We start from the raw sequence: 55,929 nt of genomic DNA on the forward strand, positions 1-55,929 counted from the left end.
CCGACCCGTCCGGCTTCACCCGGATCTTCACGTTGTAGTCCACAACCCGCTTCACACACACAAGAAGCTTCATTCGTTAAATCCTTAAAGGTAGCGATGGCCTATGGGAGCGGGAACGTGTCTTTCGTATGAGATAGACACCCTTCCCACTCCGTCTTGATGCAGTCGATGTCTCATCTCGGACAATTTATCCGAGGGCCTCCAAGCCGAGTTGCTGACGTGATGGCATGCTGGCTTGAGCACCCGGAGCAAGGCAAGCCAGCGATGCTCCGTGGCAAGCTCGTTCGAGCGCTTTCGTGAATGACATTCCCTCGTCAAGGCCACTCGCTAATATACCCACGAACGTGTCGCCCGCACCCGTCGTATCGATCGGCCGAATGAGCGCTGCTTCCACCGTTTCGCAACGCCCGTCAGAATGAAATGCGAAAGCTCCGCGTGCGCCCGCCGTAACGACACAGATGCAGCCGGTCCGCGACAGAAATTTCCCAGCCTCCTGTAGATCGGTGGCGCCATGTCCGAGTATGGCAGCGGCGGATAAGGCTTCGTGCTCATTAACAACGAAGATGTCCGCCAGCTCAAGGAGGTCCGAGAGATCTGTCGCAGGGAATGTCGACGGAGCGGGGGCGAAGTTCCAGATGTTGTGCCCTCCAGCAGCCCGCACACTCCGAGCGACACTGAGGGCGCCAGACAACGGAACCTCCATCTGGAAGACAGCGATTGTATGGGCATCGACAGAAAAGGACTGGATTGAGTCGGCGGTCAGAGTAGCATTGGCCCCGCTGGCAACCGTGATTGCATTTTCGCCGAGTTCATCAACAGTGATGAATGCACAGCCGGTCGGCTCAGTGCCAACCCTAATCAGGCCCGTCGCCACGCCATTGCGGGCGAGGTTATCGCGTGCGGACCGACCGAATGCATCGTCGCCGATGCAGGCCGCAATCATCACCGTATTGGGCTGTGACACGCGCGCAGCAGCAACCGCCTGATTTGCACCCTTGCCACCGAAAAGCGTCTCATAGCCTCGGGATAGAACCGTTTCGCCCGGGCGCGGAACTGAGGGTACGCGGGCAACGAGATCAACATTGATCGAACCAAACACAAGAATCATCTGCAAACACCTGTAAACGGCCCGGTTGGGGTAGCGAGTTACCGCTGCCCACTAAACTGGCCCGGACGGATGTCGCGGGCCAGCAGGCGCAGCTCAACGGCTTCTCAAGAATCTCTTGCGCAAGGTGGTCGAGTTGTGGACGGGAACAGGTCCCCGTGTCGTTCTCCGTCAGGCTGCCTTGGCCGCAAACAGATGATTGTACACAGTTCCCAGGTGCGAAGCCTCCGCTTCGCCAACCTCCACCAATGGCGCACGCACCCGGAGCCAGGTGCGGTCGTCGCTCCGGTAGGCAACGAGGGCCTTCACGGCCGGCACCACCGGATACCTGAGCACCTCTTCTACCAAGCTGTCGATCCGCTCGTCCCCTCGGCCATCACACGCCAGCGGCAGAAGGGCCTGTGGGCAGACGTTGGCTAAGCCCGAGATTGCGCCTTGGCCCCCGAGGCGCACACCTTCTGCAAGGTAGCGCTCATCGCCAATCAGGATGGCAAGATCTCTGTGGACTGACAGGAGCCTCTGGGTGTAGGCCCAATCGCCGGAGGAGTCCTTCACGCCCGTGACTACACCCGGAAACGCCTGCTTGAGGCGGCCGATTAACTCGACCGACAGGGCCACCTGCGTCACCGAGGGGATGTTGTAAAGAAGGACGCCGCCCGCGGCTGCACCCAGCTTTTCCAGCACCTGGGAGAACCAGGCAAACAGGCCCTCGTCGCTGACGCCCTTGAAGTAGAAGGGAGGTGGCAGCAGAAGGTTGCGGCCGCCAAAATCCGCGGCCATGCGGCCTTGGACGACGGCCTCCTGCACAGACGCGGCAGCCACACAGACCACCACATCCCGCCCTTCGACGCCAACGCCTGCGAGCGCGCCCAGCACCTGCTCGCGGCCAGAGGTGTCGATCGAGGCACCTTCGCCGGTGGTGCCGAAGGCTGTGACGCTGGAGCAACTCTGGTCAAGGCACCAGCGCGCGTGACCGGCCAAGCGCGTCAATTCGATGGCGCCGTCAGGCCGGAACGGCGTCGTCAGCGCCGCAGAAAGGCCAAACCGTTTGGGTGTCGCTAACGTCATAAAGTTTCCTCTGCTCCGGCTCCCGGCCGGGTCTCCTTTGATGGTTGTGAACTGAACCGCAGCAATGCTTCTGCGGCAGTATGGCACCTGCCTTGACATAGCATCTGCTGCTAGTAAGGTACAGTACCTTACATACAAGAAAAGACGCCAATCATGAATGCGGTGGAACCATTTCGTTCCGTGGAGGATGCGTTCGAGGAGTTGAAGGTCGAGCTTGGGGCTCAGGCAGTCCTGACCGGCAACGACATTCCTTTGCGCAACAGGAACGACTGGAGCAGCAAGACCCCTTGTGAGCCCGTTGCTGTCTTGCGGCCAAGCAATACAGCGGAAGCGGCGCGTGCCGTCGCAACCTGCCGTGCGGCTCGACTGCCGTTTGTGCCCCAAGGCGGACTGACCGGCTTGTGCGGCGGCGCGACCCCGGAGCCAGGCTGGGTCGCGATTTCCCTTGAGCGCATGGTGGGGATCGAGGAGATCGACTCTGTCAGTGCAACCATGACTGTCAAGGCAGGCACCCCGCTCGAGGTTGTGCAGAAGGCCGCCGATGAAGCGGGGTTCCTGTTCCCGCTGGATCTCGGCGCGCGTGGATCCTGCGCGATCGGGGGCAACCTTTCGACCAATGCGGGTGGGAATCGCGTCATCCGCTATGGTATGACACGCGAACTGGTTCTCGGACTCGAAGTCGTCCTGCCGGACGGAACAGTGCTGACGAACCTGAACAAGCTTTTGAAGAACAACGCCGGTTACGATCTCAAGCACCTCTTCATTGGGTCGGAGGGCACACTTGGCATCATTACTCGCGTGGTCCTACGGCTTTTCCCGAAGCCGCGTTCGAGCATGGCAGCGCTTTGCGCCCTCTCCAGCTATGAGGATGTTGCTGCGCTTCTTGCCGGCGCCCGCAATGGGCTCGGCCCCATTCTGTCGGCGTTTGAGGTGATGTGGCCGGATTATTGGCAGGTCGTTACAGAGCGGCTGAAGGTGCGTTCGCCGATCTCGTCCGGCCATGGCTTTTATGTGCTGATCGAAACGCACGGATCTGATGAGGCGACCGACTCCGCGCGATTCCAATCCTGGCTCGAAGAGATGATGGAAAGCGGCATCCTGGCGGATGCTGCAGTCGCCCAGTCCCATGCCCAGGTGAAGGACTTCTGGGCGGTGCGCGACGCCTGCGCCGAATTCGGCACCGCGCTGGGACCTCATATCTCCTATGATATCGGCCTCGTGGTGGGGCAGATGGATGTCTTCGCGACCCGATGCAAGGCAGCCCTCGCGGAGGGTATCTCCGGGTGCGAGAGCGTCTATTACGGGCATATCGGCGATGGGAATCTTCATCTCGTCGCGTGGGTGCCGGGCCTGCCGCTTGAGCAGCAGCCCAAAGAGGCGATGGACACAATCATCTACGGCCTCGTGCGCGAGCTGGGCGGCAGTGTTTCAGCCGAGCACGGCATCGGCACAATGAAGAAGAAGTGGCTGGGTCACGCCCGCAGCGAAACCGAGATCGCGCTCATGCGTGTCCTGAAGGGGGCGCTTGATCCTGAAAATCTGCTCAACCCCGGCAAGGTTGTTTCGCTATGAGCCGGGTGTTCCAGGCCATCGAGGCACTGCTTGCTGTGATGCTGTCCGCTATGGTCGTGATGGTCTTCGGCAACGTGGTCCTGCGGTACGCTTTCAATTCCGGGATCACGGTTTCCGAAGAGCTCGCTCGCTTTTTCTTCGTCTGGATCACGTTTATCGGCGCAGTCGTGGCAATGCACGACGGCTCTCATCTCGGCATGGACGGTTTCGTGCGCACCCTGTCACGCCGAGGCAAGGTTATCTGTTTCACGCTGAGCCAAAGCTTGATCCTGATCTGCTGCGCCATGCTGTTCTGGGGCACATGGCTTCAGCACGAGGTCAACGCCAGCACCATGGCACCTGTCACGGAAATCCCGATGATCTGGGTCTATGGAGTTTCCTATGTGTCAGCTCTTGGGATCGGCGCGCACGCGCTGATTAAGCTCTGGCGTGTGGCCACGGGCCGGATCCGCGATAACGAACTGATCGATATCAGCGAGAACGAGGAAATTCACCCCATTCCCGTAGCCGGAGGAGCAGACCGATGACGATTGCAATCTTCACCGGCTCGTTGCTCGGGGCGATCATGCTGGGCATGCCAATCGCCTTTGCCCTGTTCGTCTGCGCCATCGCGTTGATGCTGCTCCAAGGCAATATTGACACTACGATCCTGTCGCAAAAGCTGGTTGAGGGTGCCGACAGCTTTCCTCTGCTCGCCATCCCGTTCTTCATGCTGGCTGGTGAGCTCATGAACGCAGGCGGCATTTCGAAGCGGATTGTCACTTTCGCATTGACCTTCGTCGGCCACCTTCGGGGCGGCCTCGGCTTCGTGGCCATCTTCGCTTCCGTGATGATGGCCGCCATCTCAGGCAGCGCAGCGGCCGACGCGGCAGCCATCGGCGCGCTTCTCATTCCCATGATGCGCCAAGCCGGCTACGACGTACCGCGCTCCGCCGGACTCATCGCTGCCGGTGGTGTCATCGCGCCGGTGATCCCGCCTTCGATCGGCCTTATCGTCTTTGGCGTCATCGCAAATGTCTCGATCGGCAAGCTGTTCCTGGCTGGCATCGTACCCGGGCTGATGATGGGCCTCTCCCTCGTCCTCGCTTGGCTATGGGTGGCGCGCCGTGACAAGGTCACAATCCTGCCGCGCCAGAACTGGGGTGTTCGGTTGCGCGCCGGCATTGATGGTATCTGGGCGCTGATCATGCCAGTCGGCATCATCGGCGGACTCAAGTTCGGTATCTTCACTCCAACGGAGGCTGGTGTCGTTGCCTGTGTCTACGCCTTTGTGGTGGGCGCCTTTATTTACCGAGAGCTGCCCCTGCGCCAGCTTTACCCGATCCTGGTTGCATCCGCGAAGAGCACCTCCGTGATCGTTTTCCTGATTGCAACCGCGCTGATTTCGGCTTGGCTCATCACTCTGTCGGAGCTGCCCGAACAGGTGGCGACGATGCTCAGCCCCTTTATGGATAACAAGATCCTGTTGATGTTCGTCATCATGGCTATCGTGGTTATCGTCGGCACTGCGCTCGATTTTGCGCCGACGCTGATGATCCTGACGCCGGTCCTGATGCCTGTGATCAAGCAGGCGGGCATCGATCCGGTGTATTTCGGTGTCCTCTTCATCATGAACAATGCCATTGGGCTGATTACCCCGCCCGTCGGCATCGTGCTGAACGTTATGTGCGGGGTCGCCAACATCTCCATGAACGAGCTGATGAAGGGCCTGTGGCCTTTCCTCTGGGCGGAGCTCATCGTGCTTTTCCTGCTCGTGCTCTTCCCCGATCTCGTCATGGTTCCACTCGCCTGGCTCACGCGCCCATAAATCCATAGGGAGGATTAAGACAATGCGCATGCTTATTACACGAACCAGTATTACGGCAGCCATCACAGCCGCGGCGCTCCTCGCCGCGGTGCCGGCCAACGCCCAGTTCCAGAACCGGACGATCCGCGTCTCAAACGGCGTCAGTAAGGAACATCCAATGGGGAACGGCCTCGCCGCTATGGGCGCCTGCACGCTTGAAAAAACGGGCGGCAAGATGAAGATCCAGCCTTACTGGGATGGAGCCCTCGGCAACGACCTCACCGCGACTCAGAGTGTTAGGACCGGATCCCTTGAGATGGTGCTGACCTCGACCGCGCCGCTGACCTCGATCATCCCGGCTTTCGGCGTCTTCGATCTGCCCTTCCTGTTCAATGACGAGAAGGAAGCCGACCAACTGCTCGACGGAAAGGTTGGCGCTTGGTTCTCGGACAAGCTGCCCGCCGTCGGCGCGGTCAACCTTTCTTGGTGGGAGAATGGCTTCCGCCACACCACCAACTCGCGCCGCCCTATCACGAAAGCCGAGGACTTTTCCGGCGTGAAGATGCGTGTGATGCAGAACAACATCTTCATCGACACGTTCAAGGAGCTCGGCAGCAACGCTGTGCCGCTCGCCTTCTCGGAGATCTATTCGGCCCTAGAGACCCGAACCGTCGATGGTCAGGAGAACCCCTTCAACAACATCGAGAATATGAAGTTCTATGAGGTCCAGAAGTACCTCACGCTGACCAAGCACGCCTATAGCCCAACCTTGGTGTTGTTCTCCAAGAAGGTGTGGGACGGTCTTTCGCCGGAGGAACAGAACGTCCTCAAGGAATGTGCCGCCGTGGGTCAAAAGGAGCAGCGCAAGGTCAATCGTGAGAAGGCTGAGGTCAGCCTCACCAATCTCAAGAGCCAAGGAATGCAGATCAACGAGATCGCCCCGGAGGAGATGGCCCGGATGCGCGACAAGCTAAGAGTGATCAACGACCGCCATGCGGCATCGATCGGCCGCGAAACGCTTGATCTCGTTTTCGGTGAACTCAAGCGCATCCGTGGCAATTGATGCAACGGCTCCCGTCAGGAGCCATTCGGCCCGGTGGTGGGACGGCTTGTAGCCGACCACCACCGGGCATATCTCAGGCGTGCCGCCGCGAGCCAGGGCGTCCTGGCTCGGATCTCCTTCAAACGGCGGCGATCGCCTGTAAACGGATCCTGCCATGCCGTCATTGAAGATCGAACCGTCACAATCTCTGGCTCAGAAGGTAGCCGCGCGCCTGCGGCAGGCGATTATCGAGGGCGAGTTTCCGCCTGGCGCTGTCATCGCCGAGGAGATGTTGGCGCAGTCCTTCGGGGTTAGCCGTACCCCGGTCCGGGAAGCCCTGAACCAGCTGCAGTTGCAGGGACTCGTTGTGATCCGCCCTCAGGTCGGAAGCTTTGTCTTCAGCCCAGACGCTGAAGACATTGCGACGCTCTGCGAGTTCCGCCTCATCCTAGAGCCTCAGGCCGCTAGATTGGCTTACCGGAACGACCGCGCTGGCACACTCGCCGACCTCAAAGCCGTAATGGGCGAAATGGAAAATGCCGTAAAGGCGAAAGACAAGGTTGCCTACGGTCATGCCGACACGGCTTTCCACGACACTTTCATCAACCATTGCAGTAACCGGTATGTGCAGGAAGCCTACCGTCTGGTCGCGGGACGCATTGCGGCGTTGCGGACTAACTACAGCGCGCCAATCGACGTGCAGACACCCCGTTCTTTCAAGGAGCACAGCTCATTGGTCAAGCTCTTCGAGCAGGGTGATTTTGAAGAATTTGACCGCCTGATGCAGACCCACGTTACCGGAACCGCCAAGACCTACACTGAAGCACTGCGCCTCTGACCCTATAAAGACTCAGCTCTCGTCTATGACTCACGAAGTCTGCGGCTGGAAAGTGAAGCCGAGAGCACCCGGAGGATGGATTGGAGCCTTCGCTCACGAAGGCAAACGGACATGCTGCTCGGGCGCTTCCCAGCGGCCAATCAGAGGACACGAACTTGCAGTACGCGCCAAACAATTCGCCAATGAGCTTCTTTACCGATCGGGTAGCCCTGGTGACCGGTGGCGCGTCAGGCATTGGTAAAGCAGTTGCCGACAAACTCATCACGTTCGGCGCAAGAGTCGCAATTTGGGACATTCGGGAGGACCGACTCGCGGAGTGCAAGGAGCGCTACGGGAACAGGGTCCTGACTCAATCAGTCGATGTTGCCGATAGGAACGCTGTCGATCTTGCTGCTACGGAAGTTGCCGAGGCATGGGGCGGCATTGACCATCTCCTCAACAATGCCGGCATCATCGGGCACCGTATGACTGTCGAGGATCTTGACGAGGCCGAACTGGACCGCGTGCTCGCCGTCAACCTAAAGAGCGCCTTCCTCGTCTCGAGCGCATTCATCCGCACACCGCGCACGAGTTCAGACCGTTCCATCGTCAATCTGTCTTCGATCGCTGCACGAACCGGCGGTATGGTCGGAAACATCGCCTATGCCACCACAAAGGGCGCCATGAGCTCCTTTACCCATGCCCTGGCAAAGGAGTTGGCGCCACATGTTCGCGTGAATGCCTTGGCTCCGGGGGTCATCAACACTGAAATCCAAAAGGATGTGTTCGCCGATCCGGCTAGTATCGACGCAATGGCCAACCTCATTCCTCTCAAGAGACTTGGAACAGCCGAGGAGGTGGCCGGTGCTGCGGTTTGGCTGCTCTCGCGTGATGCTGCCTATATCACGGGCGTCGTGCTCGATGTTTCAGGTGGCCGCTGACTTAAGGTAATATGAGAAGGAACCCGGCAGATGACCAAGGCAAAGGAACTAAGAGCACTTCTACAAGAAGGACGGATCATTCAAGCTCCCGGTGCGCCGGATCCTCTCACGGCGAGGCTGATCGAAAAAGCGGGCTTTCCGGCCATTTACATGACGGGCTTTGGGGCTACAGCGGTCCGCCTCGGCCTGCCGGATATAGGATTGCTCACCCAAACGGAGATGACCACCCACGCACGTGACATGGCCCGCGCCGTCAGCATTCCGATTATTGCGGATGCGGATACAGGCTATGGGGGCCCTGCCAACATCACGCGAACTGTCGAGGAATACATCCAGGCAGGTGTTGCAGCGATCCACCTAGAGGATCAAAAGCTTCCAAAGCGCTGCGGCCAACGCGCCGGTGTCCGGGTGATTTCCGCTGAGGAAAATGTCCGCCGCCTGCGTTGTGCGATCGAAGCTCGCAAAGGGTCAGACATGCTGCTTATTGCACGCACGGATGCCATCCGAAGCGAGGGCATTGAGGGCGCCATTCATCGCGCGAGGCTCTATCAGGATAAGGGGGCTGACCTCGTTTTCGTCGACGGGATCAAGGCGATTGCCGAGGTTGAGGCAGTCGCTCGAGGTGTTGCCGGACCTAAGGTCATCAGCATTGTCGATGGCAACGAGACGACGGCCCTTACCGCAGCCGAACTGCAGGATATGGGCTTCAGCATTGTATTCTACGCGCTCTCGACTCTGTTCACGGCGGTTCGGGCGATCGACGACACACTCAGTGCTCTTAAGCGCGACGGGACGCCGAGAAACAGACTCGGTCACATGGTCACCTACGCGCAATTCAGCGAGATTACGGGTCTTGCTGACTATGAAGCGCTGGACAACCAGTTTGGGTGGTCAGAATGTTGAGTTGCCGCATGCGTTCGAAGACGGCGACGCAGTCGAAAAGGCGTCAGCGGACCAGTGACCGAGGCCCTCCAACGGTGATGTCACGTTAACCTGAGGAGCCCGCAACAACCCCTGCTTTGTTGATTTCAGGCGAGCACTCCCGCCGCGGCTTTCCAAGCCGCCATAGCCTGAAGGCGGTGAAGGTAGGTGGCGAGGGCAGAGCGGTGGGGATGGGGCGGAACGAACAGGTTTTTGACGGCTGAAAAGACCGAGGTGAACCGCTGCAGACCTCCCAAAGATCGAAAGCCCTGCATCATTCGCTCCCGCTTTCTCAGTGGGAGATGCGAATTCTCAGCCCTGTTGTTCAGGCCTTTGTGAGACCGGTGCTCGACCGTTGGCATGACCTGCCTCCTGGCGGCCCCATATGAGGGGAGCTTGTCGGTGATGATGCGCTTGGGCGCCATGCCCTGCTTTCTCATCAGCCGGGTCAGCAGGCGCTTGGCCGCCTTGGTGTTGCGCCGGCTCTGGACAATCTCGTCGAGCACGTATCCGTCCTGGTCGACAGCCCGCCAGAGCCAGTGTTTCTTACCCGCGATGCTGATCACCACCTCATCAAGATGCCAGACGTCATTAGGGCTCGGCTGCTTGCGACGGAGGCGCCGGGCATAATCCGATCCGAATTTCCTGCCCCACCGGCGGATCGTTTCGTACGACACGACGATGCCGCGCTCAAGCAGCATCTCCTCCGCAAGCCGCAGGCTCAGGGGGAACCGGAAGTTCAGCCAGACAGCATGGGCGATGATCTGGGACGGAAACCGATGGCGCTTGTAGCTGATGGGATTGGTCATGCCGCGGCTCTTAAGCCACAAGCCGCTGACCAAAAGTTACCGTGACATCCCCCTCCGAAGTGATATAGCGCCTTCCACAAAACCTGTAACCGCTTCCACATATTGCTCGGGCGTGACGCCGCGGCGACGGTACTTGCCACGCTTCACATACCAATCCTGCAGCAGCGGCTTGATGAGCGCCGCAGTTAGTTCAACATTGGGCACGGAGGCCTGCTTGCGCTGGACCACGTCAGCAAGAGCATCGGAAATCAGGGCTTCGGTGGCCAATTCGCTGCGCCTCGCCTTTTCGCGCCCCTCCTTCGGGAAGGCTTTAGCTTCCATATAGGCGAAGAGAAACCAAGGCTGCATAGTTTCGGTCAGGTAGACATGGGTCTCAAGCAGCCATCGCAGGCGGCGCACCGGATCGTCCGCGAGTGATGCCGGCGGGCAGCCAAGGGCCGAGGACACGGCCGACGACACTTCCCCCAGGATCATCATCAACAGCGTATCCTTGCTGTCGAAATAGGTATAGAGCGCGCCCATGCTTAACCCGGACGCTGTAGCGAGCTCCCGCAGGCTCATGGAATGGAAGCCCTTACGATTGCTCAACATTAGAGTGGACTGGATGATCCGGGCAAGCTTCGTAACGGCAATGTGCGGCTTCTGCGTGCGAATCGTGTCCCGGTGCCTGTCGAGCATGCGAGCGCAGATTGCCTCAAGCGAGAAGTCGTATTCCGATTGAAAAGCTTTGAGTGACACGATGTTTCCCGATCTCGCGGACGAGTTTGGTTCCCGAGCCGATGCAAGCTCGAAGGCCACGAAACAGGTCTCCTTGAATGGTAGACGCCGCGTCTGCCAGAAGCAGTATCCTGCGGGCGCTTGGTAATCAATCTTTCCCTTGACACTCTATCTCTCATAGCATCTAAATCGGGAAAAAAACGAGCGCTCGCTCAAAAAATAGCGTGGAGGAACGCCTGTGCCTGTGGAGTTGAACCTGAACGGCCGCACGGCTCTTGCGACAGGAGCTTCCAGTGGGCTTGGCCGCCACTTCGCGCAAGTTCTAGCGCGGGCTGGAGCGAAAGTTATCGTTGCGGCGAGACGCACGCCACCCCTAGAGAGCCTCTGCGACGAGATCGTCGCCGCGGGTGGGCAGGCCAGCGCAATGCAGCTTGACGTGACCGACAGCGCCAGCGTCAGCCGCCTCTTCTCCGATATCGAGTCGATGGGTGGGTTCGACATCCTCATCAACAATGCCGGCGTCACCACGACCCGGTCCGTTCTCGATCTCTCCGAGCAGGAATGGGATCAGGTGGTCGACACGAACCTCAAAGGCAACTTCCTCGTCGCTCAAGGAGCGGCGCGTCTCATGAAGACGCAAGGCCGGGGTGGCGTCATCGTCAACATCGCATCCATTCTGGGCCTGCGTACTGCAGGCCATGTTGCGCCCTACACGACCTCCAAGGCTGGCGTCGTGCAGCTTACCAAAGCCATGGCGCTCGAGCTTGCGCGCTACGGCATTCGGGTCAATGCGCTCTGCCCTGGCTATATCGAAACCGATTTGAATCAGGACTTCTTCGCCAGCGGGGCGGGTCAGGCCATGGTCAAGCGCATTCCTCAACGCCGCCTCGGGCGGCCTGAGGATCTCGACGGCGCGCTCCTGCTCCTTTGCTCCGATGCAGGCTCCTACATCACCGGCGCGACGCTTGCGGTCGACGGCGGCCATCTCGTGTCCACCCTCTAAAGGCAACCTTATGGACTTCCGCATCTCACCAAAGATCGAGGATTACCGCTCGCGGATCGCCACATTCGTGGAGCACGAGCTCATCCCGCTCGAGTCCGCCCCCGCCTCCTTCGACGAGCACGAGAACATCAGCCTTGAGCTGCTTCAGCGGATGCGGGAGAAGGCCATGGCCGAGGGCCTCTGGTGCCTCCAGCTCAAGCCGGAAACTGGGGGCGCCGGCCTCGACAAGGTCGGCATGGCGGTGTGCTACGAGGCGATGAACCGCTCGATCTTCGGTCCTGTCGTGTTCAACTCCGCGGCTCCCGACGACGGCAACATGATGCTGCTGGAGGTTGTGGGCACACCTGCCCAGAAGGAGCGTTGGCTCCAGCCCATCGTGCGCGGTGACGTGCGCTCCGCCTTCGCCATGACCGAACCTCATCCCGGCGGTGGCTCCGATCCGAGCATGATTCAGACCCGCGCAGAGAAGCGGGGCGGCACCTATGTGGTGCATGGGCGCAAGTGGTTCATCACAGGAGCCGGCGAAGCCAGCCACTTTATCCTGATTGCCCGCACGTCAGACGACCCACGTTATGGCTTGACGGCTTTCCTGTTCCACAAGGACCAGCCGGGCTGGGAGATCCTGCGGCGGATTCCCATCATGGGGCCTGAGGAGCACGGCGGCCACTGCGAGATTGCCTTCACCGGGCTTGAGATCCCGGAGGAGAACGTGCTCATCGGTGAGGGCCAGGGTCTCAAGGCCACACAGATTCGTCTAGGTCCTGCCCGCTTGACCCATTGCATGCGCTGGCTCGGCCTCTCAAAGCGCAGCGTGGAAATTGCCCAAGCTTATGCGGCTGAGCGCACGGGTTTTGGCCAGCGTCTGGCCGACCGAGAAAGCATCCAGCTCATGCTGGGCGACCTTGCGCTTCAGATCGAGATCGGCCGCATGCTTGTTATGAGGGCGGCCTGGGAGCTCGACCAAGGCAGCTTCGCCCGCAAGGAAGTCTCTATGGCCAAGCTCCACGTGGCGAACGTGCTGCATCAGGCCGCCGACACCGGCATCCAGATCAACGGGGCGCGCGGCTATTCCAAGGACACGGTTCTGGAGTGGATCTACCGCTATGCGCGCCAAGCTCGCCTGGTGGACGGAGCGGACGAGGTGCACCGCATGGTGCTCAACCGGTTCCTCACCTCCGAGGGTTCGGATTTCTGGCACTGGCCTGTCGAGACCAATGCGGCGTCCTCTTGAAGAGAGAGGTAACGCGATTAAGCTCGTCGAAGGGGCGCCACTTGGAACTTGGGACTGGTCGACATGAGGCATGAGAAGCACCTCGCCCCGCGCGCAGCTAACTTCAGACCGCTGACCCCGCTAGATTTTCTGGAACGTACGGTCTCCATCTATCCCGAGAAGATCGCCGTGATCTGGCGCGACCAGCAATACACCTACCGCGCCTTCGGCGATCTCGTCGGGCGCTTTGCCGCCATGCTTCGCCGCTCGGGCATCATGCCCGGCGACACGGTTTCTATCATGTCGACGAACCGTCCCGAGATGCTGGCATCTCACTATGCCGTTCCCATGACCGGCGCGGTGCTCAACACCATAAACACCCGGCTCGACGCTAGCACCGTCACCTACATTCTCAAGCATTCCGAAAGCCGTATCGTCATCGTCGATCCGACCTGCGTCGACGTGGTGCGACAGGCCGCCTTCGGCCTAGATGTGCGCATGCTGCTCCTATCGGGTAGTTCAGGGGACGATGAAAGCTTCGATGCCCTCGTTGAGAGCGAGGAGCCCGAGCCCATCGCGAGCGATGCCGTGACAGACGAGTGGCAACCGATCTGCCTCAACTACACCTCAGGCACGACAGGCAACCCCAAAGGCGTGGTCTACCATCACCGGGGCGCTTACCTGAACGCGCTCGGCAATGTCGTGTCCCTGAGCTTCAACACCAGTTCGGTTTATTTGTGGACGCTGCCCATGTTCCATTGCAATGGGTGGTGCCATACTTGGGCGATCACCGCGGCGGGGGGAACGCATGTGTGCCTGGAGCGGGTGGAACCACCGCTGATCTTCCGCGCCATCGAGGAGCACCGGGTCACTCATCTCGCCTGTGCGCCGGTGGTTCTCTACATGTTACTCAACCATCCGGACAGGAGCCTGCGCGAGCCCTCCCGCCGCGTGCTCCTGGCAACCGGAGGCGCATCGCCAACCAGCGCACTCATCAAGCAACTCGACGCTTTGGGCTTCGAGTTGATCCATCTGTACGGCCTCACCGAGTCATACGGTCCCACGACCCTCTGCGCACTGCGTGAGGACTGGAACCTGACGGACGACGAAGACAAGGCACGCGCCCTCGCCCGGCAGGGCGTTCGCCACCTCACGGCGAGCCGTGTGAGGGTCGTCGATCCGCAAGGCGCGGATGTGCCGAGCGATGGAGTATCGGGCGGTGAAATCATGCTGTGCGGCAACACACTCATGGCGGGCTATTATGGCGACGAGGCCGCGACTGACAAAGCCTTTTCCGGAGGTGAATTCCACACCGGCGATCTGGCCGTCCGACATCCAGACGGTTATGTAGAAATTAAGGACAGGTCCAAGGACATCATCATTTCCGGCGGCGAGAATATTTCGAGCCTCGAAATCGAGAGCGTCCTTCATCAGCACCCGGCCGTTCTGCTCGCTGCAGTCGTTGCAGCACCCGACGACAAGTGGGGCGAGATCCCGTGCGCGTTCATCGAACTGAAGGACGGCATGACCTCGACACCCGAGGACCTTACTGCCTTCTGCCGCACCCGTCTGGCCGGCTTTAAAATCCCGCGCAAGTTCGTGTTTCGATCCATTCCCAAGACTGCAACCGGCAAGGTGCAGAAATTCCAGCTCAGGTCGGAATTGCGCTCCTCGGGTGAAACCTGAGGGCTCTAGGAACGTGCATGCCGAGGCCTCGGCGATAACCGGAAGACTTGCTGCCACGAAGGAGAACGCAATGGAGTTCGACCCCGAGCGTCTGGACGCTTTCCTGCGCACCTCGATCCCTGGCCTCGAAGGACTGATGCACCTGGAGCGCATCTCGGGCGGGCAGTCCAATCCGACGTTCTTCGTCAGCTACGACAACCGCCGGCTAGTTCTACGCAAGCAGCCGCCTGGCAACCTGCTGCCATCGGCCCATGCTGTCGATCGCGAATACCGGGTTATGGCGGCGCTGCGGACTGTGGGCGTTCTGGTGCCTGCCATGGTTCTATACTGCGACGACCGCGAGGTTATTGGGACCCTGTTCTACATTATGGAGCGTCTTGAGGGCCGCGTGTTCCACGATGCCGCTCTGCCGGGCGTCACCGTGGAGGAGCGCGGGCAGATGTACAGGTCGTTGGCACAGGCGCTCGCTGCCCTTCACAATGTGAGTCCGGCCGCTGTGGGCTTATCCGATTATGGCAAGAGAGGAAACTACTTCACGCGCCAGATATCCCGCTGGACGAAGCAGTGGGAACTCTCTCGTACCCGTGACGACTCCAACATCGAGTACCTGATCGCATGGCTGCCCGGGAACATTCCGGAGGATGATGCGACGGGCGTGTCGCACGGGGATTACCGCGTCGGTAACGTCATGTTTCATGAGACCGAGCCGCGGGTAATCGCGATCCTCGATTGGGAGCTTTCAACGCTCGGTCATCCCTTGGCTGACCTCGCCCACGCCTGCATAGGCTGGCACTCTGGGCCTGAGGAGTACGGAGGTCTCCACGGTCTGGATCTGGCTGCGCTCGGCCTCCCAACTGAGGCCGATTTCGTGAAGACCTACTATGACGCCACCCACCATAATCTACGCATGACCAGCTTCCATATGGCCTTCGCGCTCTTTCGTTTCGCGGTCATCTTTGAGGGTATCGCGGCACGGGCGAAGGCCGGCAATGCTGCCGATGCCGAGGCGGAGAAGGTCGGCCCTTTGTCCGGTCGGTTTGCACAACACGCAATGGCTGTCTTGCGCGGCCATGGATAAGATCAGTAGTCGTACCAAGCGAAACTTAAGGCGGGCGTTCCGGCAAAGGAGGTAGGCGCAGCGTTAGCGCCTACCCTGCACCGTTGATTTAACTCTTCTTTACCAGAGGGCAGCCGCCTTCCGCCTCCGGCCGGAAGGCCTGATCACCAGGAACCGTGGCGATTGTCTTGTACAAATCCCATTCTCCCTTCGATTCTTGCGGCGTTTTGACCTGGAAGAGGTAGGCATCATGGATCTTGCGACCGTCTGCACGAATGCGGCCTTTGCCGAAGAGTGGATCGTCGGTTGGCATTTCCTTCATCTTGGCAATCACCTGCTGGGCATCCTTGCTGTTCAAGGCCTCAACAGCCTTGAGATAGTGGAGAACGCCGGCGTACACGCCTGCATGGACCATGGTCGGCATCTTGCCACCGAACCGCTCTCCGAAGCGTTTGGAGAAGGCTCGAGTCTGATCATTCAGATCCCAGTAGAAGGTCTCACTCAGGACAAGGCCTTGTGCCGTCTTGAGACCAAGGGCTTTTACGTCAGATGCAAAAACGAGCAATCCGGCGAGAGCCTGCCCCCTCTGCGTCAGACCAAACTCGCCGGCCTGCTTGATGGAGTTGACAGTGTCGCTGCCCGCGTTAGCAAGTCCGATCACCTTGGCTCCTGAGGATTGAGCCTGCAGGAGGAAGGACGAGAAGTCTGATGTTGGGAATGGAGCTCTGACAGAGCCTATTACCTTACCGCCATTCTTCTGAATCACCGCGGATGTATCGCGCTCGAGCGCATGCCCAAATGCATAGTCCGCCGTGATAAAGAACCAAGTATCGCCCTGTTGCTTCACCATAGCCCCGCCGGTCACGTTCGCGAGTTGTACAGTGTCGTAGGTCCAGTGGACCGTGTTGGGCGAACATTGCGAACCGGTGAGGTCCGAGGCCGCAGCGCCGGAGTTGATAAAGATCTTGTTTTTGTCGCGAGTAATTTGGCTGATCGCTAGGGCGACTGAGGACGTTGGTACGTCTAGGATCACATCGACCCCTTCCTGATCATACCATTGCCGAGCGACACTGGAGCCGACATCCGGCTTGTTTTGATGGTCGGCGGTAATCACCTCAGCCTTGATGCCCTTGTTTGCCGATTTGGCCAGAAAATCCTCCACCGCCATACGGGCGGCAACAGCGGAGCCTTCACCGCCGATATCCGAGTAGGCACCGGATCGGTCGCTCAAGACACCGAGCTTGATCGAAGTTTGCGCCTGAGCTGTGCTGACAGCAAGCCCGGCAACAATAACAGCCAGTGAAATCAATGTTGAATTCATCAGTCGTTCCTCCCGTTGCTCTTTTTCTCTTCAGCGAACAATTTACACTGCCTGACTCAGATAGGCTATTCAATCCTCGTGGCTACCCGGCAGGTCTCAACTGGGCTCCGCAAGATGGTAGCTCTGCTATTACCCGAAGCCCCAGAGGCTACCGGTAGCTTATTTGAGCGGATCTGCGTGTTAATCGCCGAACCCTAGAATATGATACACCTCTTCGCGCCCGTTGCTCCGGTATTGGTATTTGAGTCAGACCAGATATTTCTATTACTAACATCTGCACCTGCAATAAGATTAATGCATGCGATCTTGGTCCAGATACCCACGATTCTTCACGTAAATCCTGAACAACTTTGGTATATCGATGGTGGTGCATGACTTCAAAGATTAGTGGAGCTACCAAGATTTTTGGCATCATTGCCGATCCAATCCAGCACGTCCAAACACCGCAGGCATTCAACGACCTCCTACTAACGCGGGGTGTGGATGGTGTGCTTGTCCCGCTTCATATCAGCAAGGACGACTTTGCCGCTTGCATTGATGGCCTTCGCCGCGTGAGAAACCTCGGAGGCCTCATTGTAACGGTGCCGCACAAGGTCCGCATGATTGGTATGTGCGATGAGGTTACTGAACGCGCGAGGCGCATTGAGGCGGTCAATGTTGTGCGAAGAGAAGATGACGGCCGTCTTGTAGCAGATATGCTCGATGGTGAAGGGTTTGTCTCTGGTCTCCGTCTTGGTGGCATAGAACCAGCGGGTAAGAGGATATATTTGGCTGGGGCTGGTGGCGCAGCCAATGCTATTGCTTTCGCGCTTGCAGAAGCACGTGTTAGTCATTTGACTGTGGCAAACCGGACGACAAGTAAGGCACAGGAACTATGTGCTAGAATTCGGGAGTACCATCCTGACCTGCGTGTGGACGTTGGTACCAATGTTCCTTACGGCCACGACCTCCTTGTCAACGCTACTTCGCTCGGACTTCGCACCTCGGATCCCTTACCATTCGATGTCAGCAGACTCGCGCCAAGCAGTATCGTGGCGGAGATCATCATGAAACCAGCGGAAACGCCATTGATGGCTGTGGCTCGGAGCAAAGGCTGCCTCGTTCATCCTGGCCTGCCCATGTTGCAAAGCCAAATCGCTCTGCTGGCTGATTTTTTGAAGGTAGGTCAATAGTTCTTGGCAACCTGTTTGGCGGGGCGCTGCGGTGGACGTGTTCGATTACATTATTGTTGGCGGCGGAACCGCAGGGTGTATTCTCGCTGCACGCTTGAGTGCCTCCTCGAGCCGAACCGTTCTCCTGCTTGAGGCCGGCGGGCAAGGAAAACACATCTGGATTGCGATACCGGCTGGCTTCAGCAAACTTCTCAGCGGCGACAAGTTCAACTGGCGCTTCCAGACAGAGCCGGAGCCCAATGTCTATGACCGCATTATCGCAGTGCCACGCGGTAAGGGGCTAGGGGGATCAAGCCTCATCAATGGTATGATCTATGTGCGCGGGCAGGCACTGGATTACGATACCTGGGCTCAGATGGGAGCAACTGGGTGGAGCTTTCAGGACGTGCTTCCCTATTTCCGAAGGCTGGAGAATTTTAAGGGTGGCGGAGACGTGCGCGGCCGCGGCGGTCCGATGAGCATCGAGCGTGTCGCAGCGCGCCATGAAATGGCGGACGCCTTTATCCGCGCGGCGGTCGAGGCAGGGTTTGCGGCCAATCCCGACTACAACGGCCATGATCAAGAAGGCTTCGGCTACTACCAAGTCACCCAGAAAGGAGGGCGGCGCTGGAGCGTTGCCGACGCTTATCTTCGCCCTGCTCTCTCCCGCCCGAACCTAAAGGTGCTGACGGATGCGCATGTAACACGCATCGATTTTGAGGGACGGCGCGCAACCGGCGTCACCTATTACCTTGGCGACCAGAAGCGGCAGGCGAAGGCGCGGGCGGAGGTGATCCTCACCGCAGGCGCAGTGCAGACGCCGCACCTCCTCGAACTTTCAGGCGTTGGCGATCCGCAGGTTCTTGGCGAAGCGGGCATTCCGGTGTTTCATGATCTGCTGGGCGTGGGCAGGAATTACAGCGACCACTTCGCAACGCGGATGAACTGGCGCGTGAAGCTGCCGATCACCCTGAACGAGCGTACCCGCGGCTGGCGCCTCGGGCTTGCCGTCGCGCAGTATCTCCTTCGTCGCCAGGGCATTCTAACCCTCGGGACCGGTCTGGCGCATGGCTTCGTCAAGACGCGGCCAGAACTCAGCACGCCGGATGTGCAGTATTTCTTCATGCACGCCAGCTACGGCGACGCTGCCACCCGCGCGCTCGACCGGGAGCCCGGCATGACGATAGGCGTCACACAGTTGCGACCAGAATCGCGGGGTACGATTCACATCAAGTCGCCCGACCCGAGGAAACCGCCGGCCATTCGCCCGAACTTTTTGTCCGTGCCGACCGATCAAGAGGCCCTTGTGGGCGGCATGCGCATTGCTCGCTGCATTGTCGAGCAGCCGGCGATGGATCGCTACCGGGCCTTCGAGATGAACCCGGGAGCGAACGTCCAGACCGACGAGGAGTGGCTCGATTTCGCTAGGCGCAACGGTCAGACTATCTACCATCCGGTCGGCACCTGCAGCATGGGCCACGGACCCGAGGCCGTGGTGGATCCAAGCCTAAAGCTTCGGGGACTGGAAGGCTTGCGCGTTGCTGATGCCTCTGTGATGCCCACTATTGTGTCCGCCAACACGCAGGCCGCCGTGATGATGATTGCTGAAAAAGCTGCCGACCTGATTACGGCAGAGCGCCGGTAATGCGGCGTTCGGGTCGGACGACCTCACGGTGGATTTCAGCTTAAGCGTTTTAAGCGAAAGCGCACTAATATTGTTGCGCATAGATATTCGAACAAAGTCGTATCCCATCAAGGTGCTTTTCCGCCTAATCTCGTCGAAGGGCCGGTCGAAGAGCCCGACGGGAGAAGGACGCCTCGATGCCTAACCGGACTCTCGATCTGCAGCTATCCCTGCTGCGCGGCGAGTCGCCGTGCCCGATAAACCTCTCGCGCCTTGGACGTCCTGGCTCCATGCGCATGAAGACCCAGAGGAAAGCCGCCATTTCCGACCGCCTGGCTGTGCGGCTCCTGATGCTCATCGCGTCCCGCCGCCTGCAGCCTGGATCGCGTTTGCCCCCGGAGCGGCATATCGCCGAAGCCCTCTCGGTCAGCCGCGTCTGCGTGCGTGCTGCCCTCGACCGATTGAAGACCGAGGGCTACCTGAAATCGGTTCAGGGCTCAGGCACCCGTGTGGCAGACCGCGACAAGACTCAGTGCCTCGACCGCCTCACGGCGGCGCATACGGCCAACCTGCGGGATCTTGAGGAGATCTGCGGCGAGCTTGACCGATGGGCTCTCACCCGCGCCGTAGTGCAAAGCACACCGGAGCAGATCGATCAGGTCATCCAGCTTCTGACTTCAGTGCCCTCACCTGCCAAGCTTGCAGATCGGGAAGTTGAACTGCGCCTCGCCATTGCGGACGCATCTGGAAGCGAGACGTTCCGCCTGCTCATCGGCCATCTCGTACGCGGGCTTGAGGGCTATTTTTGGCGCGACGCTTCGAGGGCATACACCGCATCCGCCACGCGGCAGATGCACGCCGCATCGGCCCGCCTCGCCCGCGCCCTGCAGGAGCGCGACCTGCCCGCGGTCGCGACTGCTATGGAGGCCCGCGCAGCATTGCTCCGGGAACGCCCAGGCGTCAGAGCCTCGTGCAATGTGCCGGTAGATCTCGAAGCTGACCTTCTGAAAGAGCTTCTCGTGAGCCATCCGGATCACCTGCGCAACCGTCTGGCCCGGGAGATTGCCGCCATGATGGCGCGCCAGCGCCTTAAGCCCGGAGAGAGGCTGATGAGCGAGCGCCAGCTGGCGGACGTATTCGGAGTCAGCCGCATGACCGTTCGGGAAGCTCTCTCCCAGCTGAAGAAGCAGGGCTTCGTATCGACGCACGCGCGCAGCGGCACCCATGCCGAAGAAGTCGTTGATGCGAGCGAAACCTTGAGCCTGCAGGAGCTGAGCCTGCAGAGCTACCGCAACTTCAGTGACCTGTGCTCCCTCCGGCATTTTCTGGAAACCTGGTCCGCCACCCGGGCAGCCGTGACTGCAAACGAGGCGGATCTTGCGGACATGCGCCGCATTCTGTCGGAGATGCGCCGCCCTATCGCGGCGGCACGGCGCAAGATCGACCTGGACCTTCAGCTTCACCTCACGATCACCCGGGCGACCGGCAGCGCGGTCAACCTCTATATCACAGAAGTGCTGCGCGATGCGATTTCGGCCTATTTCGATTTTACCCTCACCGAGCTTTTCGTGGATCCGGGCAGCAACGAACTCCTGCTGGGCCAGCATGAGGACATCGTGCGCGCCATCTTGGCCCGTGACCCCGAGGGTGCGCGCCGGGCGATGACCACGCACCTCGAAATGTTCCGCAGCCGCTTTGAGCAGGCTTGTGGCCCCGCCTCGCCCTGGGACAGCGCCTTGCACTGACAGAGGCGGCGCATCCTTCATTGGCAAACGCCGCCTCTTTCACATTATTTTCCGGTAAAGACCGGTTTGCGTTTTTCGCGGAAGGCGTTGACCGCCTCCTGATGGTCGTCCGTGCGGTTCGACAGTGCCTCGTAGGCGACGCTTGCGTCCATCACGCCGTGAACAATGCGCTTCAGCTCAATGTTAGTGGCAATCTTCGACCAGCGGATGGCTTTGGTAGCCCCGTGGAGGAGCTTCTGGACGTAGGCGTTCACCGCCGCATCAAGCTCCTGGGCCGGAACCGCATGGTTGATCAGGCCCATTTCGGCCGCCTTGCTGGCTGGGATCAGCTCGCCACTCATCAAATATTCCTTCGCCCGCGCGTAGCCGATGAGTTGCGGCCAGATGGCCGGCCCACCGTCCCCTGCTACGAACCCGATGGAGACATGTGGATCTCCGATCTTCGCCTCATCGGAGGCGAAGATTACGTCGCAGAATAGCGCAAGCGTCGCGCCCAGGCCTGTGGCGTGGCCGTTGACCTTCGCGATTAGGGGCTTCTCCAAGTCGAGTATGGAGAAGACGATCCGCTTGGCTTCGCGGGCCGTTTGCTCGAAGGTTTCCGGCTGGTCAATCATCTCTTGCATCCAGCCGATATCGCCGCCTGACGAGAAGGCCCGCCCCGCGCCCGTGAAAACGACCACGTCGCTGTCGCGGTCGCTTGCCACGTCGTAGAAGACCTCGGCCAGTTCCTCGTGCATCACCTTGTCGGAGGCGTTGAGGAAGTCGGGCCGGTTCATGGTGATGGTGAGAAGCCGCCCCTGGCGCTCCACCTTCAGGGTTTCATATCGTTCTTCGATGGGGATGCGCTTCATGATTGTGACGTCTCATGCTGGAGGGGTTGAGGGAATGAACAAGTCGCCGAGTCGGGCGATATGCGCCTCCGTGGAGCCGAACAGAGCGGCGACGGTCTGAAGGCGCTTGTAAACGTGGCCAATGCGGTAGTCTTCGGTCAGGCCAATGCCGCCGCTCACCTGAATGCAGCGCGACGCCGCCGTCAGCCCCTCGCGTCCCAGGAAAACCTTCAGGGCGGAGGCAGCTTGCGCGCGCTCGTCAGGCGAGGCGTCCAAGGCCACCGCGCCCCATAACAGCAGGGAGCGCATCTGCTCGATCTCGCAGAAGCTCTCCGCCATCTTATGCTGCACCGCCTGGAAGGATGAAAGCGGCGCACCAAACTGGGTTCTCTGCTTAAGGTAATCGACCGTGAGCCCAAGCCCACCCTCCAAGGCCCCGAAGGCCTCTGCGCAGCCTCCGATCACGGCGCGATCGTTTAAGTCTTCGAGCAGCCTGAAGGCCGTCTCTCCACGGGCGAGTGCCGCATCGTCCGGAATGGCCAGATCCTCAAAATGAAGGGTGGATGCGCTGCGCCCGTCAATGAGCCTAAAGTCCGTGCGGCGCACCGCATCGTTCGCCGGCAGCAGGAGCAGGCTGGCCCCGTCGACAGACCGGGAGCCTACGGCGACCAGCCAGTGGGTCGCCTCAGCGGCACCCAAGGCAACGCCGCTCCTCCCTTCCAACCGCATGGTGCTGCGGGAGAGGTGCACGCTGCCGTCCGGCACATAGGCGAAGCGGATTTCGCCTGCGGCCAGCTTTTCCGCGAGAGGTATCGCCACGGCTTCGTTCATGGCCGAGAGAGCCTTTGGGGCGAGCAGCACGTTGGCGAGGAGCGGAGCATCATGAAGGACGCGGCCAGCCTCTTCCAGGATGGAAAGAAGCTGGTTGCCGTCGCCTTCGAGGCCACCCAGTCGCTCCGGCAGGCCCAAGGCGAACCAACCCAGCTCCGCTGCAAAGCGCCAGTGGTCGGCGCGGTCCGCCCGGCGCGAGCGGCCCTCGTCCCAGGCATAGGTATCCTCAAGGAAACGGCGAGAGGTGTCACGAAGTAACGTGTCCTCCGCTCGGGTTTGTTCTGAGCGCCGCATGTTCCCTCCCCTTACATTCCAAGCACGCTACGCGCGATGATCGTTTTCTGGATTTCGTTGCTGCCCGCGTAGATGGTCACGACGCGGCGGAACAGGTGACGCTTGGTCCAGCCCTGCGCTTCCTGAGCCAGCAGGCTGTCGCCCTCGTGCTCGACCTTGACTCCCTCCTCCCCCAGCACCTCCATGGCGAGCTCGGTGATGCGCTGCTGCAGCTCGGAGCCGATGATCTTGACTATCGAGGCCTCCGGACCAGGCTCGCGGCCTTCGGTCTGATCGGCCAGAATGCGCAAAACGGTGACCTCAAGGGACACGAGATTCGCCTCGACAAGAGTGAAGCGCCGGCACATAGCCGGCTCGTCGATGAGGCGTCTTCCTCCGGAGCCGGGCAGTGCCGCGGCTAGATCCTTGAGCCTGGTGAACTCACGGCGGGAGCGGTGCACCTGCGCGTTGTTGGTGCGCTCGTGGCTCAGGAGAAATTTCGCATAGGTCCAACCCTTGTCTACCCCGCCGATCAGCCCGTCGTCAGGCACAAAGACGCTGTCCATGAAGGTCGTGTTGACGCTGTGGCCGCTGTCGATGGTGATCACGGGCTGAAGCGAAATGCCCTTGGCCTTCATATCGACGATGAAGAGCGAGAGACCGGTCTGGGGCTTCACGTTAGGGTTCGTGCGAGCGAGGCAGATCATGAGATCCGCGAAATGCCCTTCCGAGGTCCATGCCTTCGACCCATCAATGATCCAGCCCCCCTCTACCTTGCGAGCGGTGGTGCGCACAGCCGCTAGATCCGAGCCTGCATCGGGCTCGCTGTAGCCTTGACACCAGAACGCCTCGCCGGAGCGGATGCCCGGCAGATAGCGCGCCCGCTGCTCGGAAGAGCCGAAGGTGTAGATGGTAGGCCCCACCAAATAGAGGCCGAACACGCTCAGCGGCGGAGCGTCCGCGCTCGCGCATTCCGCCTCGAAGATGAACCGCTGGATCGGCGTCCATCCAGGACCGCCATACTCGGTAGGCCAATGGTGAACGGCCCACCCGCGCTTATCCAGGATGGTGTTCCAGCGCGCCATGTCCTCCCGTGCGAGATGGATGCCGTCGCGGGTCTTCTGCGCCAGATCGGTGGGCAGGTTCTCTCGGATGAATGCGCGCACCTCGTCCCGAAAGGCTATCTCATCTGCGGTGAAGAAAGCGTCCATGGCAAGTTCCTTATGGCACGAGCACGAGCGAGCCGGACGTCACGCCGGCTTCAAGCTGGCGGTGCGCCTCGCCGGCATCCTGGAGGGGAAGACGTAGGCCCACGGTGGCTTTCACCTTCCCGGAGGTGATCATGGCGAACATCTCATCCGCACCAGCCTGCAAATCCGGCAGGGTGCGCAGATGGGCGAAGACCCCAGGTACGGCTACGGAGAGCGAGCGTTGAGGGCCGAGCCTAGCGAGATCGACTTTTGCCAAGCCGTCGCCGATCTGTCCGAGGTTGACCGCCAATCCGAACGCCTTGAGGCAGTCGAGGGAACGTTCAAGAATGCTGCCCCCGAGCCCCTCGTAGACGACCTCGACACCCGCACCGTCGGTCAGGAGCTTTATCTCGGCCACGAAGTCCTGCTCGCGGTACAGAATTACATCTGAGCAGCCGGCCCTCAGGGCCAGTTCTCCTTTGGCCTCGGAGCCGACGGTGCCAATGACCCTCGCGCCGAGCGCCCTCACCCATTGCGTGATGAGCAACCCAAGCCCGCCAGCCGCCGCGTGCACCAAAACAGTATCGCCTGCCGCCACCGGGCGCACGCGGGTGAGCAACATGTGCGTGGTCATGCCTTGTAGCATCAGCGCCGCGGCTTCTTCGAAGCCAACAGCGTCTGGGATCTTCACAAGGCTCTTCTCAGCCATAAGGCGTGCGCTCACATAAGAGCCGATGGGCGGACCCGCATAGGCGACCCGGTCGCCTGGCTTCAGACGGGTCACGCCCTCGCCCACCACCTCCACGACCCCCGCAGCCTCGACCCCAATAGCGCCCGGCAGATGGGGAATCGGAAAAACGCCTTTGCGGTGATAGACGTCGATGAAGTTGATCCCCACGGCATGCTGGGTCAGCAGCACCTGCCCTGGTCCCGGGGCGGGCAGCTCCACCTCTTCAACGGCTAAAGCGTCAGGGCCGCCATAGGCGCGGATTCTGACCTCACGGGCGATCGGCATGGCATCAGTCCTCATCGCGGCGAGTGGCCGCGTGAATGAAGGAAACGCGAAGACCGCAGCCGCGACAACACGCATATTGGTCCGCTGTGAAGACCAAAGCTCGCTTTGACGACGACCCTCCGCCCCGGCGAAATCACGTTAGTTTCGTATGGCGCTTGTGGAGCTGCTTTTAGCCATGTCCGATCCCACTGTTCTGTCTCTCACCGTACCTGACCTTCTGCGCAGGCGCGCCGGCGAAGCGCCCCATCGCATCGCCTTGTCCGCGCACTCCATCAACGGCTGGCGCGACCGGCTCACTTATGCCCAGCTGGTTAATCGGATGGAGTCGACAGCGCGAGGCTTGGCCCGCATGGGCTTCGGCAAGGGAGACCGGATCGGCGTGCTCCTCGGCAATGAGGCGGGCCGCGAATGCATCCTCACTGCGCTCTCCGCCCTTCGCTTGGGCGCGGCGGTCGTGCCGTTTAACACGCGTTATGCGGACGAGGAACTCGGCCACGCTCTGGAGCTTGTGGAGCCTGCGGCGGTGGTAACCACCACCGATGGAGCGCACCGCATCGCGCGCCTCTACCCCCCAGCAAGAGCCCTGGTGGTGGGTCCAGCCGCCGACGATCAGGAGCGCTGGCCCGAACCTTTGGATGAGCCCTTTGCCGCTCACCCGTCGGATCCAGGCGACCAAACACTGTTAGCCTGTCTCCTCTTCACTTCGGGCACAACCGCCCGGTCTAAGGCAGTGATGCACGACCACCGCTCCATGATCGGCGCAGGGCTTTCCTGCGGGACAGCACTCGGCCTCACCGAGCGTGATCTCTATCAAGCGGGATGGCCATTCTTTACAAGCTCCGCCCTCAACCTCGGCTGCATGTCCAGTTGGGTTCAAGGGGGCGGCTTCGTGTTCGAGGAGCCCCTCGATAATGCCGGGCGTTTGCGCCTGATTGCTGCTGAGCAGACCACCTTCTACCACGGTGTGCCGTCGGTGGTGCATTTCATGATCGAGGAATATGCTCGTGGCCGCTTCGACACCACCAGCCTGCGGCGCGTCGGCTATGGCGGCTCGGCCATGCCATCGGAGGTGATCCGCCGCATCTCGGAACGTTGGCCATGGGTAGAGCAGGTTCAGATCTACGGCATGACCGAAAGTGGTCCCTCGGGCTCCCGCCTTCAACCAGCCGACATGTGGCGCAAGCACGGTTCCATCGGAGCGGCTATGCCCTACTGCACCATCGAGATTGTTGACGACGAGGGTAAACTGGTTCCCGCCGGCGACACCGGCGAGATCGTGATCAAGGGCCCTGGCGTGGCCAGAGGCTACTTTCGCAACCCACAGGCCACCGAAGAGGCGTTTCGCGACGGGGGGATCTGCACCGGAGATGTGGGCCATCTCGACAATGAAGAATTCCTGTTCTTCACGGATCGCAAAAAGGACGTGATCAACCGGGGCGGCCTGAAGATCGCATCAGTCGCAGTGGAGCATGTGCTCTATCGCTTTCCGGGCGTGCGCGAGGCCGCCGTCGTGTCCGTCCCCCATCCGGACCTGGGAGAGGATGTGGCGGCCTGCGTGGTGCCAGAAGAAGGCGTCGCGTTGGACACGAACGAGATCGCTCGCTTTTGCGCCGACAAGCTTGCTGATTACGAGCGTCCCCGCCAGTGGCTCATTCTTAAGGAACTGCCCAAGAACCCTATGGGCAAGGTGCTGAAGACCGAACTTCGCCGTTTACTGGAGGATGCCCGCTCGGAAAGCAGGAGGAACAACCTTACTTCCACTGGGACCTAGATCCCTGCGGGTCAGCGGCATGGAAGACGAACGTTAATTTATGACGCCTCTTCTTTCTTCCGCGCCGCCTGCTCTCGGGCGGTAGCGACGGACGTTCCTGCAACAGCGAAGTTTCCGAGCGCGTGATCCTGCACCATGATCCGCACCTGTTCGGGAGGGCAACCGAGCGTGCGGCACAAGGCCTGCGTCACCTCCGCATACATAGCGTCCTTCTGAGCCTGATTACGCCCCTCCAGCAGAACGATGCTGACGATCGGCATGGCTTTTCCTCCTTGAGATTGGTTCGAAAAAACGACTTCGCTTTGCGAAAAACCTGCAGTGTAAGGGAGCTCATCATGAGTCTCAGAAGACCTGAGCGGTGGGGTCGCAAGCGATTGTATCACTTCGATACGGCGGATTATGGTACAATTCTAGGTATTGTCATAAAACAATATGGGGGTTAGCGTCTACGAAAATAAAACAATCTACCGCGGAAGAATTAAGATCGCACGAGCGGCAGGGGCTCAGATGCGGGCGAGTATCCGCATCAAGGAGAGGAAACATGGGACGGCTGCCGAGACGCCCGAAGAGCGCTAAACTCACACCCGAACGGCTTGCGCGGTTGAACACTACAAACTTCGTGATCCGCAAAGACATGCCGCGCGCAAATCCCCCGAACACGCCTGATCTGCTCACGTGCTCGGTGGAAATGGTCTCATCTGCAGACCAGCGACGAGATTGATCAAGTTACCCATCGTGAGATCGTTCTTGGAGCGCAGGCATATCGACGCCAAAAAACGAATCCGCGCCCCAAAGACGAAAAACAGACAATTCGTAATCCGGGAGGATCATATGTCTAATCATCGATTACAGCGTACCACTGCCAACAAATCCAACCTGCTGACAGGAGCGCTGACGTTTGGAGCGCTTACGTTTTATGCAAGCTTCGCTTTTGCCCAAGCCGCTCCGACAGTCACCATCGGTTGCGTGCTTCCGCTCTCCGGCGGCTCCGCTAGCGTGGGTAGCCAGACAAAGGTCGGTGCCGAGATCGCCGTGGATCAGATCAACCGCGAGGGAGGGATCAAATCCATGGGTGGCGCCAAGCTGAACGTCGTCTTCGGCGACAGCCAATCCAAGGCCGATATCGGCGTGACCGAGACCGAACGCCTCGTCACCCGCGAGAACGTCGCCGCCCTGTGCGGCGCGTTCAACAGTGCCGTTACCTTCCCGGCGACCGAAGTGGCCGAGCGCTACAAGACCCCTTGGGTGGTAGTCGGCGCCGTGAAGGACGAAATCACGGAGCGCAACTTCAAATACGTTTTCCGCATCAACAACAAGGCAAACTACGACGCCCGCGAGCAGGTGGACGCCATCGACCTGCTCTCAAAGGAGACGGGCAAGAAGCCCAAGACCCTCGGCGTTATCTATGAGGGTACCGACTGGGGACGCTCGCATGCGGCGAATATCAAGAAGTTCGCAAGTGAGCGCGGCTATTCGGTGGTGCTTGACGAAGCGGCCCCACCCAACCAAGTGGACTTTTCCAATCAGCTATTGAAGGTTCGTTCGACGAAACCTGAGGCCCTGATCGTGGCCTTCTACACCCCCGACCACCTTATTCTGTCGCGCCAGCTCATGGAGCAGCGCCTGGATGTGCCTTTCGGTATTCACTCCGTGGGCGGCGGTACCGAAGACCCAGCCTTCTATAAGGCTGTCCCGCCGCGCGCTGTGGGCTACTACTTCGTGCAGGAAGACTTCCAGATCGACATCACGGAAGTCACCAAGGATCCGATGATCCTCGAAGCTGACAAGCGCAGCAAAGAAGTGCTCGGCTATCCCATGAGCGCCTACACCGCACAGGGACTATCTGGTGTCTATGTGATAAAGGACGCTCTCGAGCGTGCCGGCTCCGCCGACCGCACGAAGCTCCGCGATGCGCTCGCCGCCACGGACATCAAATCCGGCCCAGCCCTGGCCACCGGCTATCAGCAGATCAAGTTCGACGAGCAGGGTCAGAACACCCATGCTCACGGGGCGATCTCTCAGAACATCGAAGGCAAGCGCCGCACCGTGTGGCCGGCGGAAAACCGTGCGCCGGGCGTGAAGCCGTCGTGGCCCGTGCCGACTTGGTCCGAGCGTCCTAACTCCTGATCAAACCAAGGAGGGCGGCGAACCTGCCGCCCTCGCATCCGCGAGCCGTCCTTTTCCAAGGAGCAACGGCGCCGGATTCCAATCCGACTGATTAGAGCGTAGCGGAAGTCCATGGACCCATTTATTTTATCCTTTGCCGTCGTGAACGGCCTCCTGCAAGGTGGCATCTACGGCGGCATTGCCTTAGGGCTCAGCCTCATCTTCGGCGTGTTGCGCGTCGTGAACTTCGCCCACGGGTCGTTCCTGATGCTGTCCCTGTACCTGTCCTTCTGGTGCTGGAACCTGCTCGGCATCGATCCATATCTCAGCGCCATTGTCACAGTCCCGGCCATGTTCGCGCTCGGCTACTTCGTCCAGAGCGTGATCATCTCGCCACTGATCCGCCGCGAGCGGGCGCTCGTGGTTGAGCCCCTGAGCGCGCTGCTTCTCACCTGCGGCGTCTTCCTGGTGCTGGACAACGTCGCCCTGATGGCGTTTGGGCCTGACGTCCGCTCGGTCCAGCTGTCCTATTACCTGCCCTCGCTGATGCTCGGGCCGATCCCGGTGAACATTCCACGCCTGATCGCGGCCTTGGCGGCCATTCTGGTCGCAGTCGGCGTGTCGTTCTGGCTGCGCCACTCCCATGCCGGTCGCGCCATTCGCGCCACAGCGCAGAACCGCGATGCGGCGGCCATGTCCGGCATCGACGTGCCGAAGGTCTACGCCGTAACCTTCGGCCTTGGCTGTGCGATTCTCGGTCTCTTTGGCGCGCTCATCTCGCCCTTCATCCCGGCCACCCCGACCATCGGCCTCGCCTTTGGCATCAAGTCGTTCATTGTGGTGGTCCTCGGCGGCATGGGAAGCATCCCAGGTTCGATCATCGGCGGCCTCGTCATCGGCGTCTTTGAAGCGGTGGCATCGCAATTTGTCACCGCCACCTCCGCCGCCATCTTCTCCCTTGGCCTCTTCATCTTGGTTCTGCTGGTTCGACCGGCCGGCATCATGGGTAAAGCATGACAGTTTCCACCATCCCTCTCGACAGAACCGCTCCGGTCGGCTTCTCCAAAGGGCCAGCCCTGGCGTTGATTGTGCTGCTCCTGGCGGCGGGCCTTCCGCTTGTCACGCAGGACAGCTTCTTCATTCACTCGGCCATCATGGTGCTGTTCTTCGCCTACATGGCGACGGCCTGGAACTTCCTGTGCGGCTATGTGGGACAGCTCTCCCTCGGCCACGCCATGTTCAGTGGCATGGGCGGCTACGTGTCCGTGCTGCTGTTCACCACCTTTGGGCTCTCGCCCTGGCTCGGCATGATTGTGGGCGGGCTCGCAGCGGCCGCTCTCTCGGTGGTGATCGGCTACCCGACTTTCCGCCTCAAGGGCCCGTACTTCACCCTCACCACTATCGCTTTCGCAGAGATCGTGCGCATCTGGGTGGAGAACACCGACACGTTCCTGGGCTTCCACATCAAAGGGGCCGAAGGCCTGGTGGTGCCGATGGTCGGCGAAAGCTTCGCGGCCTTCCAGTTTGGCGGCAAAATTCCCTACTACTACATCATCCTCGGAATGCTGGCGCTCGCTATTCTTGCGACCCTGATCATGGAGCGCTCGAAGCTGGGCTACTGCCTCAAAGCGATCCGCGGGGACCGCGACGCAGCGGAGGCGCTCGGGATCTCCCCCACCCGCTACACGCTGACGGCCTTCGCCATCAGCGCGTTCATGACGGCGTTGGGCGGCAGCTTCTACGCGCAGTTCTTCCGCTACATCAATCCCGAGCGAAACATGGGCACCGAGCTCTCCATCGACATGGCCCTGATGAGCATCATCGGCGGTCAGGGCACGGCCTTCGGACCACTGATCGGCGCGCTGATCCTCACGCCGTTAGCAGAAGTCACGCGTGGCTATCTCGGTGGCACCTTCTTGGGCCTGCACCTCGTCATCTACGGCATCGTGTTGATGCTCGCGGTGCTCTACTTCCCGAAGGGCGTTCTGGAGCCCCTGAAGAACTTGGCGGTGGGCCTCTTCCGCAGGAGGAATCCGGCATGAGCGGGTCGCTTCTCGAAGTCAACGGCATTTCCAAGCGCTTTGGCGGATTGCAGGCAGTCAAGAAGCTTTCGTTCAACGTAAACGAGGGCGAGATCCTCGGCTTGCTCGGTCCGAATGGCGCAGGCAAGACCACCGCCTTCAACATGATTGCTGGATTCCATAAGCCTGACGAGGGCACGATCAAGCTCGGTGGCCACAACATCGCGGGTTCCAAGCCCTGGGAAGTGTGCCGCGCCGGCATCGGCCGCACCTTTCAGCTCTCCAAGCCCTTTGGTGACCTCACCGTGGTGGAGAACCTCATGGTAGGCGGCTTTTCCCGCAGCTCTGATCGGAAGCGCATCCGCGCGGCCGCCGAGGAGATTGCGGCGTTCCTCGGCCTCGAGCGGAAAGGTGATACGGAAGCCCACAACCTGACAGCCTTTGACCGCCGCAAGCTTGAACTGGGACGCGCCCTGTCCACGCAGCCGCGCCTGCTCCTCATGGACGAGGTCGTAGCAGGTGCTACCCCCAACGAAGCCAGCGAGATGGTCGAGTTGGTGAAGAAGGTAAGGGCGCGCGGCGTCAGCGTGCTCATCGTCGAGCACGTCATGAAGGTGATCATGGCGCTCAGTGACCGGGTGATCGTGCTCGACTATGGCTCCCTCATCGCAGACGGCAAGCCGAAAGACGTCGTCACCTCCCCCGAAGTCCTCAAGGCATACTTTGGAGAGCGCTATGTACAAGCCCGCACTTAAGATTGCCGGGCTCACCTCGGGCTATGGTGACATCCGTGTCCTGCGCGGCGTTGACCTTGAGCTCAAGCCGGGCACCATCGTGGCCCTCATCGGCGCGAACGGCGCAGGCAAGACCACTCTGCTGCGTACTATCTCCGGCCTCGTGAAGGCGGACTCCGGCTTCTCGGAACTCTATGGAGAGTCCATCCACGGCCTTGCGCCTCACAGGGTGGTTCAGGCCGGCTTCGTTCAATCGCCCGAAGGCAAGCAGCTGTTCGCCGACATGACCATCCTGGAAAACCTGATGGTCGGCGCGCACAGCAAGCGAGCCTACGAGCGGCGCAATGAAACGCTAGAAGAGGTCTATGAGCTCTTTCCCATCCTGGCCGAGCGCCGCTACCAGAGGGCTTCCACCCTGTCGGGCGGACAGCAGCAGATGGTGGCCGTCGGCCGAGCGCTGATGGCCCTACCCAAGGTGCTTGCCCTCGACGAGCCGTCGCTGGGTCTTGCGCCCATCATGGTGGACCGACTCTTCGAGTCGATTGCGAAGATCCGCGAGCGCAATCTCTCCATCCTCATCATCGAGCAGAACGTGTTCCAGGTGCTCGAAATGGCGGATTACGGCTACGTGCTGGAAAATGGCCAGATCAGCCTCTCCGGCACGGGAGCCGAACTGCTCGGCAACTCGCATCTGCGCGCCACCTATCTCGGCCTTTGATCAGGAAAACCGTCATGTCCCCTACAAACGACTCATCCCGGAAGACCGCTGTCGTGACAGGCGGCGGAACAGGCCTGGGCCTTGCCTGCGTCAAGCGCCTCATGCGCGAGGGTTATCAGGTGCATGTGCTCGGCAAGGATACCGAGGAGGATCTTCGCGACCCCTCCATCACCTTCACGGATTTCGACGTGACGAACGAGGCCGCGGCTCTCGACTTCGCTGCATCCATCGGGGAGGTCGACACGCTGGTGAATGCCGCCGGCATCATCCTGCACGATCGCCGGGAGTTCTCCACCGAGGGATTCCGCCGGGTTGTCGACGTCAACCTCCATGGCACACAGATCATGGCCTCCGCCCTGCACGCGAACCTGAAGGCCAGGAAGGGATCGGTACTCAATTTCGCCTCCATGTGGTCCGTCTTCGGCTCGGGCCGCAATCCGGCCTACTCGGCCAGCAAGGGCGCCGTGCTCCAGCTGACCCGCTCGCTCGCTGTCGCTTGGGCGGAGGACGGCATTCGCGTGAATGCGGTCGCGCCCGGATGGATCAAGACGCGCATGTCCGTGAACGCCATGACCGATCCGGTGCGCAGCGAGGCCATCATGCGCCGCGTTCCCCTAGGCTACTGGGGCGACCCGGAGGACGTGGCCGCAGCCGCTTGGTTCCTCATCTCGCCCGAGGCCCGCTACATCACTGGCGTCATGCTACCCATCGACGGCGGCTATTCCATCGCCTGATTGCGCTGACCTGACATATCATTGGGAGAAAACCGTGACGCCGGCTTTAACGAACGACACGCTGTCTTTCGCTTTTCTGAAGGAGAAGGCGCATCAGCTGCGCCGCAACATGCTGGTTCAGGCCGTCGGGAAGGGACAGGGCTATCTTGGCCAGGGGCTCGGGCTCGCAGAGTTCTTCTCTGTCCTCTACTTCCATGAGCTAAAGTACGATCCGCAAGATCCTCACGCAAAGAACCGTGACCGCTTCTACATGTCCACGGGCCATTACTCGATCGCGCTCTGGGCGGTGCTGGCGGAGATCGGATATATCCCCAAGGATATGCTGCCGACCTACGGAGCGGATGAGAGCCCACTTGAGATGAGCACCATCGAAGGCCGCGTTCCCGGCGTCGAGATGACGGGCGGCTCCCTCGGCCATGGCCTTGGCATCGCGGTCGGGGCAGCTTTGGGCCTGCGGCTCAAGGGCAGCCAGTCGCGAGTTTTCGTGGAAACCTCCGACGGCGAACTGCAGGAAGGCTCGACCTGGGAGGCCGCCACCGCCGCCGCCGCCTTCAAGTGCGACAACCTCGTGGCCTTCCTCGACTGCAACGGCATCCAGGCGGACGGCATGCTCGTGGTCCCCATCGAGCCCGTGGCCGACAAGTGGCGCGCCTTCGGCTGGGACGTGTTCGAGATCGACGGAAATTCTCTCGAGCAGCTCGTCGGCGCGATGCAATGGGCCCGCGCCACCCGGGGAAAGCCCAAGATGGTTGTGATGCGCACCAAGCCCGGCAAGGGCATCGCGCGGCTTGAGGCCCGCGAGCAGGCGCACTTCATTCGCGTTGATGCGGATGAATGGGACCTCATCTCTCGTGAATTGGAGCAGGAAAATGCCTAAGGGCCAAACGCTGGGAATGGGTGAACTCGAAACCGTCGAGAACCGCCCTTTCGAAACCGCTCCGTTCGCCAAGGGCGCCATCGCGGCGAATGAAAAGCGCGACGACATCGTGGTGCTGACGGCGGACCTGGGCAAATATACGGATGTCTACCCGTTCCGGGACCGCTTCCCCGACCGGTTCTACAATGTGGGCATGGCCGAGCAGGCGCTGGTAACGGTGGCGGCCGGTCTCTCCCGCACCGGCTGGACCGCCTATTGCACTACCTATGGGGCGTTCGCGACGCGCCGCGCCCATGACTTCCTGGCCATCGCCTGCGCGCATGGCGGGGCGAACGTCAAGATGTTCGCCGGAAATCCCGGCCTGACCACGGGTTATGGCGGTACGCACCAGGCTATCGAGGATCTTGCACTCATGCGCGCGGTGCCTGACATGACCGTGATCGACCCGTGCGACGCGACCGAGATGCGCCAGATCGCCGAACAGGCAGGCGAGATCGACGGCACGGTCTATTGCCGGCTCCTGCGCGGCAACGTACCGGTGGTGTTCGATCCGGCCACCTACAAGTTCGAACTCGGCAAGGCCAAGCGCTTCGGCGACGGAGCCGATATCGGCTTCATCTCCACCGGTTTCATGACGGAACGCTGCCTGGACGCCGCCCGCGACCTCGCCCGCATGGGAGTGAAAGCCTCGGTGCTGCATTGCGCCACGATCAAGCCATTCGACCGGGATGGGGTGGCGGAGTTCGCCGCATCGGTCGACAAGGTGGTGACCGCCGAAAACCACGTGCTCATCGGTGGCCTCACCTCGGTGGTGCTGGATGCGCTCCAGGAGGCCTCCATCCTGAAGCCGATGCTCAAGATCGGCATTCCGGACCGCTTCATCGAGTGCGGCTCCATCCCCTATCTGCAGAACAAGTACGGCCTCACGGCTGAGCGGGTTCGGGACTCAGTGGCCGATTGGCTGGGCGTGCGGGCAGAGGCAGCGGAGTGATGACCATGCGCGACCTGAAGGTTTTCGGCTCACCCGGTCTGTATGTGCAAGGCCCCGGAGCCATCCAGGAACTTGGCCAGCTGATCGCAGGCATCGGCGAGCGAGCGCTGCTGGTCTCGGACGAGATGGTCTGCAACCTGCTCGTCCCGAAAGTCGAGCCGGTTCTGGCTGCTGCGGGCGTCGAGTTCGCCTGGGTGGGCTTCACCGGAGATGTGACGCCCGCGAACGTGGAGCGGATGACGGACGAGAAGCGCGACTTCGCGCCCGACGTGGTCATCGCCGCGGGTGGCGGCAAGGGCATGGATGCGGGCAAGGCCGTATGCCGAGCGTTCGGCGCACGGCTGGTCAGCCTGCCGACGGCGGCCTCCAACGATGGTCCCACGAGCCGCAACTTCGTGTTCTACGACGATAACCACAAGCTGCTCTCCGTGGAGAAGCTCGCCCGCAACCCAGACCTGGTGCTGGTGGATACCTCCATCATCATCAATGCGCCCCCTGCCCTGCTCGTGTCTGGGATCGGCGACGCTTTGGTCAAGCGCTTCGAGGCGGCGCAGTGCGTGGCGGCGAACGGGCCTAACATGTTCGGCGGACGAGCCACCCTCACGTCCCCGTTCCTGGCCGAGATGTGCGACCGCGTCCTGCGCGAGAACTCCGTCGCGGCGCTCGCGGCCGTGCGCACACGCACGCCGGATGAATCCTTCGAGAAGATCATCGAGGCCTGCTTCCTCCTGTCCGGCCTCGGCTTCGAGGGCTCCGGCCTTTCCATCGCCCACGCCATGACCCGCGGGCTCAGCGCCGTACCGCAGACCGCCGCCGCGCTCCACGGCTATCAGGTGGCCTACGCGCTGCTCGTGCAGTTTGTGCTCGAGCGCAGGGGCGACGACTTCATGCGGGAGCAGTTCGCCTTCTACCGGCAGGTCGGGCTTCCCATCAGCCTCGGCGATCTCGGCCTCACATCCGCGAGCCCGCAGGACCTGGAGACCATCGCCACTCTCACGCACCGCGCGCCACACACGAGCAACTTCGAGCGCGAACTGATCCCGGACGATCTCGTCGAGGCCATGAAGCGCCTTGAAGCGATCAGCGCCGACTACCCGGCCCGCGCCGCATAACGAAAGCCGTTTCAAAGGTTGATTTCATGAATGTCGTGGATCTCGCATTGCAGAGGGAGTCGGATGAGCAGGCTCGCCTGCCCTATCGCCACCCGCAGCCGAAGGAGTCTCCGCCCGAGCTGGTGATCTCGAGCGTTATTCCGGAGGACGAGCGCCTGTGGGTGCCGCAGCAGACCAATGTCTGGATGCGGCCCCTGCTGCTCTGCGCCAGTCGCGGCTACTGGATGAACCTGCTGCGGGTGAGAAAGTCCGGCGTGCTCTCGCGCCACCGTCACCCGCAGCCGGTTCACGCCTATGTGCTGAAAGGAAGCTGGCGTTACCTGGAGCACGACTGGGTCGCCCAGGAAGGCGGCTATGTCTATGAAGCTCCGGGCGAGACGCATACGCTGGTTGTCGACGAGCATGTGGAAGAGATGATCACGCTCTTCCAGGTGAACGGTGCCATGATCTACGTTGACCCGGACGGCAACACCCTCGGCCATGAGGATGTCTTCACCAAGATCGACCTGTGCCGCCGGCACTATGCCTCGGTGGGCTTGGGAGAAGAGTTCGTCGACCAGTTCATCCGGTAGCGCCGATGAAAGCCACCCTGTCTGCAGAGCCCCGGCTGATCGAGGCCGGGTTCTTTCACTCCTGGCAGGATGCGGTGGTCCGCCATGCGGACCTCGACCCCAACCATCATGTGACGAACAGCGTCATCTGCTCCTGGTTCGACGACGGACGCTATGCCCTCCTTGTCCGCGTCCTGAGACCTCTTCTGGACCCGGCCGAAGTGCTCGCGCTGGCGAATGTCGCCATCGACTTCCATGCGGAAATCCGCTTTGGCGAGGTTCCAAGGATCGGCACCGCGATCCTGAGGCTCGGGAGCAGTTCCATAGCCATGGGCCAGGGCATCTTCGTGGGGGACCGCTGCGCCGCCACGGCCACGTCCGTGACGGTCGTGGCCGGTGGGCCGGAGCGGCGCGCCCGCGCCCTGACGGAAAACGAGCGCGCGGCGCTGACCCCTTATTTCGGCCGCTGACTCTCGTTTCAGCGGCCCTCCACGATGGCGCGCATGAAGTGCGGCAGGTCGACCTGGTACTTTGCCTCAAGATACTCCTGAGAGCCGCATTCGAAAAAGCTGTCCGCTAGGCCGATCTTGATGAGTGGCTTCATGATGCCCGCCTCGTACAGCGCCTCCACCACGAGAGTCGCGAGGCCGCCGGTGGTCTTGTGGTTTTCCGCCACGATCAGCCGGTCGAAGCGCTGGGCGAAGGACAGCACCGTTTCCTTGTCGAAGGGCTTGATTGTGGACACATGGAGCACTGCCGCATCGACTCCCTGCCCGGCGGCGGCGTCCGCCGCATCGCGCGCCCGAGCCGACATGTAGCCCGTGGAGATGACGCCCACGTCCCGGCCCTCCCGGATAACCTTGGCCTTGCCTACCTCGAACTGGTAGTCCGATCCCAGCTCCACGGGCACCTTGCCGCGCAGGCTGCGCACGTAGACCGTTCCGGGAATATCGGCCACCGCGCGAACCACCTGCTTCAGCTCGGTGGCGTCGCAAGGATCGATGATCGTCAGATCCGCGATGCCGCGCATCATGTTGATGTCCTCGGTCGCCTGATGGGTCGCTCCATAGCCGTTCACCAGCCCGGGCATTCCGGCGAAGATCTTCACGTTGGCCATGGAGTGGGCGCAGGCAATGGACACGAAGTCGTAGGCCCGCCGGGTGATGAAGACCGAGTAGGTGGTGCAATAGGCGATCTTGCCGGCCTTCGACATGCCCGCCGCGATCATGATCAGATTCTGCTCGGCCATTCCCACGTTGAAGAAGCGGTTGGGATGCGCATCGCGGAACGGAAGGATATCGCTGTAGCGACCCATGTCGGCGGTCAGTCCCACGATCTCGGGCCGCTCGTGGGCGAGCTCCGCCAGGGTGCGGCCGAACGGAGCGATTTCCGTGACCTTGCCCTCCACGTCGATCAGTTCACCCATGCCGCGGGTGCGGCCGACGGCCTGCAGAGCTTCAGACATTTTCCTTCTCCAGTTCAGCCTTGAGGGAATCCCATTCGCTGTTGTCGACGCGCACGAAATGGGCGCGCTCGCGAGCCATGAGGGTCGGCACGCCGAATCCTGGGGTGGTGCGCATCACGATGGCCTTCGGGCGCCCGTCCTGCTTGCGGGCATTCGCCAGCGCCGACACGAGCGCCTCCATGTCGTTGCCGTTGACCTCGACCGTGTCCCATCCGAAGGCTGTGAACTTGTCGGCCACGGGGTCGATCTTCACCGTGACAGGGCCGTCGGCCTGGATGCCGTTGCAATCGATCAGCCCCACGAGGTTGTCGCACTTGAAGGTCGCCGCCCCCATGGCGGCCTCCCAGGTCGAGCCTTCCTGCAGTTCGCCATCAGAGAACTCGCAGAACACCCGGGCGGGCGAGCCATCCACCTTCAGGGCCATGGCCATGCCGACCGCCTGGCCCAAGCCGTGCCCAAGGGATCCGCCGACGATCTCTACGCCGGGAATGTCGTCGAAGGTGCTCATGGGCAGCCGTGAGCCGTTCAGCCCGTAGGTGGGCAGCTCCGTCTCGTCGAGATATCCGGCCTCGGCCAGAACCGCATACATGGCGATCGAGTAATGTCCGGTGGAAAGCAGGAATCGGTCCCGGTCCTGCCATCGGGGATCGGCCGGGTCGTAGCGCAGTTCATGAAAGTAGAGAGCCGCAAGACAATCGGCCATGCCAAGACCTTGGGCGATGTAGCCCTCGCCCTTTCCGCTTGCCATGTTGAGCATCTTGCGCCGCAGGCTGAGCGCACGACCTTTCAGCGCCCTGATGTCCGGGTTCTCTGGGGGATGATTCAATGTGGACATGGATGAACTCCAGACAGAACGTTCGGCTTAAAAGACCGGCAGGCCTTGCCGTGCCCAAGGCATCGACACGAGACAGCCGGTGCTCGAGAGGGTGATATAGGCGGTGCGGTGAGCCTCCCCGCCGAAGCAGATGTTGGTGGTGTAGGGATCGGGCAAATCGATCCGCTCCACCAACTCGCCTGAGGGCGACACCACGTTGATGCCACCGAACCGAAGGGTTGCGATGCCGATATTGCCGCTTGCCTCGACGGCGAGGGAATCGTAGCGGTGGAATCCGGACAGTCCCGCCACCAAATCGCCGCCCGTCGGCGATGGCCAGTCGGGCCGGGTCAAACGCCCCGGCTCCAGGATACGGTAACCCCAGAGACGACCGGACGATGTTTCCGCGACGTACAGGGTCTTTCCGCCCGGCGAGAGCCCGATGCCGTTAGGACCGATGAGCGGAAAGGCCACCTCGGCGATGTGGCTGCCATCCGCCTTCGCATAGAAGACCGCGCCGAACTCCAGTTGCCGTTCCTGCCGGTGGCCATGATCGGTAAAGTAAAATCCACCGTGGGCGTCGAAAACCAGGTCGTTGGGAGCCGACAGGCCAATGTCCCCGCAACGGTCGTACAGGGTCTCGACTCTGCCGGTCTCCGGATGTACCCGCTGAATGCGCCCGCCGGCATTGTCCCCAGCACGCCCCACCGGCCTCAGGCCCGAACTTCGGTTCCAGCTGAACCCTCCGTTGTTGCAGACATAGAGAAAGCCGTCCGGTCCGCGCGCCGCGCCGTTCGGGCCGCCACCCGTGTCGGCAAGACGCGTTGCCTTCCCTGCCCTGTCGATGAGCGTCAGACAGCCGCGCGCAATCTCCGTGACCACAAGGCTGCCGTCGGGCATCACGACTGGACCTTCCGGAAAAGCGAGCCCTTCCGCTAGAACCGTAAAGCCGCTCATGATGCGGCCTTCCGTGCGGCCGGCAGCCCAAGGATGCGGCCCAAGTCCTCGATGCTGTCGGCGAGAGCGCCGGGATTGTAGGTTTCCAGAACCTCCCGGTCGTAGAATCCATAGCTGACCGCAATCGCCTCCATGCCGCAGGCGCGAGCCGCCAGAATGTCCTGGGGCCCGTCGCCGACATAGACAGATTCCTCGGGCTTGGCCCCTGCCCGCTTGAGTCCGAGCAGGATCGGCGCCGGATGGGGCTTGCGCTCCACCGTGTCCTCCGCCGTCACGACGGCTGCGAAACTTCCGGGCTGGATGCCTGCGACCGAGAGATCGATAAGGGTGCGTTCCAGTCCCTTGTTGGTGACGACGCTCGGCTTGCGCCCGTTTGCGCCAAGCTTCCCGATGAGTTCGGCGACGCCCGCGAAAACCTTGATGTGATCGACGCACCGCGGATAGGTGTTGTGATAGGCGAGATAAAGCTCTTCCGCCCTGCCGGGGGCCACCACCGAGAAAACCTCCCTCGGGCGCATGGCGAAAAGCTCGCGCGCATCGATCGACTCAGGCGGAAAGCTCGCGTCAAGGCATTCCCGGAACACGCGGCGATAGCACTCCATCACGGCGCCGCGGGTGTCGACCAGGGTGCCGTCCAGATCGAAGAGGACGTGAGTGTGCAACATCTCTTTCATCGGGAATCCTGCTGTTCTTGAGCCTGAAGAAGCGCGGCGCGGTGTTTCCAGAGAGGAGCGAGATCCCGACCGAGATCGCGGAAGAGCGGGTAAGCCGCCCGGTAGCGTTCAGCGAGCGCAGGATCGGGCATGACCTCTTCGGCAACACGCACCATGCGCACGGCGGCAGATGTGAGGTTGTCATGGATGCCGACCGCAGTCGCACCCAGCATGGCAACTCCCAGGGCTCCTGCTTCCTCGACTTCCGGCACCATCAACTCGCGATTCATGGCTGCCGCGCAGATCTCGCGCCACAGTTTGCTTCGCGCTCCGCCGCCGGTGATGCGGATCTCATTCACCGGCGCATCGAGGGCCGCGTAGCATTCCACCATGGAGAGAGCGACGCCTTCCATGACCGCGCGCACCATCGTCATGGGCTGGGTGGCCATGTCGAGTCCGAAGATCGAGCCGCGGGCAGCAGGCTCATGCCGGGGCGCGGACATGCCCGAGGTGTTGAAATAGGGATGGATCAAAAGCCCATGCGACAGGGGCGGTACGGCGCGGGCATCCTGCTCGATCCGTTCGAAGATCGCATTCGCATTTCCATCACCTGCTGCTTCAGCCTGACAGAAGGCGGAGATGATCCAATCCAGGCAAAGCGAGCCCCCGCCCGTATTCGACATCAGCCGCTGCCATCGTCCGCCAGGCATGAGAAACAGGAACCCGACATTCTCGGGCTCCATGATCGGACGGTCGACTGTCAGGTTGTTCATGAAGCTGGTGCCGATCACGGTGACGGCCTGGCCCGCCTCCAGCGCCCCGACGCCGACGGCGGCGGCCACCGCGTCTCCTGCTCCGGTCCCCACCGGCGTGCCCTCGGCAAGGCCCGTCTGCGCGGCAGCTTCCCTCGTAACCCGCCCGACGATATCGCCGATGGCGAGAACGCGCGGCAGGCAGCCCATGATTTCGGGCACCCCGGCGAGTTCTAGCAGTTCCGGCGAGACCTTGCGCCCGCGAATGTCGCACGGAAAGAACGACAGGTCGGACTCATCCATAGCGATCTCGCCTGTGAGCCGGTAGTTGATGTAGTCCTTGGCGCAGAAAACAGTCGAAATGCGCGCATAGCGCTCGGGCTCGTGCTGCTTGATGTAGGACAAGAGCACCAGGGGAAGGCCCGGGATCGGCGCATTGCCGCAGATCTGGTAAAGGCGCTTTGTGCGCCCGTCCTCATTCCACCCTTCCAGCATGAAGGCGGCTCGGGCGTCCGGCCAGGCAATGGCGCGCCCTACCGGCTTCCCCCCGGAGTCGAGCGCCCACAATCCACCCATGTGCCCGCTCACGCCGACGGCGGCGATCTCTGCGGGATTGACACTGGAAGCTTCAATGGCTTCACGAATGGCGAGCGCGACACCATCGAACGTGCCTTCCATGTCCTCCTCATGCCAGTCGGGCTTAGGACGATAGGAAGGCGTTTGCCGTCGCGCAGTGCCGAGCGCCTGACCGGTTTCGGCGTTTATGACCACCGCCTTGGTGGCTGTCGTGCCTTTATCGATGCCCAGAACGTAGCTCATGCAGTCAGCGCTCCAGAGGTCAAATCAGCCCTGCGGCCTGAGTAGCCTCGATAGACATCCCGTGCCTCCCGAAAGAGCGAGAACCAGCCTTCGTATTCCGGCTGCGCCTGTGGATCAGGCTCGTACCGGGCAACGGTCTGAACCGTCTGACCGATGGCGGTCTCAAGGTTCGGCCAGAGGCCCGTGGCCACCCCGGCCAGGAGCGCGACGCCAAGAGCGCCCGACTCCTTGGCGCTCGATACCTCGATGGGAAGCCGACAGATGTCGGCGAACATCTGCGCCCAGAAGGCGCTACGGCTTCCACCGCCCGTGAGCGTTAAGGACGAGGGCTTCACCGGCATCGACTCGAAGCAGTCGCGGGTGGAGAAGCACAGCGCCTCATAGACTGCACGGAGCAGGTGGTCGCGGGTCGTGTGGCTTCCCACGCCGAAGAACGAACCTCGCGCCCGGGCATCAAAGAATGGCGCGAGCACGCCGCTGCCGTTCACATAAGGAAGCAGCAGCACCCCGCCCGCACCTCTCGGCACGGCGCCGGCGAGTTGCTCCATGGCGGAGAAGTCCCAAGTGCCGTCCGGCTTCTTCGGGCCGCCGAAACGCTCCAGGAACCAGTCCATGGTGATGGTGCCGGAGGTGTTTGGCAGAATGCGGATGTAGCGCTCGCACGGCATCGCGAACAGGAAGCCAAGGCCCGGAGGGTCACGGTTAGGTTTCGCCAGGATCAGCGAGTTGAGGCAGCTCGTGCCGAGAACGGTAAGCGCATCACCCGGGCGCATGCGCCCCACCCCCAAAGCGTTGGCAGACGCATCCCCCAGCCCGGTGACCACCGGGGTTCCTACGCTCAGCCCTGTTTCCGTGGCGGCGTTGGCCGAGATGCCTCCGGCGACTTCGCCGGATTCCAGGATGCGCGGCATCCGTTCGACCCAGTCGCCCGCGCCGCACAGGCTCATGAGCTCCGCAGAGTGTTCTCGCCGGTCGATGTCGCCTGGCACGAAGGACACGTCAGACGGGTCTGTTGCGAGGCCGCCGGTCAGCCGGTAGCGCAGGTAGTCCTTGGCGCAGAGAACCACATGGGCCCGGTCCAGAATGTCCGGTTCGTGGCGCGACAACCAGGCGAGCACCATCAGAGTGATGCCCGGCATCAGGCCGTTGCCGGAGATGGCGAAGATCCTGTCGAGCAGGCCCGCCCGCTCCAAGGCCATCTGCTCGGCCTGGGCACGCTCGTCAGGCCAGCAGACAGCGTTGCGGACAGCCTGCCCATCTTTATCGATAATCCAGGCTCCGCCCATGTGAGCCGCGATGCCAACGCCCTTGATGTCGGACCCGGAAATCCCCGCCGCCGCAACAGCCTCCTTGATCGTTTCGACGCAGAGCCGCCACGTACGCTCGGGATCCTCCTCGTGCCAGCCGGGCTGGGGTCGCAGGACCTCCATGCGCCGCTGGCTCGATCCGCAGTCGCGCCCGGAGACGTCGAACACGACGGCCTTGATGACGGATGTGCCTTTATCGATGCCGATAACGAAGCTCATGGGACGCCTCAGGCATAAACTGCCGGCGGATTGCCGAGTCCGGGCGATATGGTTCTGGGGGCGAAGCGAACCGTGCCTTGGGTCTTAGGATCGAACACGTAGAGCGCCGCCTCGTCCGCCAGCACATCGACCGGCTCGTCGATGCCGAACTTGCGGTCGTTCGGGATGAGGGCCTGAACCGTGTCCGGACCGATCTGTACTGTCACGAGGAGGGAATCTCCGAGTTGCTCGGACACATAGACCTTGCCCCGTACCTGCAGCATGTCGGCCGACGGCTTCGCCTCGCCCGCGCGGCGCACGTCCAGGCCGCTTGGGCGGCACCCCAGGAGAAGCTTCGCATCCGAAGAGACATTGGGCCGCAGGGCCGTGGGAAGGTGCGTCGTCTCGCCGCCGAACCGCCCCATGAGGCGGGGCAGTTCCACCACGCCTTCGATCGACATCAGATTGATGGAGTGCAGGCCAAAAAATTGCGCCACGAACGCGTTGACAGGACGGCTGTGGATTTCATCCGCCGTGCCGACCTGCTGCAGAATGCCGTCGCGCATCACGGCGAGCCGGTCCGTCATGGTCATAGCCTCGATGGGATCGTGGGTCACGATCACCGAAGTGGTGCCCAGCGAGCGCTGGAGGCGCTTGAGCTCCCCGCGGAGCCTGGCCCGGAGCAAGGTGTCCAGGTGAGCAATCGGCTCGTCGAGGCACAGGAGATTGGGGTCCCGGACCAGAGCCCGAGCGATGGCGACCCGTTGCTGCTGGCCGCCCGACATCTGCGATGCGCGACGATCGATGAGGTGCGCGATGTTGAGCATGCCCGCGACCTCAGCGACCTTCGCGTCGATGTTGGCTTTGGACAGGCCCCTGATCTTGAGCGGATACGAAATGTTCTGCCGCGCCGTCATGTGCGGGTAGAGCGCATTCTGTTCGAACACCATGGCGATATTGCGCTCTTGCGGAGACTTGTCCTCCACCGGAACGCCATCGAACAGGATCGAGCCGGAAGTTGCGCTCTCAAGGCCAGCAAGCATCCTGAGCACGGAGGTCTTGCCCGATCCGGACGGCCCCAGGAGGCCGAAGAACTCTCCATCCTCGATAGTTAAGCTGACGTCCCGAACGGCATGGACCGTGTGGCCGTACCACTTGTTGATGTTCGCGAGAGTGACGGATGCCATGATCGTCGTTCCTTATCGGCCGCCGAGTTCGATGGAGAAGCTGCGGATCAGCGACCGCTGCATGTAGTAAGAGATGATGAGAAGCGGCCCTACGGCTGCGATGCCGATCGCGCCGAGCTGACCCCAATTGGGCTGCTGGAAGAGGAAGAAACTCGCCAGCGCCTTCGGTAGGGTGATGACGTTCTCGCCGGTGAGCACCAGCGCGAACAGGAACTCGTTCCAGGCGAAGATCATGGACAGGATGCCCGCCGTCAGCACGCCCGGGGCGCTCAATGGCAGGAGCACATCCCAGAACAACCTGTACCAGGGCGCGCCGTCAATGCGGGCTGCCTCCTCGTAGGACTTAGGGATCTGGCGGATGAATTCGGACAGAAGCCAGATCACCAGGGGCAGATTCATGAAGGTGTAGATAATGATGAGGCCCGTATAGGTGTCGAACAGGGACAGTTCCTGAAACAGGAGATAGAAGCCGATCACTGGCACGATCGGCGGCATCATCCGCAATGAAAGAATGGTGAAGCTCAGCTGCCCATGTGGGGGAAAGCGGCGCGCCAGCGCATAGGCTGCCGGGAACCCGAGAACCAGGCAAATGGCGGTGGAGAGAGACGCGACGATCAGGCTGTCGCCGATGCCCTTTCCTCCCCCAACCGTCCAGCCTTCCGTGAAGTTCGCGAGCGTGCCGTTGACCGGCAGCACACTCGGAGGTGAATTGAACAGCTCCGCATACGGCTTGAAGGCAGTCAGCAGCAGCCAGAGCAGAGGACAGAGGAAGAGCAGGAGCAGCGCCACCATGACCACGTGCTTGAGCACTTCCCGCAGGATCTCGCCGAAGGAAGCACGATCTGCGGGAGGATGAGAGGCGGGGATCGGGCTCATGCGGCGCTTCCTTCTGCAAGGCGGGGCGTAGCAGCCGGGGCGGCAGATGCGGGAGCCTTGTCCCGTCTCTTCACGAGGGCCAGAATGGCCATGGTTCCGAATGTGAGCAGGATCAGCTGAATGATGCTGAGCGCGCCCGCCGCCCCGAACTCGAAGCGCCCGAAGCCGAGATCATAGGTGTAGTAGGCAAGGTTCTGCGTGCTCGTGCCCGGCCCGCCCCGAGTGAGGATGTAGATGATGTCGAACACTTTGAAGCTGTCGATGAAGCGCAGCACGAACGCCACTGTCATGTAAGGCACGAGCATGGGCAGAACGATGTGGATAAAGGTCTGCATCCGGTTCGATCCATCAACCTTCGCGGCCTCGAAGACGCGCGGTGGGATTGAGCGAAGGCCGGCGAGCAGGACGATCATCACGAACGGTGTCCATTGCCAGATGTCGACCAGAACCAGCGTCGGAAGCGCCCATTCGGGAGAGGAGGCCCAGGCCGGCGGGCTGATCCCAACGCCGCGCAGGACGGAATTGAGCGGGCCGTAGATCGGGTTCAGGAAGAGGTTCCAGGAGAAGCCGACCACGATGGGAGCCAGCATCATAGGGATGAGGAAGAGCGAGGTATAGATTTCGCGCCCGCGGCTATAGCCGTTGAGCAGGAGCGCCAATCCTAGGCCTACAAGAATCTGCAACGGCACGGCGATAAGGGCGAACACCAGCGTGATCGAAAGGCTCGACCAGAACCTGGGGTTGGTCACGATGCTCTCGAAGTTGCCCAGTCCCACCCACTCAGTCGGAATGGGAATGGCGAGCTGGTAGGACGTGAAGGACGCATACAGCAGATAGGCCACCGGCCATATCGAGAGCAGGAAGAGGAACAGGAGCGCCGGCGCTAACAGGATCAAGGTCGCGCGCTTTTCCTGCGCCTGCTGCCTCTTCTGGGATGCGCTCCGGGACGACCGTACGGCGTTGGGGGTCGCGGCCGACGTGCTCATGCCTGCGCCTCATCTCGTATCTGCTATGACGGGAGGGCGGAATCCATCCGCCGCATCGGCGACGGCGGCGAACCGCCATCGCCTGGTTTAAGGTATCAGGACCAGTAGCCCTGCTTGATCATGCGCTGACGATACTCGTTGTAGTGCGTGATCTGCCGGTCCCGGTTGTAGGTTTTCGTGGTTTCCTCGAACTCCGAGGTCATCGCCTTCAGGGCTTCCTCAGCCGTGGCCTGGCCGGTGACGGCACGCTGGACGTGCTGGATCATCGACGCGAGATAGCGGTTCGTGCCCGGGATCGAGATGTCCAGGTAGACTTTCGGGTTCGCGAGGAGCTCCTTGCTGACGGACGCAAAGTTCTCGGCAAAACCGGACTCGGCCTGCAGCGGGAAGGTGCTCTTCGGGTTGTCGAACATGCTCGTCCGCCAAGGATCCATGAGGGACTGCGAGAAGGTTTCCGCAACCCACCGGTTCGCGTTAGCCGATTGTTGCAGCCATGCGATGGCCTGGAACGCCCCTCGCTTGTTCTTAGAATTCTTGGCGATGCCCATGGCGCGTCCATAAGGCAGAATGGTCACTGGCCCCCAGTTGCGCGCGCACTTGATCTTTCCCGCTACCTTAGAAACGGACGGATCTGCTGCACCCTTTGGCATGTCGGTCCACCAGTTAGCCTGCGCAATCTTGCCCTCAAAGAACACTTGCCGGCCCACATCCCAAGGCATGGCCTTAGCCAAGTCTGCCGGCATGAAGTTTGTCATTTCTTTGTAGCGGCGCAAGGCCTCGATGGTGGTGTCGTTGACGAGCTTGGGCCTCATCTGCTCGTCGAAAAGCTCGCCGTAGCGTTCTCCCTTTTCCGCCCCCGCCTGGACGAGCTGGTTGATGAAAAACGCGTAAACGAAGAAGCTCGTGACCTCTACGGCGCCATAGAGGTTCTTGTCCGGGCGCGTGAAGAACTCGGCGGTGTCCCGGTATTCCTTGTAGTTTTTCGCAGGCGCGAGGTCGTAGCCGTATTTCTGACGGAAGGCAGACTGCTCCTCCCCGCTCTCAAAGAGATCGGACCGGTAGGTATTGATGAACATGTCACCGTCAATCATGACGCCGACAATTTTGCCTTCATAGATGTTGAGCTGCTGGAACGGCTTGGCGATATCGCTAAAGTTGAGCTCCTGCAGCGTGCCGACCTCTTCCAAGGGTGTCAGGAATGGACCGAAGTCGCCCACGAAGTTAGGCCAGAAGTCAAACGCATCGAATCGTGCGGTGCCCTGTCTTAAGGCAAGCAGGTTCTGGTCGTACATGTTGCCGAGCGGATAGGACACGAACTCGACATCGATACCTGCTGCCTGCTTGAACTCGGGCGTGAAGGTCTTAAGGATTGGTGTAAAGGCGCCGCTGTCCACGCCCACTGTCACCTTGCCTCCGCCGGATTGCGCAGCGGCGCCAAGCACGCCGCTGAATGTCGCCAGCGTGGCGGCGGCGCCGAAGATTGAGCTTCTTCGTAACAGTTCACGGCGGGAGATGAGACCCGCCGTATCCATGCTTGCAAGCTGATCGAGAGCGAACTCCTCGGTTTTCGGGTGTTTGGGCAGCCGTACCATGTTTCTTCTCCCTGGGGCGGACCATGCGTCCGTTTAATTTTTTTAACCCCATCGCTTAGTGTAATTGTATTCACTAGCGACAGATTGTTTTATTTATGTAGACGCTATCTCACAGATTGTTTTATTACAATCTGGAAAATTGTAGCAAAGATATGATCGAAGAACTGATACAATCAGGGACGAAAGCCCGCAGCCGGTCCATCGTCACCGCCGTGATCGATGGCATCGCGCACCGCAAACTCGCCCCTGGACAGAAGCTCCCGCCTCAGCGCGACTTAGCCCATGACTTGGGCGTTGCGGTCGGCACTGTGGGGCGCGCCTATGCGGAGTTGGAAACCCAAGGCTTCGTGATCAGCCACGTGGGCCGCGGCACCTTCATCGCGGACAGAAGGACGGCACGCACCCAGGACGCGCCACAATCGGCAGAGCCCATTGACATGGCGGTTTACCGGGTGCCTGTGCCGCCGCTGGATGATCTCTTTGGAGAGACCTTGAAGGCCATGGCGGCGGAGCATCGGCCGGACCAGATCCTCGGCAGCGCTCCCACGGCAGGACGCTTCGAGCATCGCGAAGCCTTCGCTCATTGGCTGAAGCGCTTCGGGGTGTTCGCGACACCGGACCAGATTGTGCTCACCAATGGCGGCCAGCATGCTATGATGGCTGCAATCTCGACGATCACTCATCCCGGGGAGGTCATTGCCACAGAGGACTTCACCGATCCACGGATGAAGATGGTCGTCAGCCACCTCGACAGGCGACTTGTCGGCATTCCGATCGATCAGTACGGTCTTTTGCCGGAGGCGCTCGATCAGATCTGCAGAACGCAGGCGATCGCGGCCATCTACTGCACCACGCGCAGCCAAAATCCGACGAACATCACCCTGTCCCTCGAGCGACGCCAGGCCATCGCGGAAATCGCCCGTCGTTACGATTTACCCGTGATCGAAAGTGATGTGTACGGGACGATCATGGCGGACGTCGACCCGCCGATTTTCGCCCTAGCTCCCGAGCGCACGCACTTCATCTCCAGTCTCGGTCGGATCGCTGGCCCAGGGATGAAGATCGGCTGTCTTGTGTCGCCGCCCGACAAGGTGGCTCAGACGCAATCCGGAGTTGGCATGTCAACAGGCGCCGCAACCCTAATCATGGCGGAGCTAGGCTCCCGCTGGATTACGGAAGGCCGGATCGACGAGATGATCCGTTGGCAGCAGGCGGAGGTGTTGCGCCGAGTATCGCTCCTCACTACGTTTCCGGTACTCGGGAAGGCTCACGCCATCCCAACCTCCCCTCATGTCTGGCTTATCCTGCCGGAGCCTTGGCGTGCGGAGGAATTCGTTGGGGCAGCCGCCGCTCACGGGGTCACCATCGCGCCGTCGCACAGCTTCGTGGTTGGCCGCCGTTCGGTGCCGCATGCGGTACGGTTGGTCATCGGCTCGCCGCCCTCCATGGACCTTTTAGAAACCGCCTGTGAGCGCCTGGAGCGCCTCCTGAACACCCAACCTCGCATCCATGGAGATACAGCATGACGAAGGGAAGCGACGGGGTCGTCTTGGTCGTTGGTGCCCTAGGCGTAGTCGGGCGCGCCGCTCTCGACCTTTTTACCCGAACACCGGGTTGGTCCGTCATAGGCCTGTCGCGTCGAAAGCCTGACTTTGAGACGAACGCTCGCTGGATCAACGCTGATCTCAAGGATCTCGCCGGACTACGGGAGCAGCTTGCCTCAGAAGGCAAAATTTCGCACGTGGTCTATGCCGCCCTTCACGAGGAGCAGAGCCTGGTAAAGGGTTGGAGCGCGCAAGAGCAGATCCACTCCAATGTGCTGATGCTGAGTAATCTGCTCACTGCGCTCTCCGACCTGAGCATCGACTTCTCGCATCTCACCCTGCTGCAGGGCACGAAGGCCTATGGCGTACACCATGGGCCCTACAAGATGCCCGCCAAAGAGAGCGATCCACGCTTCATCTCATCCAACTTCTACTACGACCAGGAGGATCTGGTTCGGGAGAAAAGTGGTCGAGAGGGATGGGCGTTCACCGTGCTCAGACCGCAGATTGTCTGCGGCTTCGCGCTCGGTAATCCCATGAACGCCGTCACAGCCATCGGAGTTTATGCATCCATTTGCCGGGAACTGGGGCAGCCTATGCGTTTTCCCGGGGGGCCTCCATGCTTCCAGGAGGCCGTCGATGCCAACCTCTTGGCGCGAGCGATCCTGTGGGCCGGACGGGAGCCTCGCTGCGCGGGCGAGATCTACAATATCGCCAACGGAGATTGCTTCTCTTGGCCCAATCTGTGGCCTCGCTTTGCGAAGCGCTTCGGTGTTGAGCCGGGTATCGCCCATTCTTTTTCCCTGGCTGAGACGATGCTAGACAAGGCGCCCGTTTGGGATCGCATTGTCGAGAAACATAGCCTAGTGCCGTATAGCTATGAGGAAATCGTCTCTTCTTGGCAGTTTATGGATTATTTGCTGCGACATGGGCGCAACTATGCGCACCACTCGCTTGTCTCAACGATCAAGGCACGAAAGCACGGCTTCCATGACTGCATGGATAGCGAAGAGATGTTTGATACCACCTTCACACGGCTACAAGAGGCTAGGATCCTGCCGTGTTGACGTGTGGTGCCCCGGCGCTCATCCCCACGTTATCAGCGAGTTGCATCGGAGGTTCAGGTTTGAGTTCCAAGCTGACGCCCAGGACAATCCAGCATTAACATTACACTCGACCATCCACGCATCGCGGGCCGAAGCTAGCTTAGTGTTTTCCGCCTTGGCGAGCGTCACTCTCCAGCAGGTGTAGCGGCCCGCGCGTTCAACTATGCTGCTACTCAGGAATGGCTCTGTACGAAGTGGAAGAGGCTAGGGTTTTAATTTTGATCAGGGAGTATGACGGCCATGACCATCCAACCACAGCCTTTCAAATTGCAAGTCCCGGACGCTTCCATTGCGGATCTGCGTGTGCGCTTGCTACGCGCGCGCCTTCCAGACCAAGCACCGGGCGAGCCATGGGCGTATGGCACTGATGTCGCCTACTTGAGCACCCTCGTCGAATATTGGCGCGATCGCTTCGACTGGCGCGCGCAAGAGGCGAGGCTGAATGCCTTCCCGCAATATAAGGTCCAATTGCATGGCATTGATCTGCACTTCCTGCATGTCCCGGGAGTGGGTCCTGATCCCCACCCTCTCCTGCTCTCGCACGGCTGGCCAGGCTCCATCTTTGAGTTTATCGAGCTGATCCCCCGCCTTACTGATCCAGAGCGATTCGGAGGCGACCCTGCCGATGCCTTCACGATCGTCGCTCCCTCTCTACCGGGCTACGGCCTCTCCTTTGCTCCTGGTCAGCCGCGGTTCGGAGTTGAGAGCATTGCGGACTGTTTGGCTGCTCTGATGAGCGAAGTGCTGGGTTACCGTAAATTCGGAGCCCAGGGAGGCGACTGGGGCGCGTTCGTCACTGCTCGGCTCGGCTACGCCTACCCGGAGCGCCTATCCGGCATCCATCTCAACATGATGCCAATCCGGCGTGACCCAACGATTTTATCCGATCCGACACCCGAGGAGAGCCGCTTCCTGGACGAGCTTCAAGTCTGGCTTAAGGAGGAGACCGGCTACCAATGGATCCAAGGGACCCGGCCGCAGACGCTAGCCTTTGCGCTGACGGATTCCCCAACTGGCCTTGCAGCGTGGATCGTGGAGAAATTCCGGGCGTGGTCGGACTGCGGCGGAGACATCGAGGCTGTGTTTTCACGGGATCACCTGTTGGCAAACATTAGCCTTTACTGGTTCACAGGCGCGATTGGCTCGTCCTTCTGGCCCTATTATGCTCGGATGCACGGGCCTTGGCCTATTCCATACGGTGAAGCCGTAGCCGTACCGACAGGATATTGTGAGTTCCCACGTGAGATGCTGAGGCCGCCCCGTTCTGCTGCTGAGAGAACGTTCACGAACCTTCAGCGTTGGAGTGTGATGGAGCGTGGCGGGCACTTCGCCGCGATGGAACAGCCAGAAGCTCTAGCTCAAGAAGTACGCGCTCTATTCCGAATGCTTCGCTGAGACAGATGACTTATCGCTTGCGGCCGCCGAAATGGACGCAAGCAAGTGCGGTGCTCTGGCACGATGCAGAGTGTGCGACCCAAATCCTTCGAATAGAAGGCGGTTGATCTTATGAAGGTGGGTATCGAATCGGTCCCTGAAGCTCGCCCCACTCAACGAACGTCAGCTCTTAGAACCCTAAGCGGTCCTAGCGATTACGTCGCAGAAGTGCCAGGAGCGGACCTCCCGCATAGCGGACCGGATGTTATGCGCCGATCAAGGCCAAACGGCTGCCATGGGTCTTCGAAGTCAGCGAACTCACGGTGATAGTCGCTTCAATTTCCCAGCGAACAAGTCTTAGGAACTGCTCGCCCCGACATCCCAGGCGGCGATGCCACGCTGGATGATCGCCTTACAAGTGTCTCTCAGGGGCCCGTCACGTTAACCGCCCTTGGATGCAATGAGACTTAATTAACAGCATAGCTGGTTCAAGGGTTCTGTCGCAAATCCGGATCAGAGGCGAGAAAGGATCAGGTACTTCTGGAGAGCTCATGCGGCGAGCAGATCGAATTGCTCTGCGAGTGACAGCTGCAGATTGTGGGCGTACTTCGCCTGTCCTTTCCGCATCATGTGAACCAGTTCAATCCCGCCCAAGATCACGCGAGCGCTGTTCGAAGACTTGAACCCAAGCATCGGCCAGATCCGCCGCTTGATCGCCCGATGATCCTGTTCGATGATCCGTGTGGCGGCCTCAAAGGCCTGGTTCGCGGTTTCGGCTACCCCGTCGAGGAAGAACTCGAGCCAAGCCTCCCAAGCGCCGTACTCTCGAACCTCTTGCAGCAGACGATAGTAGTCAGCCCGGTGGGTCTTCAGATACAGGCTGAGGTAGAGCAGCGGCTTGTGAAGCACGCCATGGACACAGAGGAAGAGAGTGACGAGCAGGCGTCCGATCCGGCCATTGCCGTCCAGGAACGGATGGATGGTCTCGAACTGAACGTGCAGCAGCCCTGCCTTGAGAAGGGCCGGCAACTTGGAACGGTCCTCATGCATGAACTGCTCGAGAGCGCCAAGGCAGGCCTCGAGCTCTGTCACAGGGGGAGGGACGAAGAGGGCATTGCCCGGGCGTGTGCCACCGATCCAGTTCTGAGAGCGCCGAAACTCCCCTGGGCTCTTACTGCCGCCACGAGCGCTCTGAAGAAGGCGGGCATGCATTTCGCGAATGAGACGGAGGGAGAGTGGTAAGTCTTGGAGGCGCTCAAGTCCGTACATCATCGCATCGACGTAGTTCGAGACCTCGCGAATGTCGTCAATGGGCTGGCCTGCTTGGGCTTCGGTCTCGAACCGCAACAGGTCGGATAGTGTCGACTGGGTGCCTTCGATTTGGGAGGAAAGCACGGCCTCCTTTCGGACATACATGTACAAGAACAACTCCTGACGCGGCAGGAGCATGGTGACACCGTCGAGCCGACCCAGCGCACGCTCGGCCAAGCTGAGCCGCTCAAGCAGCGGAAGGACATCGATGGGCGGTTGAGGTGGAAGTGGTGGCGGGACGAAAGCGCGCACGGTTTCCCCTGCAACCGGGATTTCGACGAAGCGGCCAAGCCGCAAGTTGGTGGAATCAGCTTCGGTCATAACCAACTGTTGCAGGGCGCGTTAATTAAGCAAGGTGCCGTTTGTTTAACTAAGCGGGATTGTAAGGTAAGCAGCCTTAAATAAGCCGAATGCCAAAACCGTTCTATAAGCAGAGGCTTCGATGCAGCTCGCTAATATAGATATAACATTTTGCATAATAAGCATTTCGATAAGAAGTCGGCGACAATGCCAAGTCATGACTGCCTGGCCAGGGGGCTTCCATCTGCTCCATCGTTCAACGTTTGATTCCGGTTTGCTGCTTTCCCGTTGAAAGGCCAGCGGAGGAAGCGCTTGGATGTGGAACTTCGTTCTGGATGATGTAGGTGTTGATCAGAGCCACAACCTTGCGGCCGAGTGCCTGATCCTCTTCAAGGCTACCCGTGTCGAGGATCTCGAGCCGGATCTCGAAATCAGGGTCGCAGATGAGAATGGCCGGATCCTGCTCGTCACCGTCTCCCGGTCTGTCCAGGAACCAACCCTCGTCAGGATTCGGATCTTCAACATCAAGACCCGCATCCAGGCTCTCGACAAGATACCTCGCCAGACGATCGTTGATCCGCGTGCCATCGTCTTCGCCAAAGATGAGCCGAGGCTCGCCTTGAGGATCCCGAATGACGTGCTGCCGATCCCTTCCGGGCCGGGCGATGAACAGGGTCCAGTGTGACGATGGGCTCATGCGGTATTCTTCTCGCGAACTTCGTTGAAATCTTGAGCAAAGCTGTGTTTCGGCGTCAAGCATCGCCCCTATAGGGCTGCTTTCGTTCGCATCCCTCTCACATGGCCTTGGCTGGGTATGGCAGCGCAGCAGAACCAGCTGTGCCGTCCTTACACGATCAAGCTCCAGAACGAGGTTTTGCGGCCGTGTTGGAGTTTGAGGCGCTTCATGTAGACATCATGAGCCTCAAACCTGCCGAAATCCTCAACTCGGTCAGCAAGGCTCTCGCACTCCTCAAGGTGGCGGGCAGCGTGCTGGTACCGCTTGGTCCTGTTTCGCTCCAGGGCAAAGTCGATCAAGGCCCGGCGGAGAACAGTAGCCGCAAGAGGATGTTTGGCCTCCAGCGCAGCTGCGGCCGGCGCCATGATCTCGTAGAAGTCGCCGTTGAGTTCGTCTGCACGGGCAAGCACCAGGTGCGCGGCTTGGTCCAGCGCCGGCCAGGTCACCAGGAAACTTAAGGCATGGTGCACGCTCGAATGGCTCAGGGCATGAGCGATGGCCCGCTCCTCAGCCTCGAGATCCTCAAAGTCGGGCAGGCGCTTGAGATAGGAGCGCAGGTGCTCCGGGCTGAGCGAGCGCTCAAAGCAGACCCAACGAAACGCCTGCGCCTCATCCGCTCGCCC

51 protein-coding genes and 2 pseudogenes are annotated in these 55,929 nt (G+C 61.0%); 30 read left to right on the forward strand and 23 right to left on the reverse strand.

Annotated elements, in window-relative coordinates:
• Window positions 1–187: 187 nt before the first annotated feature.
• Both JKG68_RS18690 and JKG68_RS18695 read right to left on the reverse strand, forming a co-directional pair.
• Window positions 188–1,108 (reverse strand): ribokinase, encoded by a 921-nt coding sequence (locus tag JKG68_RS18690; RefSeq protein ID WP_202062578.1) that lies wholly within the window; start codon window positions 1,106–1,108, stop codon window positions 188–190.
• Window positions 1,109–1,276: 168 nt separating this feature from the next.
• Window positions 1,277–2,173 carry a dihydrodipicolinate synthase family protein gene (locus JKG68_RS18695; protein ID WP_202062580.1) on the reverse strand — a complete coding sequence of 299 codons (897 nt, stop codon included), beginning with the start codon at window positions 2,171–2,173 and terminating at the stop codon, window positions 1,277–1,279.
• A 153-nt stretch (window positions 2,174–2,326) separates the two neighbouring features.
• Between JKG68_RS18695 and JKG68_RS18700 the strand changes: the two genes are divergently transcribed.
• The 7 genes from JKG68_RS18700 (at window position 2,327) to JKG68_RS18730 (ending at window position 9,234) form a co-directional block, all read left to right on the forward strand.
• The gene (locus JKG68_RS18700) at window positions 2,327–3,745 is read left to right on the forward strand and encodes an FAD-binding oxidoreductase (RefSeq protein ID WP_202062582.1); all 1,419 of its coding nucleotides are present in this window, start codon (window positions 2,327–2,329) and stop codon (window positions 3,743–3,745) included.
• Complete coding sequence (locus JKG68_RS18705; RefSeq protein WP_202062583.1) at window positions 3,742–4,272, forward strand: TRAP transporter small permease; 531 nt, start codon at window positions 3,742–3,744, stop codon at window positions 4,270–4,272. The genes JKG68_RS18700 and JKG68_RS18705 overlap by 4 nt, the downstream gene beginning before the upstream one ends.
• Window positions 4,269–5,552, forward strand: coding sequence for a TRAP transporter large permease (locus JKG68_RS18710; protein WP_202062585.1), 1,284 nt, complete (start codon window positions 4,269–4,271; stop codon window positions 5,550–5,552). The genes JKG68_RS18705 and JKG68_RS18710 overlap by 4 nt, the downstream gene beginning before the upstream one ends.
• Before the next feature lie 22 nt (window positions 5,553–5,574).
• Entirely contained in the window at window positions 5,575–6,594 is a 1,020-nt protein-coding gene (locus tag JKG68_RS18715) for a TRAP transporter substrate-binding protein (RefSeq protein ID WP_202062587.1), read from the forward strand.
• A 154-nt stretch (window positions 6,595–6,748) separates the two neighbouring features.
• Entirely contained in the window at window positions 6,749–7,411 is a 663-nt protein-coding gene (locus JKG68_RS18720) for a GntR family transcriptional regulator (protein ID WP_202062589.1), read from the forward strand.
• A 155-nt stretch (window positions 7,412–7,566) separates the two neighbouring features.
• Window positions 7,567–8,331 (forward strand): SDR family NAD(P)-dependent oxidoreductase, encoded by a 765-nt coding sequence (locus tag JKG68_RS18725; protein WP_246515586.1) that lies wholly within the window; start codon window positions 7,567–7,569, stop codon window positions 8,329–8,331.
• A gap of 30 nt (window positions 8,332–8,361) precedes the next feature.
• Window positions 8,362–9,234, forward strand: a complete 873-nt coding sequence (locus tag JKG68_RS18730) for an isocitrate lyase/PEP mutase family protein (RefSeq protein WP_202062591.1) — start codon at window positions 8,362–8,364, stop codon at window positions 9,232–9,234.
• Between the two features lie 125 nt (window positions 9,235–9,359).
• Here JKG68_RS18730 and JKG68_RS18735 read toward each other — a convergent pair whose 3' ends face one another.
• Both JKG68_RS18735 and JKG68_RS18740 read right to left on the reverse strand, forming a co-directional pair.
• A complete protein-coding gene (locus tag JKG68_RS18735) occupies window positions 9,360–10,061 on the reverse strand; it encodes an IS6 family transposase (protein ID WP_202062593.1) in 702 nt (233 codons plus the stop codon).
• A 36-nt stretch (window positions 10,062–10,097) separates the two neighbouring features.
• Complete coding sequence (locus JKG68_RS18740) at window positions 10,098–10,859, reverse strand: TetR/AcrR family transcriptional regulator (RefSeq protein WP_312890871.1); 762 nt, start codon at window positions 10,857–10,859, stop codon at window positions 10,098–10,100.
• Between the two features lie 157 nt (window positions 10,860–11,016).
• Between JKG68_RS18740 and JKG68_RS18745 the strand changes: the two genes are divergently transcribed.
• The 4 genes from JKG68_RS18745 (at window position 11,017) to JKG68_RS18760 (ending at window position 15,755) form a co-directional block, all read left to right on the forward strand.
• Window positions 11,017–11,781 (forward strand): SDR family NAD(P)-dependent oxidoreductase, encoded by a 765-nt coding sequence (locus tag JKG68_RS18745; RefSeq protein WP_376773174.1) that lies wholly within the window; start codon window positions 11,017–11,019, stop codon window positions 11,779–11,781.
• Between the two features lie 10 nt (window positions 11,782–11,791).
• Window positions 11,792–13,012 carry an acyl-CoA dehydrogenase family protein gene (locus JKG68_RS18750; RefSeq protein WP_202062595.1) on the forward strand — a complete coding sequence of 407 codons (1,221 nt, stop codon included), beginning with the start codon at window positions 11,792–11,794 and terminating at the stop codon, window positions 13,010–13,012.
• Between the two features lie 63 nt (window positions 13,013–13,075).
• A complete protein-coding gene (locus JKG68_RS18755) occupies window positions 13,076–14,677 on the forward strand; it encodes an AMP-binding protein (RefSeq protein ID WP_202062598.1) in 1,602 nt (533 codons plus the stop codon).
• 70 nt (window positions 14,678–14,747) lie between these two features.
• Window positions 14,748–15,755, forward strand: a complete 1,008-nt coding sequence (locus JKG68_RS18760; protein WP_202062599.1) for a phosphotransferase family protein — start codon at window positions 14,748–14,750, stop codon at window positions 15,753–15,755.
• 88 nt (window positions 15,756–15,843) lie between these two features.
• On the opposite strand, the gene JKG68_RS18765 is transcribed toward JKG68_RS18760, so the two are convergent.
• A complete protein-coding gene (locus JKG68_RS18765) occupies window positions 15,844–17,055 on the reverse strand; it encodes an ABC transporter substrate-binding protein (RefSeq protein WP_202062601.1) in 1,212 nt (403 codons plus the stop codon).
• Between the two features lie 371 nt (window positions 17,056–17,426).
• On the opposite strand from JKG68_RS18765, the gene JKG68_RS18770 reads away from it, so the two are divergent.
• From JKG68_RS18770 to JKG68_RS18780, 3 genes are all read left to right on the forward strand, one after another.
• Complete coding sequence (locus JKG68_RS18770; RefSeq protein ID WP_202062602.1) at window positions 17,427–18,227, forward strand: shikimate dehydrogenase family protein; 801 nt, start codon at window positions 17,427–17,429, stop codon at window positions 18,225–18,227.
• Window positions 18,228–18,258: 31 nt separating this feature from the next.
• Window positions 18,259–19,851 (forward strand): GMC family oxidoreductase, encoded by a 1,593-nt coding sequence (locus JKG68_RS18775; RefSeq protein ID WP_202062604.1) that lies wholly within the window; start codon window positions 18,259–18,261, stop codon window positions 19,849–19,851.
• Between the two features lie 176 nt (window positions 19,852–20,027).
• Window positions 20,028–21,575: a FadR/GntR family transcriptional regulator gene (locus JKG68_RS18780; RefSeq protein WP_202062606.1), complete on the forward strand. Its 1,548-nt coding sequence runs from the start codon at window positions 20,028–20,030 to the stop codon at window positions 21,573–21,575.
• A 44-nt stretch (window positions 21,576–21,619) separates the two neighbouring features.
• Here the strand turns inward: JKG68_RS18780 and JKG68_RS18785 are convergent, their stop codons facing one another.
• From JKG68_RS18785 to JKG68_RS18800, 4 genes are read right to left on the reverse strand one after another with little or no spacing between them, the layout of a single operon-like run.
• On the reverse strand, window positions 21,620–22,426 hold the full coding sequence (locus JKG68_RS18785) for an enoyl-CoA hydratase/isomerase family protein (RefSeq protein WP_202062608.1): 807 nt from the start codon (window positions 22,424–22,426) through the stop codon (window positions 21,620–21,622).
• A gap of 12 nt (window positions 22,427–22,438) precedes the next feature.
• Entirely contained in the window at window positions 22,439–23,530 is a 1,092-nt protein-coding gene (locus JKG68_RS18790) for an acyl-CoA dehydrogenase family protein (protein ID WP_202062610.1), read from the reverse strand.
• Between the two features lie 11 nt (window positions 23,531–23,541).
• Window positions 23,542–24,720: an acyl-CoA dehydrogenase family protein gene (locus JKG68_RS18795; RefSeq protein ID WP_202062612.1), complete on the reverse strand. Its 1,179-nt coding sequence runs from the start codon at window positions 24,718–24,720 to the stop codon at window positions 23,542–23,544.
• 10 nt (window positions 24,721–24,730) lie between these two features.
• Complete coding sequence (locus JKG68_RS18800) at window positions 24,731–25,714, reverse strand: quinone oxidoreductase family protein (protein ID WP_202062615.1); 984 nt, start codon at window positions 25,712–25,714, stop codon at window positions 24,731–24,733.
• A gap of 175 nt (window positions 25,715–25,889) precedes the next feature.
• On the opposite strand from JKG68_RS18800, the gene JKG68_RS18805 reads away from it, so the two are divergent.
• Window positions 25,890–27,485 (forward strand): class I adenylate-forming enzyme family protein, encoded by a 1,596-nt coding sequence (locus JKG68_RS18805; RefSeq protein ID WP_202062617.1) that lies wholly within the window; start codon window positions 25,890–25,892, stop codon window positions 27,483–27,485.
• A 38-nt stretch (window positions 27,486–27,523) separates the two neighbouring features.
• Here the strand turns inward: JKG68_RS18805 and JKG68_RS18810 are convergent, their stop codons facing one another.
• Entirely contained in the window at window positions 27,524–27,868 is a 345-nt protein-coding gene (locus JKG68_RS18810; protein ID WP_312890872.1) for a tautomerase family protein, read from the reverse strand.
• A gap of 364 nt (window positions 27,869–28,232) precedes the next feature.
• Between JKG68_RS18810 and JKG68_RS18815 the strand changes: the two genes are divergently transcribed.
• The 11 genes from JKG68_RS18815 to JKG68_RS18865 all read left to right on the forward strand — a co-directional run bounded on the left by JKG68_RS18815 (window position 28,233) and on the right by JKG68_RS18865 (window position 37,799).
• A complete protein-coding gene (locus JKG68_RS18815; protein WP_246515588.1) occupies window positions 28,233–29,612 on the forward strand; it encodes an ABC transporter substrate-binding protein in 1,380 nt (459 codons plus the stop codon).
• A gap of 111 nt (window positions 29,613–29,723) precedes the next feature.
• Window positions 29,724–30,608, forward strand: coding sequence for a branched-chain amino acid ABC transporter permease (locus tag JKG68_RS18820; RefSeq protein ID WP_190844493.1), 885 nt, complete (start codon window positions 29,724–29,726; stop codon window positions 30,606–30,608).
• Window positions 30,605–31,633: a branched-chain amino acid ABC transporter permease gene (locus JKG68_RS18825; protein WP_190844492.1), complete on the forward strand. Its 1,029-nt coding sequence runs from the start codon at window positions 30,605–30,607 to the stop codon at window positions 31,631–31,633. The genes JKG68_RS18820 and JKG68_RS18825 overlap by 4 nt, the downstream gene beginning before the upstream one ends.
• Window positions 31,630–32,367, forward strand: a complete 738-nt coding sequence (locus JKG68_RS18830; RefSeq protein WP_190844491.1) for an ABC transporter ATP-binding protein — start codon at window positions 31,630–31,632, stop codon at window positions 32,365–32,367. The genes JKG68_RS18825 and JKG68_RS18830 overlap by 4 nt, the downstream gene beginning before the upstream one ends.
• A complete protein-coding gene (locus JKG68_RS18835) occupies window positions 32,348–33,064 on the forward strand; it encodes an ABC transporter ATP-binding protein (RefSeq protein WP_190844490.1) in 717 nt (238 codons plus the stop codon). The genes JKG68_RS18830 and JKG68_RS18835 overlap by 20 nt, the downstream gene beginning before the upstream one ends.
• Window positions 33,065–33,078: 14 nt before the next feature.
• Entirely contained in the window at window positions 33,079–33,798 is a 720-nt protein-coding gene (locus JKG68_RS18840; protein ID WP_202062621.1) for an SDR family NAD(P)-dependent oxidoreductase, read from the forward strand.
• 34 nt (window positions 33,799–33,832) lie between these two features.
• On the forward strand, window positions 33,833–34,675 hold the full coding sequence (locus JKG68_RS18845; protein WP_312890874.1) for a transketolase: 843 nt from the start codon (window positions 33,833–33,835) through the stop codon (window positions 34,673–34,675).
• Window positions 34,668–35,666: a transketolase family protein gene (locus JKG68_RS18850; protein WP_190844488.1), complete on the forward strand. Its 999-nt coding sequence runs from the start codon at window positions 34,668–34,670 to the stop codon at window positions 35,664–35,666. Before JKG68_RS18845 ends, JKG68_RS18850 begins: the two co-directional genes overlap by 8 nt.
• Window positions 35,667–35,671: 5 nt before the next feature.
• Entirely contained in the window at window positions 35,672–36,778 is a 1,107-nt protein-coding gene (locus JKG68_RS18855; RefSeq protein ID WP_202062623.1) for a glycerol dehydrogenase, read from the forward strand.
• A 26-nt stretch (window positions 36,779–36,804) separates the two neighbouring features.
• Window positions 36,805–37,350 (forward strand): 2,4'-dihydroxyacetophenone dioxygenase family protein, encoded by a 546-nt coding sequence (locus JKG68_RS18860; protein WP_202062625.1) that lies wholly within the window; start codon window positions 36,805–36,807, stop codon window positions 37,348–37,350.
• Window positions 37,351–37,355: 5 nt separating this feature from the next.
• Complete coding sequence (locus JKG68_RS18865) at window positions 37,356–37,799, forward strand: acyl-CoA thioesterase (RefSeq protein WP_202062627.1); 444 nt, start codon at window positions 37,356–37,358, stop codon at window positions 37,797–37,799.
• A gap of 8 nt (window positions 37,800–37,807) precedes the next feature.
• On the opposite strand, the gene JKG68_RS18870 is transcribed toward JKG68_RS18865, so the two are convergent.
• The 10 genes from JKG68_RS18870 to JKG68_RS18915 form a co-directional block, all read right to left on the reverse strand.
• Window positions 37,808–38,794 (reverse strand): transketolase family protein, encoded by a 987-nt coding sequence (locus JKG68_RS18870; RefSeq protein WP_202062629.1) that lies wholly within the window; start codon window positions 38,792–38,794, stop codon window positions 37,808–37,810.
• A complete protein-coding gene (locus JKG68_RS18875; protein WP_202062631.1) occupies window positions 38,787–39,629 on the reverse strand; it encodes a transketolase in 843 nt (280 codons plus the stop codon). Before JKG68_RS18875 ends, JKG68_RS18870 begins: the two co-directional genes overlap by 8 nt.
• A 27-nt stretch (window positions 39,630–39,656) precedes the next feature.
• The gene (locus tag JKG68_RS18880; RefSeq protein WP_202062633.1) at window positions 39,657–40,565 is read right to left on the reverse strand and encodes an SMP-30/gluconolactonase/LRE family protein; all 909 of its coding nucleotides are present in this window, start codon (window positions 40,563–40,565) and stop codon (window positions 39,657–39,659) included.
• Entirely contained in the window at window positions 40,562–41,239 is a 678-nt protein-coding gene (locus JKG68_RS18885) for an HAD family hydrolase (RefSeq protein WP_202062635.1), read from the reverse strand. The genes JKG68_RS18880 and JKG68_RS18885 overlap by 4 nt, the downstream gene beginning before the upstream one ends.
• Window positions 41,236–42,789, reverse strand: coding sequence for an FGGY-family carbohydrate kinase (locus JKG68_RS18890; protein WP_202062636.1), 1,554 nt, complete (start codon window positions 42,787–42,789; stop codon window positions 41,236–41,238). Before JKG68_RS18890 ends, JKG68_RS18885 begins: the two co-directional genes overlap by 4 nt.
• Window positions 42,786–44,315, reverse strand: coding sequence for an FGGY-family carbohydrate kinase (locus JKG68_RS18895; protein ID WP_202062638.1), 1,530 nt, complete (start codon window positions 44,313–44,315; stop codon window positions 42,786–42,788). The genes JKG68_RS18890 and JKG68_RS18895 overlap by 4 nt, the downstream gene beginning before the upstream one ends.
• An 8-nt stretch (window positions 44,316–44,323) precedes the next feature.
• Window positions 44,324–45,481, reverse strand: a complete 1,158-nt coding sequence (locus JKG68_RS18900) for an ABC transporter ATP-binding protein (RefSeq protein ID WP_202062640.1) — start codon at window positions 45,479–45,481, stop codon at window positions 44,324–44,326.
• Window positions 45,482–45,493: 12 nt separating this feature from the next.
• Entirely contained in the window at window positions 45,494–46,357 is an 864-nt protein-coding gene (locus tag JKG68_RS18905; protein ID WP_202062642.1) for a carbohydrate ABC transporter permease, read from the reverse strand.
• Window positions 46,354–47,343, reverse strand: a complete 990-nt coding sequence (locus JKG68_RS18910) for a carbohydrate ABC transporter permease (protein WP_202062644.1) — start codon at window positions 47,341–47,343, stop codon at window positions 46,354–46,356. The genes JKG68_RS18905 and JKG68_RS18910 overlap by 4 nt, the downstream gene beginning before the upstream one ends.
• Before the next feature lie 95 nt (window positions 47,344–47,438).
• Window positions 47,439–48,935, reverse strand: coding sequence for an extracellular solute-binding protein (locus tag JKG68_RS18915; RefSeq protein WP_202062646.1), 1,497 nt, complete (start codon window positions 48,933–48,935; stop codon window positions 47,439–47,441).
• Window positions 48,936–49,087: 152 nt separating this feature from the next.
• On the opposite strand from JKG68_RS18915, the gene JKG68_RS18920 reads away from it, so the two are divergent.
• The 3 genes from JKG68_RS18920 (at window position 49,088) to JKG68_RS18930 (ending at window position 52,980) form a co-directional block, all read left to right on the forward strand.
• The gene (locus tag JKG68_RS18920; RefSeq protein ID WP_202062647.1) at window positions 49,088–50,461 is read left to right on the forward strand and encodes an aminotransferase-like domain-containing protein; all 1,374 of its coding nucleotides are present in this window, start codon (window positions 49,088–49,090) and stop codon (window positions 50,459–50,461) included.
• Entirely contained in the window at window positions 50,458–51,546 is a 1,089-nt protein-coding gene (locus tag JKG68_RS18925) for an SDR family oxidoreductase (protein ID WP_202062649.1), read from the forward strand. The genes JKG68_RS18920 and JKG68_RS18925 overlap by 4 nt, the downstream gene beginning before the upstream one ends.
• Window positions 51,547–51,825: 279 nt before the next feature.
• The gene (locus JKG68_RS18930) at window positions 51,826–52,980 is read left to right on the forward strand and encodes an epoxide hydrolase family protein (RefSeq protein ID WP_202062650.1); all 1,155 of its coding nucleotides are present in this window, start codon (window positions 51,826–51,828) and stop codon (window positions 52,978–52,980) included.
• Between the two features lie 528 nt (window positions 52,981–53,508).
• Here JKG68_RS18930 and JKG68_RS18935 read toward each other — a convergent pair.
• Both JKG68_RS18935 and JKG68_RS33530 read right to left on the reverse strand, forming a co-directional pair.
• Window positions 53,509–53,697: pseudogene (locus tag JKG68_RS18935) on the reverse strand (DDE-type integrase/transposase/recombinase); the annotation flags it as partial.
• Window positions 53,689–54,591 (reverse strand): annotated as a pseudogene (locus JKG68_RS33530) (Fic family protein); the annotation flags it as partial. The pseudogenes JKG68_RS33530 and JKG68_RS18935, both read right to left, overlap by 9 nt.
• A gap of 295 nt (window positions 54,592–54,886) precedes the next feature.
• Here JKG68_RS33530 and JKG68_RS18945 point away from each other — a divergent pair.
• Window positions 54,887–55,255 carry a hypothetical protein gene (locus JKG68_RS18945; protein WP_202062652.1) on the forward strand — a complete coding sequence of 123 codons (369 nt, stop codon included), beginning with the start codon at window positions 54,887–54,889 and terminating at the stop codon, window positions 55,253–55,255.
• A gap of 161 nt (window positions 55,256–55,416) precedes the next feature.
• On the opposite strand, the gene JKG68_RS18950 is transcribed toward JKG68_RS18945, so the two are convergent.
• Window positions 55,417–55,929: DUF6880 family protein (locus JKG68_RS18950; protein ID WP_376773176.1), on the reverse strand; the 513-nt coding region annotated here is incomplete at its 5' end.

It is taken from the genome of Microvirga aerilata, from assembly GCF_016743775.1.
Lineage (GTDB): Bacteria > Pseudomonadota > Alphaproteobacteria > Rhizobiales > Beijerinckiaceae > Microvirga > Microvirga aerilata.

Coding starts and splice junctions, on each gene's coding strand:
- JKG68_RS18690 (WP_202062578.1), bottom strand. CDS start 1,108: ATGATTCTTGTGTTTGGTTCGATCAATGTTGATCTCGTTGCCCGCGTA.
- JKG68_RS18695 (WP_202062580.1), bottom strand. CDS start 2,173: ATGACGTTAGCGACACCCAAACGGTTTGGCCTTTCTGCGGCGCTGACG.
- JKG68_RS18700 (WP_202062582.1), top strand. CDS start 2,327: ATGAATGCGGTGGAACCATTTCGTTCCGTGGAGGATGCGTTCGAGGAG.
- JKG68_RS18705 (WP_202062583.1), top strand. CDS start 3,742: ATGAGCCGGGTGTTCCAGGCCATCGAGGCACTGCTTGCTGTGATGCTG.
- JKG68_RS18710 (WP_202062585.1), top strand. CDS start 4,269: ATGACGATTGCAATCTTCACCGGCTCGTTGCTCGGGGCGATCATGCTG.
- JKG68_RS18715 (WP_202062587.1), top strand. CDS start 5,575: ATGCGCATGCTTATTACACGAACCAGTATTACGGCAGCCATCACAGCC.
- JKG68_RS18720 (WP_202062589.1), top strand. CDS start 6,749: ATGCCGTCATTGAAGATCGAACCGTCACAATCTCTGGCTCAGAAGGTA.
- JKG68_RS18730 (WP_202062591.1), top strand. CDS start 8,362: ATGACCAAGGCAAAGGAACTAAGAGCACTTCTACAAGAAGGACGGATC.
- JKG68_RS18735 (WP_202062593.1), bottom strand. CDS start 10,061: ATGACCAATCCCATCAGCTACAAGCGCCATCGGTTTCCGTCCCAGATC.
- JKG68_RS18750 (WP_202062595.1), top strand. CDS start 11,792: ATGGACTTCCGCATCTCACCAAAGATCGAGGATTACCGCTCGCGGATC.
- JKG68_RS18755 (WP_202062598.1), top strand. CDS start 13,076: ATGAGGCATGAGAAGCACCTCGCCCCGCGCGCAGCTAACTTCAGACCG.
- JKG68_RS18760 (WP_202062599.1), top strand. CDS start 14,748: ATGGAGTTCGACCCCGAGCGTCTGGACGCTTTCCTGCGCACCTCGATC.
- JKG68_RS18765 (WP_202062601.1), bottom strand. CDS start 17,055: ATGAATTCAACATTGATTTCACTGGCTGTTATTGTTGCCGGGCTTGCT.
- JKG68_RS18770 (WP_202062602.1), top strand. CDS start 17,427: ATGACTTCAAAGATTAGTGGAGCTACCAAGATTTTTGGCATCATTGCC.
- JKG68_RS18780 (WP_202062606.1), top strand. CDS start 20,028: ATGCCTAACCGGACTCTCGATCTGCAGCTATCCCTGCTGCGCGGCGAG.
- JKG68_RS18785 (WP_202062608.1), bottom strand. CDS start 22,426: ATGAAGCGCATCCCCATCGAAGAACGATATGAAACCCTGAAGGTGGAG.
- JKG68_RS18790 (WP_202062610.1), bottom strand. CDS start 23,530: ATGCGGCGCTCAGAACAAACCCGAGCGGAGGACACGTTACTTCGTGAC.
- JKG68_RS18795 (WP_202062612.1), bottom strand. CDS start 24,720: ATGGACGCTTTCTTCACCGCAGATGAGATAGCCTTTCGGGACGAGGTG.
- JKG68_RS18800 (WP_202062615.1), bottom strand. CDS start 25,714: ATGCCGATCGCCCGTGAGGTCAGAATCCGCGCCTATGGCGGCCCTGAC.
- JKG68_RS18805 (WP_202062617.1), top strand. CDS start 25,890: ATGTCCGATCCCACTGTTCTGTCTCTCACCGTACCTGACCTTCTGCGC.
- JKG68_RS18820 (WP_190844493.1), top strand. CDS start 29,724: ATGGACCCATTTATTTTATCCTTTGCCGTCGTGAACGGCCTCCTGCAA.
- JKG68_RS18825 (WP_190844492.1), top strand. CDS start 30,605: ATGACAGTTTCCACCATCCCTCTCGACAGAACCGCTCCGGTCGGCTTC.
- JKG68_RS18830 (WP_190844491.1), top strand. CDS start 31,630: ATGAGCGGGTCGCTTCTCGAAGTCAACGGCATTTCCAAGCGCTTTGGC.
- JKG68_RS18835 (WP_190844490.1), top strand. CDS start 32,348: ATGTACAAGCCCGCACTTAAGATTGCCGGGCTCACCTCGGGCTATGGT.
- JKG68_RS18840 (WP_202062621.1), top strand. CDS start 33,079: ATGTCCCCTACAAACGACTCATCCCGGAAGACCGCTGTCGTGACAGGC.
- JKG68_RS18850 (WP_190844488.1), top strand. CDS start 34,668: ATGCCTAAGGGCCAAACGCTGGGAATGGGTGAACTCGAAACCGTCGAG.
- JKG68_RS18855 (WP_202062623.1), top strand. CDS start 35,672: ATGCGCGACCTGAAGGTTTTCGGCTCACCCGGTCTGTATGTGCAAGGC.
- JKG68_RS18860 (WP_202062625.1), top strand. CDS start 36,805: ATGAATGTCGTGGATCTCGCATTGCAGAGGGAGTCGGATGAGCAGGCT.
- JKG68_RS18865 (WP_202062627.1), top strand. CDS start 37,356: ATGAAAGCCACCCTGTCTGCAGAGCCCCGGCTGATCGAGGCCGGGTTC.
- JKG68_RS18870 (WP_202062629.1), bottom strand. CDS start 38,794: ATGTCTGAAGCTCTGCAGGCCGTCGGCCGCACCCGCGGCATGGGTGAA.
- JKG68_RS18875 (WP_202062631.1), bottom strand. CDS start 39,629: ATGTCCACATTGAATCATCCCCCAGAGAACCCGGACATCAGGGCGCTG.
- JKG68_RS18880 (WP_202062633.1), bottom strand. CDS start 40,565: ATGAGCGGCTTTACGGTTCTAGCGGAAGGGCTCGCTTTTCCGGAAGGT.
- JKG68_RS18885 (WP_202062635.1), bottom strand. CDS start 41,239: ATGAAAGAGATGTTGCACACTCACGTCCTCTTCGATCTGGACGGCACC.
- JKG68_RS18890 (WP_202062636.1), bottom strand. CDS start 42,789: ATGAGCTACGTTCTGGGCATCGATAAAGGCACGACAGCCACCAAGGCG.
- JKG68_RS18895 (WP_202062638.1), bottom strand. CDS start 44,315: ATGAGCTTCGTTATCGGCATCGATAAAGGCACATCCGTCATCAAGGCC.
- JKG68_RS18900 (WP_202062640.1), bottom strand. CDS start 45,481: ATGGCATCCGTCACTCTCGCGAACATCAACAAGTGGTACGGCCACACG.
- JKG68_RS18905 (WP_202062642.1), bottom strand. CDS start 46,357: ATGAGCCCGATCCCCGCCTCTCATCCTCCCGCAGATCGTGCTTCCTTC.
- JKG68_RS18910 (WP_202062644.1), bottom strand. CDS start 47,343: ATGAGCACGTCGGCCGCGACCCCCAACGCCGTACGGTCGTCCCGGAGC.
- JKG68_RS18915 (WP_202062646.1), bottom strand. CDS start 48,935: ATGGTACGGCTGCCCAAACACCCGAAAACCGAGGAGTTCGCTCTCGAT.
- JKG68_RS18920 (WP_202062647.1), top strand. CDS start 49,088: ATGATCGAAGAACTGATACAATCAGGGACGAAAGCCCGCAGCCGGTCC.
- JKG68_RS18925 (WP_202062649.1), top strand. CDS start 50,458: ATGACGAAGGGAAGCGACGGGGTCGTCTTGGTCGTTGGTGCCCTAGGC.
- JKG68_RS18930 (WP_202062650.1), top strand. CDS start 51,826: ATGACCATCCAACCACAGCCTTTCAAATTGCAAGTCCCGGACGCTTCC.
- JKG68_RS18945 (WP_202062652.1), top strand. CDS start 54,887: ATGTGGAACTTCGTTCTGGATGATGTAGGTGTTGATCAGAGCCACAAC.